The organism is Magnetospirillum fulvum MGU-K5, from assembly GCF_000442515.1.
GTDB lineage: Bacteria > Pseudomonadota > Alphaproteobacteria > Rhodospirillales > Magnetospirillaceae > Phaeospirillum > Phaeospirillum fulvum_B.
Window position 1 is genome coordinate 1 of sequence record NZ_AQPH01000006.1, and the last position, 57,671, is coordinate 57,671.

Below are 57,671 nucleotides of genomic sequence, written 5' to 3' on the forward strand. Positions count from 1 at the left end.
GTCAAGTCAGCGCGGTGGGGGCAAAGCCCCCTAAATGATCGTCAACGCTCTCAATTCGCCTGACGGCGCACGGAAGGCCGGAATGTCGAGATCCTCGCCCGAGCGCGGCGCGGTCGGTTCACGACGGGCTTCCATCCGGGGCGCGGGGGCCTCGGGGGCGCGGGGAGCCGGTGCCGCCGGAGCCGGGGAGATGGCATGGCGGCCGCGATTGACCAGACGATTGAGCAGGCTGCCAGCGCGGTGCGGTTCGGCTTGCGGGGCAGAATGCTGCGGCTGGCTGACCGGGGATTCGGCGATTTCCGACACCGCCCGGTGCAGGCTGCCCATGTCCGGCTCGATCTCGTCGGCATAGCGGCCCGGCATCGGCCGGTTGAGGCTGGGTTCGGGGCGCAGGTCCGGTTCGGCCCGCATCACCGGCTCGGCATGACGCAGGTCGATTTCGGGATCGCGGATCGCGGCCCGGGCTGCGGTTTGCGCAGCGGCGGCCGGAGCCTGAGCGGCCGGGGGAACGGTCAGCTTCTGCGGGCGAAAGCTCGGCTGCGGCGCGGCCTGGGCGGCGGCGGCGGGCTGAGCGGGACGGGCGGCGGGCTGCTGCGGGGTGCCGACCAGCGAGATCACCGTCGGCTTAGGCTGGGCGGCGGCTTCGCTGGCGATGCCGGTGGCGACGACCGAGACGCGGATCTGGCCGTTCAGCTTTTCGTCGAAGGTCGAGCCGAAGATGATGTTGGCTTCGGGATCGACTTCGTCGCGGATGCGGTTGGCAGCCTCATCGACCTCGAACAGGGTCATGTCCATGCCGCCGGTGATGTTGATGAGGACGCCCTTCGCGCCCTTCATCGACGTGTCGTCCAGCAGCGGGTTCGAAATCGCGGCTTCGGCGGCGTCGATCGCGCGCTTGTCGCCCTCGGCCTCGCCGGTGCCCATCATCGCCTTGCCCATTTCGCTCATCACGGTACGGATGTCGGCGAAATCGAGGTTGATCAGGCCGGGCATGATCATCAGATCGGTGACGCCGCGCACGCCGGAATACAGCACGTCGTCGGCCATCTTGAAGGCGTCGGCGAAGGTGGTCCGTTCGGTGGCGACTCGGAACAGGTTCTGGTTGGGGATGATGATCAGCGTATCGACATATTGCTGCATCTCCTCAATGCCCTGTTCGGCAGTGCGCATCCGGTGCGCGCCTTCGAAATGGAAGGGCTTGGTCACCACGCCGACGGTCAGGATGCCCTGTTCGCGAGCGGCGCGCGCGATCACCGGCGCGGCGCCGGTGCCGGTGCCACCACCCATCCCGGCGGTGATGAACACCATGTTGGTGCCGTTGATCTGGGTGAGGATGTCTTCGATGCTTTCCTCGGCGGCGGCGCGGCCGACGTCGGGGCGCGACCCCGCGCCCAGGCCCTGGGTGACCTGAGTGCCGAGTTGAATCCGCCGCTCGGTGCGGCTCTGGCCCAGTGACTGGGCGTCGGTGTTGGCGACGATGAACTCGACGCCTTCCAACCGCGACTGGATCATGTTGTTGACGGCGTTGCCGCCGGCGCCGCCGACGCCGATGACGGTGATGCGAGGCTTCAGTTCTTCATTGGCTCCGGGAAGAAAGGTCAACATGTTTGGTCCTCCGCGCTGTTTTCGGCCGCTTCACCCTCGGCCGTATGATGAGATTTCGTCCGGGTCAAAAATTACGTTTCAACCAGCCTCCCAGCCTGCCCCAGGCCGAGCCGCCATCGCCGCCGACGCTGATCGCCGCCCGTCGTCCCCGGCTGGGGGTGGGGGTATGGACCAGCGCATAGCGGATCAGACCGGCGCAGCCCGAAAATGCAGGGCCTCCGGTCGCTTCGGGCAGTCCCTGCAACCCGACGGGCCGCCCGAGACGCACCTGCTTGTCGAGCACCAGACCGGCCAGGTCGCGGGCGCCCTGCATCTGGCTGGCTCCGCCGGTCAGAACCACCCGGCGTCCAGCCATCTTGTCGAACCCGCCCTGTTCGAGCCGGGTGCGAACCAGTTCAAACGTCTCTTCCAGCCGGGGCTGGATGATCTGGATCAGCATCGAGCGGGGCACCTGATTGCTGGCCCCGTCCTCGTCCTCGCCGACCAGCGGCACCTTCAGGATTTCACGGTCGTCCGACGGCGTCGGGATCGCCGAGCCGTACAGCGTCTTCATCCGCTCGGCCTGAGCCACCGGGGTCGACAGGCCACGGGCGATATCGCTGGTGACGTGGGCACCGCCGATCGGAATCACGTCGGTATGGATCAATTGTCCGGCCAGGAACACCGCGATCGAGGTGGTGCCGCCGCCCATGTCGATGCAGGTGACGCCCAGATCCTTTTCGTCATCGACAAGGCAGGCCAGACCGGCGGCATAGGGGCTGACGACGCGCGCCTCGATATCGAGGTGGCAGCGATTGACGACGGTGGTCAGATTGCGGACCGGGCCGATCGCGGCCGAGATCACGTGGATCGCGACGCCCAGGCGGTCGCCGAACATCCCGCGCGGGTCCTTGATCCCCTCATTGCCGTCGATGGTGTAATCGACTGGAATGGCGTGGATCAGTTCGCGGTCGGGGCTTTCGTGATGGGCGCGGCCGTGATCGAGCATCCGGCGGATGTCGGCCTCGTTGACCGGATGGCCGTTCATCGCCACTTCGACCTTGACGTTGGCCGAGCCGGGCAGCCCGCCCGAGACGTTGACGACGACGGCGCGCACCCGCTCGCCCGCCATGTCCTCGGCGGCATCGACCGAGGCGCGGATCGAGGTTTCCAGTTCCTCCATATCGACCACCGCACCGTTGCGCATTCCGCGCGCCAGTTGATGGCCGATTCCGACAATGCGCGGCGTGCCGTCGTCCTGGACGCGCGCGATGAAGCAGCACACCTTGGCCGTGCCGACATCCAAAGCTGCGATCAGTCCGTTCCGTACAGCCACGTCAGTCCTCCTTTCCCAATCCAAGCGCGGGCGGCGGCGGCGGCGAAGCCTGCGGCGGGCGCTCCGCGCTTTGCGGCAGGTCGCGTCCGGGCCGCAACACCAGCCGGTCGGGGACGCGCATGTCGATCATCGCCAGCGGGCGGCTGGCCAGTCCTTTCGAACGCTCCAGTTCGGCCAGTCGGCTCCACGCCGCTTCCGGCTCGATTTCGGGCAGCCGCACCTCGACCCCGGTGCGGATATCGTCCAGGGTCAGGTTCCAACGGCGGTTGCCGACCCGGGTCGCCGCCTTGACCCGGACCGCGAGGTCGGGTTCGGACGACAGCATCGTCAGCAATTCGTCGGCCCGCGCCCCGGCCCCTTCGCCGACGACGAGCGGCAAATCCTCGAAGCCCTCGATGCTGCCGGGGATCACCTTGCCGTCGCGATCGACCAGGGTGTAGGTGCCTTCGTACTGCCACAGCGCCACCGGCTCGCGCTCGACGATCACCAGATGCAGGCTGCCGGGCAGGCGGCGTTCGATCACCGCAGCGCGGATGCCGGGCAGCGCTTCCAGCCGGTCGCGGGCGGCGGCGATGTCCAGGCCCAGGATCGGGTCGCCATGGCGGGCCCCCAGCGCGGTGACGATCTGGTCGGTCGGAATGCGGCGGCGTCCGGCGACGGTAATCTCGGTGGTGCGGAACCCGGCCAGGGCGGTCAGATGCAGCACGGATTCGCCGGTGTCGCGCCACGTCCGCTGTAGGACGCCGGACTGCCACACCGAGGCGCTGGCGACGAACAAAGCGGTGGCGGCGACGCCGATCGCGGCGAATTTCTGCACCGGGGTCAGATCGAACCGGAAGCGCTGGGCGCGGCGGCGGCCACGCGGAGCGGCGGCGCGCGTCTGTTTCGGCTGTTTCGGCTGACGCGGCGTCTTGGGCGGGCGCGGCGGCTCGCTCGACCGCACGCCGGGGCGGTCGTCGGGGGTGATCACGATGTCGGCGGCGCTCATGCGTCGCATTGGGCGTTCTCCACCATCCAGCGAACCAGTTCGGGAAAGGAGATCCCGGCGTGGGCCGCGATATCGGGCACCAGCGAGGTTGCGGTCATTCCTGGCTGCGTGTTGACTTCGAGCAGCACCAGCCGCGGTGCCTCGCCCGGTCGGGTATCGTCGTAGCGCAGGTCGGCCCGCGACACCCCACGGCACCCCAAGGCCCGATGCGCCGCCAGGGCCAGCCGTCCGGCTTCGGCGGTATCTTCGGGCGGCAGCGGCGCCGGCATGATGTGGCGCGAACCGCCGGGAGCATACTTTGCATCGTAGTCATAAAAACCATGCTCGGATGTGATCTCAAGCACACCCAGCGCCCGGTCGCCCATCACCGCCACGGTCAGTTCGCGGCCGGGAATAAAGGCTTCGACCAACACTTCGGTCCCCTCGAACGGCCAGTCCGCCAGCGGGTCGGCATTGCCGCCGTCGCGGACGATATGAACGCCGACCGACGAGCCTTCATTGAGCGGCTTGACGACATAGGGGCGGGGCAGGGGGGGCGCCTCGCCCCGGCGCACCACCTGTCCTTCGGCCACCGGCAGACCGGCGACGGCGAACAGCCGCCGCGCATAGGCTTTGTCCATCGCCGCCGCCGAGGCCAGCAGTCCGGAATGGGTATAAGGCAGTCCCAACAGATTCAAAATGCCCTGGACGCAGCCATCCTCGCCAAAACGGCCATGCAACGCGTTGAACACCACATCGGGGCGAGAGGCGCGAAGATCGCTGATCAAAGTGGCGGGATCGTGGCCGCATTCGACCAGGGTGACGACATATCCCGCCTGTTCCAGCGCCGCGCCGACCGCCTGACCCGACCGCAGCGAGACGTCGCGCTCGGACGACGCGCCCCCCATCAGGACGGAAACCCGAACCGCGCTCATGCCCTCACTCCAATCCGACGAATTTCCCAATGCAGATCGATCCCGCTGGTCTCGAAGACGCGGCGGCGAACCTCTTCGCCCAAATCCTCGATTTCGGCGGCGGTGGCTTCGCCCAGATTGATCAGGAAGTTGCAATGTTTCTCCGACACCCGCGCGCCGCCTCGGGTCAGGCCCCGGCATCCGGCGGCGTCGATCAGCTTCCAGGCGCTTTCGCCCGGCGGGTTGGCGAAGGTCGAACCGCCGGTGCGCGACCGCTGCGGCTGGGCCTCCTCGCGGGCGGTACGAATCTGTTCCATCCGGAGCGCGATCGCCTCGGGCTGGTCGGGACTGGCGGCCAAGGTGGCCGACAGCACGATCGCATCCTCGGGCAGCGACGAGCGGCGATAGCCCAGTCCCATCTCCGCCGCGTCCAGCCTGCGGGTCTGACCGGCACGGTCGAGCACCAGGGCAGAGCCGATCACGTCCTTGATCTCGCGCCCGAACGCGCCCGCATTCATCCGCACCGCGCCGCCGATCGTACCGGGAATCCCCGACAGGAATTCCAGACCGGCCAGTCCGGCGGCTTCGGCATGACGCGACACAGTGAGGTCCAGCGCCCCGGCACCGACCTCGAATCCGTTTTCGGTTTGGGTGATCGCGGCAAAGGCGGGGCCCAGCCGGATCACCGCGCCGGGAATGCCGCCGTCGCGGACCAGCAGGTTCGACCCGGCCCCGATCATCGTCACCGGCACCTCGGACGGCAACGCCGCCAGGAAGGTGGCCAGATCCTCGGCATCGGCGGGGCGGAACAGCAACTCGGCCGGACCGCCGACGCGGAACCAGGTATAGGGGGCCAGCGGCGCGTCGGGGGTCACCCGCCCGCGCAAGGGCGGCAGCGCATCGCGCCAATCGGCGGCGGGTGAGCGGGCAGCCATCATTCGCCGTCCTCCAATTCCGCCGGGGCCACGGTCAGCGCCGCCAAATCGGCGGGCAGAGCGTGCGCCCAATTGGTGATCGATCCGGCTCCCAGGCACACCACCATGTCGCCCGGCCGCGCCACCTCGTGGACGATCCCGGCCAGCGCCTTCGGCTCGGGCAGGGCCAGCACGTTGCGGTGGCCGTGCTCGCGCAGCGCCCGGACCAGGGCGTCGCGGTCGATGCCGGGGATCGGAGCCTCGCCCGCGGCATAGACGTCGGCGACGATCACGGTATCGGCGTTGTTGAAGCAGGTGCAGAACTCGGCCATCAGATTTTCCAGCCGCGAATAGCGGTGGGGCTGGACTACGGCGATCACCTGTCCGGCGCTGGCGCTGCGGGCCGCCTTCAACACCGCCGCGATCTCGACCGGGTGGTGGCCGTAATCGTCGATGACGGTGATGCCGTTGGTTTCGCCGACCCGGGTAAAGCGGCGCTTGACGCCCGAGAAGCCGCCCAGCGCCCGGCGCACGATGTCGTTGGGCAAGCCAAGCTCGACCGCTACCGCGATCGCCGCCAGCGAGTTCTGGACATTGTGCTCGCCGAACATCGGCAGGGTCAGCCCGGCGATGGTGCGCGACTGGCCGGTAACGCGGTCGGTGATCGCGACGTCATAGCGGGCACCGTCGCCCCCGAAGGTGACGTTGACGGCGCGGACCATCGCCTGGGGCGAGAAGCCATAGGTGACGATCTTGCGGTCGGGAACGCGGGCGATCAGGGTCTGCACCTCGGGATGGTCGATGCACAACGCGGCAAAGCCATAGAACGGAATGCTTTCGACGAAGCTGCGGAAGGCATCGCGCAGCCGGTCGAAGGTGCCGTAATGGTCCATATGCTCGGGGTCGATATTGGTGACGACCACGGCGGTCGAGGGCAGCTTGAGGAAGCTGCCGTCGGATTCGTCGGCCTCGACCACCATCCAGTCGCTGGCACCCAGCCGGGCGTTGGTGCCATAGGCGTTGATGATGCCGCCATTGATGACGGTGGGATCAAGCCGGGCCGCTTCCAGCAGCGCCGCGATCAGCGAGGTGGTGGTGGTCTTGCCGTGAGTACCGCCGATCGCGATCGCGTTTTTCAGCCGCATCAGCTCGGCCAGCATTTCGGCGCGGCGGACCACCGGCACCAGCCGCGAGCGGGCGGCGGCGACTTCGGGATTGTCGGGCTTGACCGCCGACGAGATCACGACAACGCGGGCATCGCCCAACGCCTCGGCGCTGTGACCGATCCGGACCGGAATGCCCATCTTGCGCAGCCGCTCGACATTGTAATTGTCGGCGATGTCGGTTCCCTGCACGGCATAGCCGAGATTGTGCAGAATCTCGGCGATACCGGACATGCCGATGCCGCCGATGCCGACGAAGTGAATGGTGCCGATGGACAGCGGCATGGTCCGCATGAAACTAGTTCCTCGTATCGGTCGGAATCTGAGCGACGACGAGGTCGGCCAGACTTTGAGCGGCATCGGCACGACCGGCGCGGGCAGCGCAATCGGCGGTACGGGCCAGGGTTTCGGGGGACTGGAACAGCCCGATCAGCCGGGCCGCCAGCGAGTCGGCGGTAAAACCATCCTGCGGCATCAGCCACGCCCCGCCATGCTCTTCGACGGCATGGGCGTTGGCGGTCTGGTGGTCGTCGATGGCGTAGGGGTAGGGGACCAGGATCGCCGGGCGACCCAGCGCGGTCAGTTCGGCCACGGTCGAGGCGCCGGACCGGGCGATCACCAGATGGGCGGCGGCGATCCGTTCGGGCGCGTCGGCGAAGAAGGTCTGCAAGGTCGCCTTGACCCCGTTGGCGCGATAGGCGGCCTCGACCGCCTCCAGATCCTCGGGGCGGCATTGCTGGGCGACGTCAAGGCGCTGTTTCAGCCCCTCGGGCAACAGCGCCAGTGCGGCCGGAACCACCTCGGACAGCACCCGCGCTCCCTGGCTGCCGCCCAGGATCAGCAGCCGGACCGGCCCGCTTTCGTCCAGCGGCGGATAGGGGGTGTCGCGCAACGCGGCAATCGCCGCCCGCACCGGCATTCCGGTATGGATCAGCTTCGCGGTCAGGCGCGGGTCGACATGCGAGACCTCGGGATACGAGGTGGCGATGCGGCCGACCCGGTTGGCCAGCAGCCGGTTGGCGCGGCCCAGCACCGCATTCTGCTCGTGCAGCACGGTGGGCAGACCGGCCATCGTCGCCGCCACCATCCCCGGCACCGAGGCATAGCCGCCGAATCCGACCACCACCGCAGGCTCCAGCCGCTTCAGCAGCGAGCGGGCCTGGAGAATCCCCACCCCCAACTCGGCGGCGGCGCGCAGCCGGGCCAACGGCCCGCGTCCGGCCAGCCCGCCCGCGCTGATGCGGTGGGTCTCCAACTGGCCCAGCGTGCCGCCATAGGCTTCGCCGCGACGGTCGGTGACCAGGGCGAGACGGTGGCCGCGCGCCAGCAGAACCCCGGCCAGTGCTTCGGCGGGAAAGACGTGCCCCCCGGTTCCCCCGGCGGCAAGGACGATCAGCTTTTGGGTCGCGCTCATGCGTCCAATCCTTCGCGGCCATAACGGGTGCGGGTCAGAGCCAGCACCATTCCCATTCCCAACGCCAGCGCCAGCATCGACGAGCCGCCATAGGAGATGAACGGCAGCGTCATCCCCTTGGCGGGCATCAGACGCAGCGTCGAGGCCATGTTGACGATCGCCTGCATCCCGAACTGGACCAGCAGCCCGGCGGTCGCCAGCACGACGAACAGATTGTCTTCCTTGACGAGGCGGGCGAGGCCGCGCAGCACGATGAAGGCGAACAGCAGCACCACCAGCAGGCACAGCAGCAGGCCGAATTCCTCGCCGCCGACCGCCAGGATGAAGTCGGTATGGGCGTCGGGCAGCACCAGCTTGACCTTGCCCTCGCCGGGACCGCGCCCGAACAGGCCGCCATTGCGGAAGGCGCTGAGCGCCGTTGTCACCTGATAGGCGTCGCCCGCCGACGGGTCGAGGAAGCGATCAACCCGCGACTGGACGTGGGGGAAGAAGTGATAGGCCACCACCGCGCCGACCGGGGCCGCCAGTCCCAGCGCCACCACCCACAGGATCGGCAGACCGGCCAGGAAGAACTGGACTGCCCAGATCGCCGCCAGGATCACGGTCTGGCCGACATCGGGCTGGATCAGCAACAACAGCGCGGTCAGGCCGAACAACCCGGTGGCGATGATCCGGCCGGGGAAACCCGGCTCCAGCCGGGCCGAGGCGAACATCCAGGCGGCGACGACGGCAAAGAACGGTTTGGCGAATTCCGACGGCTGCACCGACAGGCCGCCCAGCGACAACCAGCGTCGTGCGCCCTTGACCTCGGCCCCTAGCACCGGCACCAGCGCCAGCAGCACCAGCGAAACCAGCAGCCCGACCACCGCCGTCCGCCGCACCTGTTTTGGCGTCAGCAGCGAAATCCCCAGCATCAGAACCACCGCCGGGGTGAGGAAGACGAACTGGCGGCGGACAAAGTGAAAGCTTTGCGCGCCAATCCGTTCGGCCACCGCCGGGCTGGCCGCCATCGTCAACAGCGCGCCGACCGCGATCAGCAGCAACAGCGCGGCGATGGTCCAGCGATCGACCGTCCACCACCAGCGGCCCAGAACAGAGGTATCGGTGCGGCCGAAGGTGACGCTCATTGGATGTCCCCCTCAGGCGCCGGGCGTTCGGCGTCTTCGCACAGGGACTGGACCATCTCGCGGAACACGTCGCCGCGATGCTCGAACGATTTGAACTGGTCCCACGAGGCGCAGGCGGGCGACAGCAGCACCACCGAACCGGGCTGGGCGGTCCGCTGGGCCAGATCGACCGCGACTCCCAATTCGCCGCAGCAGGTATAGGGCACCTTGCCCGCCAGGGTGCGGACGAACGCCTCGGTCGATTCGCCGATCAGATAAGCGTGGGCGATGCGGGGGAAATAGGGGGCCAGCGCGTCGATGCCGCCTTCCTTGGGCCGTCCGCCGACGATCCAATGGATCGTGTCGTGGCAGACCAGGGCCTTTTCGGTGGCGTCGGCGTTGGTCGCCTTGGAATCGTTGATCCAGGTGACACCGTCACGCTCGGCGACCAGTTCCTGGCGATGGGCCAAACCGGGATAGCTGGCCAGCGCGGCAATGATCGTCTCGGGCGGCACGCCCTCGGCGCGGGCGACGGCATAGGCGGCGCAGACATTCTGCCAATTATGGCGGCCGGGCAGGCGGGGGAAGCGCCGAAGGTCGGCGACCGGCACCCCATTGTCGAGCAGCACCCCGTCGGGGGCCGACACGCCCTGGGCCAGCGCGGCCAGAACCGAAATCCGCACGACCCGCAAGCCTTGTCCGCTCAATTCATCGGCAATCGCCCGGCAGGGCTCGTCATCGACGGCGACGACCGCCGTTCCGCCCGGCACCAGATAATCGAACAATTTGCGTTTGGCGGCGATATAGCCCGCCATCCCACCATGACGGCCGAGATGGTCCGGGGTGATGTTGAGCAGCGCCGCCGCTTTCAGCGCCAGCCCATCGGACAGTTCCAACTGATAGGACGACAGTTCCAGAACGATGCTGCCGCCCTCGGGCAGGTCGGCCAGATCGAGCGCGGCGGTGCCGAGATTACCCCCGGCGGCGGTCGGCCTGCCTGCTTCGGCCAGCAGATGGGCCAGCAGGGTGGTGGTGGTCGATTTGCCGTTGGTGCCGCTGATGGCGACAAAGCGGGCGTCGGGGCGGGCGCGGGCGAGCAGGGCGACATCGCACACGACAGGAATCCCGGCGGCGCGGGCGGCCTCGGCCAGCGGATGCGGTTTGGGGTGAGTGTGGGGGATGCCAGGGCTCCACACCACCAGATCGGCGGTGACGCGTCCGTCCTGAAGCGGGTTCGCCACCGGAATCCCGGTGGCGGCGGCGGTGCGGCGGGCGGACTCGTCATCGTCCCAGGCCAGCAGGGTTGCCCCACCAGCCAAAAGCGCGCGCGCGGTGGCGGTGCCGGATTTCCCCAGCCCCATCACCGCGACGGTCTTTCCCTTCAGGAAGGTGACCCCGATCATCCTCGCCTCATCGCAACTTCAACGTCGACAGCCCGGCCAGCGCCAGGATGGTGGCGATGATCCAGAAGCGGATCACCACCGTCGGCTCGGCCCAGCCTTTTTTCTCGAAATGATGGTGGAGCGGTGCCATCCGGAATACCCGCTTGCCGGTCAGCTTGTACGAGGTGACCTGGACGATCACCGAGACCGTCTCCAGCACGAACAGACCCCCGACGATCCCCAGCACCAGTTCGTGCTTGGTCACCAGCGCCACCGCGCCCAGCGCGCCGCCCAGCGCCAACGAGCCGGTATCGCCCATGAACACCATCGCGGGCGGGGCGTTGAACCACAGGAAGCCCAGCCCGGCGCCGACCAGCGCACCGCAGAACACCGCCAGTTCGCCCGAGCCGGGGACGTAATGGATCTGGAGATAATTGGCAAACACGGCATGGCCGACCAGATAGGCGATCACCGCGAAAACACCCGACGCGATCATCACCGGGACGATCGCCAGCCCGTCCAGACCGTCGGTCAGGTTGACGGCGTTGCCCGCTCCCACCACCACGAACACGGCGAAGGGGAGATAGAACCACGACAATTGGACCAGCATCGTCTTGAAGAACGGCACCGCCAACGCGCCCGCCAGCGGCTCGCGTTGCAGCGAGAACACCCAATAGGCGGCGATCAGGGCGATCACGATCTCGCCGACCAGCTTCAGACGGCCGGGCAGGCCCTTCGGGTTCTTCTTCGACACCTTGAGGTAATCGTCGAGAAAGCCGATCAGGCCATAGCCCAGCGTCACCAGCATCACGATCCAGACATAGGGCGAGCGCAGATCGGCCCACAACAGAGTCGAAACCGACAGCGCCATCAGAATCAGCAGGCCGCCCATCGTCGGCGTGCCCTTCTTGGTCAACAGGTGGCTTTCGGGCCCATCGGTGCGGATCGGCTGGCCCTGCTTCTGCCAGGTGCGCAGCCAGACGATCAGACGCGGGGCGAGCATGAACGAAACGATCAGCGCAGTCAGGGTCGCCCCGACCGTGCGGAAGGTGATGTATTTGAACAGATTGAAAACCGCAATCTGATCGGCCAGGGGATATAGAAAATTATATAGCATCTTGCCCTGGCACCCTTTCCGTCAGAGCTTGAACGACACGGTTCATGCGGCTACCCGCCGAACCTTTGACCATCACCACATCACCGGGGCGCAAGCCCTCCAGCACCAGCGGGATCACTGCTTCGGCCGAATCGGCATGGCCGCCGCGACGCGCAACGTCGAGCGCCCGATGCAGATGACTCATCAGTGGCCCGGCGGTGTACACCAGATCGATGCCCCAGGTCTCGATCGCTTCCGCAAGGCCGACATGCAAAGCTGGTGAGTCTTCTCCCAATTCCAGCATGTCGCCCAACACCGCGATCCGCCGCGCGCCCTTGGCCGGGCGGGACGAGGCCAGGGTCGCGATCGCCGCCGCCATCGACACCGGCGAGGCGTTATAGCTTTCGTCGATCACTTCGATGTTGCCGCCGCCGAACGGCAGCCGCTTGCGCTGGCCGCGTCCCTTGGGCGCGGTCATCGCGCCGAGCGAGCGCGCCGCCCGGATCGGATCGGCCCCCAACGCCTCGGCGGCGAGCAGCACCGCCAGCGAGTTCAGCGCCCAATGCTGACCGGGCACGCCGACCCGATAGGCCAGCGCCCGCTCGTCGATCAGGGCGAACACGGCGGTCGAGCCGGGATCGATGCCGCAATCGAGCAGCCGGGCGGTCGAGTCGATATGGTTGCCAAACGACCGGGTTTTGTGGCCCAGGATCGCGGCGGCCCCGGCCAGACGGTGGTAATGGCGGTTGTCGCGGGGCAGCACCGCAATCCCGCCGGGTTCAAGCCCGCTCAGGATTTCGGCCTTGGCGTCGGCGATCTCTTCGGTCGAGCCGAAAAATTCGAGATGGACCGCCTCGACGGCGGTGATGATCGCGACATGGGGGCGGACCAGTGCCGACAGCGGCGTCAGTTCGCCCGGATGGTTCATCCCCAGTTCGAACACGGCAAAGGCGGCGTCGCGCGGCATCCGGGCCAGCGACAGCGGCACGCCGTAATGATTGTTGAGGTTGCCCGCCGTGGTGTGGGTCGGCCCCAATTCGGCCAGGGCCAGCCCCAGCATTTCCTTGGTCCCGGTCTTGCCGACGCTGCCGGTGATCGCGGCGATCCGGGCATTGGAGCGGGCGCGGGCGGCCCGGCCCAGCGCGGTCAGGGCGGCGGTGGTATCGGCGACCAGCAGCAATGGCGCGTTTTCGGCGATCCCCTCGGGGCGACGCGAGACGATCGCGGCGGCGGCTCCGGCTTCCAGGGCGGCGGCAACATGATCGTGGCCGTCATGAACCGGACCGGCCAGGGCGACGAACAGGTCGCCGTGACGGATAGAGCGGCTGTCGATCGAGACGCCGAAGGCAAGCCAGCCGGGGCCGGTCGCGGTGCCCGAGGTCGCCTCGGCGGCTTCGGCGCTGGTCCATAGCGGCAGGTCGGCCCCCATATGACCGTCAGCGGCGGCGACGGCGGCGCGGGCTTCGGCGCAATCGTCGAACGGCAGCACGGATTCGCCGACGATCTGGCCGGTTTCGTGTCCCTTGCCCGCGATCACCAGCACGTCGCCCGACCCCAGACCGGCAATCGCGGTGCGGATCGCGGCGTGGCGGTCGCCGATCTCGACCCCACCCAGGCAGCCGCCCAGGATCGCGGCGCGGATCGCGGCGGGGGATTCGTCGCGGGGATTATCGTCGGTGATGATCGCGGCGTCGGCCAACCGCCCGGCAATCGAGCCCATCAATCCGCGCTTGCCCGGATCGCGGTTGCCGCCGCAGCCGAACAGCGCCACCAGCCGGCCCGAGGCATGGGGCTTCAACGCCCGCAACACGGTTTCCAGCGCGTCGGGGGTGTGGGCGTAATCGACAAAAATCGCGGCGCCGTTGGCGCGTTCGGCCACCCGCTGCAACCGCCCCGGCACGCCCTCCAGATGCTCCAGCGCGGCCAGGGCGCGGTCGGCATCCTCGCCGATCCCGATCGCCAGCCCCAGTGCCGACAGCGCGTTATGGGCCTGGAACCGTCCCGCCAGCGGCAGGGCGACCGAAACATCGCGGCCGAACAGGGTCAGGTGCAAATCCTGGCCATTGGGGGTCGGCTTGGCCTCGATCAGGCGGATGTCGTTGCCGGCAGCACCGGTGGTGATCAGGCGGCGGCCATGCCGGGTAGCGGCGTCGGCGAAATAGGGCGACCAGTCGCTGTCCATGTCGATGACAGCGACACTGTCGCCATGGAGTAACTCGCTGAACAATCGCCGCTTCGCCGCCGCATAGGCTTCCATGTCGCGGTGATAATCAAGATGGTCGCGGGTCAGATTGGTGAAGGCGGCGGCTTTCAGCGCCACTCCGTCCAGACGCTCCTGATCAAGCCCGTGACTCGACGCCTCCAGACTGGCATGGGTGACACCCATCCCGGCCAGCTTGGCCAGGATCGCGTGCAGCGCGACCGGGTCGGGGGTGGTCAGCCCGCCCTGATTGTCCCACCCCTCGGCGATCACGCCCAAGGTGCCGATCGCGGCGGCGCGATGGCCCAACGTCCCCATGATCTGGCGGAAGAACCAGGCGGTCGAGGTCTTGCCGTTGGTGCCGGTCACCGCCACCATCGTCTCGGGCTGGGCACCGGCAAAGGCGGCGGCCAGCAGGGCAAGACGGCGGCGCGGATGCGGGGCGTGGATCAGCGCGACCGAGTCTGGCAATCCGTCAACGATGCTGCCATCGGGCACCAAGATCGCCACCGCCCCCGCGGCCAGCGCGGCCGGGATGAAGGTGCGCCCGTCATTGCGGCTACCGGGCAGGGCGGCAAACAGAAAGCCGGGGCGGACCTGACGCGAATCGGCGGTCAGCCCGGTGATGATGGGATCGGGGCCGGTATGGCTGGGAAGCAGATCAGTCAACCGCGGCAACGTCGTGCCCTCCCGTCTGGGTGGTGGCGGTGGCAGGGCGTCCGTCGCGGGTGCGATCGGCGACCGGTTGGGGGGAGCGACCGGCTTGGGCATCAGCCCCAGCAACGGCGCAATCTGGGCGATGATCCGACCGGCCGAGGGGGCGGCGGTCCAGCCGGCGGCGATGAACCCATAGGTCTCTCGCGTCGATTGCGGCTCGTCGACCATCACCAGGACGACATAGCGGGGATCGTCCATCGGGAAGGCGGCGATGAACGAGGACAACACCGCCTTACGACGGTATCCGCCATGGCCGACCTTTTCGGCGGTGCCGGTCTTGCCGCCGACATCGTAACCGGGGACGTTGGCTTTCTTGCCGGTGCCTTCGGTCACCACCATCCGCATCAGGTCGCGGATCTGGGCCGAGGTCTTGGGCTTGATCACCCGGACGCCGGGAATTTGCTCGTCGGGCGCGTGGGCGATCAGGGTGGGATTGCGGTACTCGCCGCCATTGACCAGCGCGGCGGTGCCAGCCAGCAATTGCAGCGGCGTCACCGACAGGCCATGGCCGAACGAGATCGTGATCGTGTTGATCTCGCGCCAGGGATTGGGGACCAGCGGCGCGCCGACCTCGGGCAGTTCAATCGCCGGGGGGCCAACATCCCGATCCGGGCCATAAAGGCGCGCTGGGCCTCGGTGCCGACCTCCAGCGCCATCCGCGCCGAGCCGATGTTCGAGGAATGGATCAGGATTTCCGGGACGCTCATCCAACGGTTCTGAGCGTGGTCGTCGTGGATGACGTGCCCGGCGAACACCAGCGGCTTGGTGGCATCAAAGCTGCTGGTGACATTGATCCGGCCGCTGTCGAGCGCGACCGCCGTGTTGAACAGCTTGAAGGTCGAGCCCATTTCGTACGCGCCCTTGGTGGCGCGGTTGAACAAGGCGGGATCGGTCCCCGGCGGCGGGTCGTTGGGGTCGAAATCGGGCAGGCTGACCATCGCCAGCAATTCGCCCGAACGGGCATCCATCACCATTCCGGTGGCGCCGATCGCCCGGAACTCGGCTACGGCGCGGGCCAGTTCGTCGCGAACGATGGTCTGGGCCCGGATGTCGATCGACAGCATCAGCGGCTCGCGGCTTTCGCGCAACGTGGTCTCGAACCGCTTTTCGATCCCGGCGATGCCGCTATTGTCGATGTCGGTCATGCCGACGACGTGGGCGAGCAGGCTGCCGTGGGGATAGATCCGGCTTTCGCCTTTTTCGAATTGCAGGCCGGGAATGCCCAGCGCGTTGACGTCCTGATGCTGGCGTGGCGTCAGGTTGCGGCGCAGATAGACGAACTGGCGCGAAGACGACAGCGCCGCCGCGGTTTCGGCGACGTCGAGTTCCGGCAAAATCTCGCACAGGCGGGCGGCGGCCTGTTCGACATCGACGCGGGCGGCGCGGATATCGTCGGGCCGGGCGAACAGCGACACCGTCGGCAGCGACGACGCCAGCAGAACCCCGTTGCGATCGGTGATGTCGGCCCGTTCCATCTCGAGCCCATCGGTCCGGGCCTTGGCCTGTCCGCTTTGGCGCGCGGGCTGCTGGTCGAGCACCGAAACATCGACCAGCCGCACCACGATCACGCCAAAGATCGCCACGAACGCGAAGGCGGTCGCGATCAGGCGCGACCGCCCTGTTTCAAGTGCTTCGCTCCGCACGCCGTCAAGCCGGACAGCGATCCCCGCCTGGAGATCGTCGCCGGCGTGAAAACCGGGGCGGCGGCGCGATGGGAATAATCTCATCGGCCATCCCCGTCGAAGACCGGATCACCCTGAGCCAACGCGGGCGAGCGGATCACGATCGAATGCCCGCCGCCACGGGCGGGTTGCATGATCGGGGGTGGGGCGACGGTGGGGAGCGGCGGTGGCGGCGGGGCCGTAACCGCCGTTTCGGCGTGGGCCAGAACCGGCTCGGCGCGAGGATGCGGCAAGGGTGCGGCCGGAACCGGACGCGGCGCGGGCTTCTCGGCCGGGCGGGCGGCGGCGGTGCGGATCAACGCCGCGTCCGACTTCAACACGGCGGGTTTGGGCCGGTTTTCGGCCAGCTTGGTCGGCTGAACCGGCAATCCGTCGCGCAGCACCGCGTCAAGCGACGCCATCTGGGTCGGCTGAACCGGATGCATGCCGAGGTGACGCTCGGCCAGCGCCCGCAGCCGGGTGGGATCGTTGAGATAGGCCCATTCGGCCCGAAGGACGTGGACGCTTTCCTGATTGGCGCGGATTTCGGCGTTCAGCGCGGTCAGGCGGCGTTCCTGGTCCTTCACTTCATGTTTGACCAGGAACAGTCCGACGCCGATGCAGGCGGCCAGTCCGATCCAAAGAACAGTTCCGAGGATGCCGCGTTTCATGCTGCCCTCCCGGTCGTCTGAGGCCAAGCCGGCGCTTCGGTGCGGGCGGCAGCGCGCAGTCGCGCCGACCGGGCGCGGGGGTTGCGGGCCAACTCGTCCTCGCCGGGGCGGACGGCGCGGCGTTGAATCAGGGTGAAGCTGGGCCGAGGCCCGGCTCCGCCATGGGGAAGATGGCGCGACGGCAGGGCGGCGGCGCCCGAACGGTCGCGCAGGAAATCCTTAACGATCCGGTCTTCCAGCGAATGGAAGGTCACCACCACCAGCCGTCCGCCGGGGGCAAGCAGGCTCTCGGCGGCGGCGAGGCCGCGCTCCAGTTCGCCCAACTCGTCATTGACGGCGATCCGCAGCGCCTGGAAGGTGCGGGTGGCGGGGTCGATCCCATCGGGATGGCGCGGCACCACCTTGCGCACCAGCGTCGCCAGTTCTCCGGTGCGGCGGAACGGCTGCTCCTTGCGGGCTTCGACGATGGCCCGGGCGATCCGGCGCGACAGCCGTTCTTCGCCATAGCGATACAGGATGTTGGCCAGATCGGCTTCGGGGGTGGTGTTGACGATGTCGGCGGCGTCGGGGCCCGACCGTTCCATCCGCATGTCGAGCGGCCCGTCTTTCGAGAACGAGAAGCCGCGCTCGGCCTCGTCGATCTGCATCGACGACACACCGATATCAAGCACGATCCCGTCCAGCGTCCCGATGGCATCCTCGCCCAGCAGGCTGGCCATCTCGCCGAACCGGCCGGGGACAAAGGTGAAGCGGCCGGGATTTTCGGCCTCCAGCGCCTGTCCCCGTGCGGCGGCGGTGGGGTCGCGGTCGATTCCGCTCAGGTGGCAGCCGGGCGCGGCGGCGAGGATCGCCCGGCAATAGCCTCCGGCCCCGAAGGTCCCGTCGAGATAGCGGCCGCCGTCGCGCGGGTCGATCGCGGCGATCACCTCGGCCAGCAGGACGGGAAGATGGGGGGCGGCGGCGCTCACGATGGGTCTCCGGAAACGGGGTGGGGTCGCAACGGCAGGGTCGGGCGGGTCTTCAGGGCACGGGCGCGGATATCGGCCTCGATCTCTCGATAGGTTTCGGGACGCCAGATCTGGAAGGTCCGGCCCTTACCGACGAAGGCGGCGGTCTCGTCCAGTCCGGCATGGGCAATCACGTCTTCGGGCAACAGGATGCGTCCTTCGGCATCCCATCCGAGTTGGCGCGCATCGGCAAAGATCAGCGCGCTCAGTTCTTCCTGTTCCGGGCTGAACAGGTCCAGGCTTTCGGCACTGGCCGACAACCGTTCCATGAAATCGATGCCGCAGCCTTCGGCGCAGGCCTGGGTGAACGAGCGGTAGGTCACGATCCCCTGGAAGGACAACGAGGCCAGGGCAGAGCGGAACGGTGCCGGGACCGACACCCGGCCCTTGCGGTCGACCTTATTGACGAATGTGGAGAGGAACAGAGCCACCCTCGTCCGCCTTGTCCTGAGATTGCCCGAAAACCCATGGGCGTTGACGTCGCCCTTTTGCCCGCAGCGTTACGGCACACGACTCCCCTGGTGTGGCCGACTGGGTACTGATGGGATACCATGGGATGTCATGGGCGTCAATGGAATCAAATAGTAATGGCCCCCCACTTCGCCTGTTGTGGCAAGTTGTGCATAATTTTTTCGTAAAGTACTGTAAGAAATTGCTGTAAATGCATGATTTGGCCGGAGAATCGGCCTTCCCAGCCCTGTGGATAGGCGATTTGGGAGGGGTAACGGGCCAGGAAAAAGTAGGGGGAACACCGGATCAAAGCCGGTCAAACCGCTCCCCGATTGCGGTTTTATCATGGTGGCGAAACAGAGGAGGTTTGCGCGCCAGACGGCCTGTAAGCCGGGTTCTGTCCGCCCCATCCCATGGTTTCCCATGGTGCCGGGGGTGGACGGCCATTCCTCTGGGACGCCCGTTACCGGACGCCTCTCGCGACCGACCCGGGCGGCGGCGCGGAAACGCGCTTCGTCCTTCCGAGGAAGGACGGGTGCCGCCCCTATTTGGTCTTGCTCCCGGTGGGGTTTGCCCTGCCACCCCCGTTACCGGGGGCGCGGTGCGCTCTTACCGCACCCTTTCACCCTTACCTGACGCCCGAAAAATCGGGGGACGGGCGGTTTACTTTCTGTGGCACTTTCCCTGGGGTCGCCCCCGCCGGACGTTATCCGGCACCGTGTTTCCGTGGAGCCCGGACTTTCCTCCCTCCGGGCAAAGCCCGAAGAGCGGCCGTCCAGCCGTCTGGCGCGGCGCGCACCATAAACCGGGCGGACGCCGCTGTCACGGGGCGAAAATGGGCAGAGGAGGGATTGTGCCGGGACGCCCCTTAAAGGAGGAGAGGGGCGTGCGGCGCGCCGGGCACGAGGCCGAAGCCGAGCGCGGGGTGGACGGGTCCGGATGGAGGGGCTGATCGGACTCTTAACCGAACAATTTGTCGATTTCGTCTTGGGAAATGCCCTTGTTTTCCAGCTGAGGACCATTCAGCAACTTGGAATCGTCGTCGCGATGTTCTTCGATAATCTTGGGGGAGACGTCGGCGATATTGTCCGGACCCCAAATATCGATCATCGCGTTGATCCGGGCCTCGACATATTTCAGGGTTTTGACGACCTTGGTGATCCGCTGGCCGGTAATATCCTGAAAGTTGCAGGCTTCGAAGATGGTGCCGATTGTCTCGCTGATATCCTCGACCAGACGGCTGACATAGGAATCGGTGGCGTGGGCCTGAATCTCGCGGCCGATCGCTTCGATCCGCTCCGAGGCTTCGAGAATCTGTTCGGTGGCCCGTTCGGTCGAGGAAACGATCGCGTCGAGTTCGAAGGTTACCGAAATCAGGCGGTCTTCGTCGGCATCCTTGGGCTTGAGGGCGGCGATCTCGGCCTTGGTATGTTCGATGCAGACGGCAAGCGCGCGCAGCTCGGTCTTCAGCATCGAGACTTCGGCGGCCTTCTGCGGGATCGTATCCTCGATGATCGCGGCGGCGGTGCTGACCGGAAGCTCGCCATGACGGATCAGGGCTTCCAATCCCTTCAAATCGTCCTTCAGATCCCGGATCGCCTTCATCACCTCGCTGGAGTGAGGCGAAAGGGCAGGATCGCCGCGCTGCTGGAGCTTCTTGATCTCGGCGGTGAACAACTTGCGATCATTCGTCATGGGTTCATCCACTTGCACTCGCCACAGATCGAGGGTGCCCCTGTCGACAGCCCGCGGTTCCCCGACGGACGATACAAGGGAACATACTCATGATGTGGTTGCCGCCACAATTCGTCAACCGGCTGACCGGGCTTTTTATTACCTTTCGGTATTGCGGTCGGCCAAGGCACGCTTGACCGCTCCGGCCAGTTGGGCCAGCGAGAACGGTTTGGGCAGGAAGGCAAACCCGGCATCCGGACCGATTCCGTCGCGGGCGACATCCTCGGAATAGCCGGAAATCAGGATCACCCGCACCTGGGGCCGCTCGGTCCGCACCAGCCCGGCCAGGGTAACACCATCCATCCCCGGCATCACCACGTCCGAGATCAGCAGGTCGATCCGCTCTGGACCGCGCAACACCTCGGTTGCCTGCTCGCCCGAGCGGGCCTCGATCACGGTATAGCCCTTGTTGCGCAGCGCCCGCGCTCCGAACAGGCGCACCGCGTCCTCGTCCTCGACCAGCAAGATGGTGCCGCTGCCGGTCAGATCGGTGGTCGATTGCGCCTCTTCGGCGGTCGCGCTGCGGCGGGGATCGACCGCGCCGCCCACCGGGTCGCCTTCGATCCGGGGCAGATAGATCGAGAAGGTTGCGCCCTGGCCCGGCTCGCTATCGACGAAGACGAAGCCGTCGGTCTGGCGCACGATGCCATAGACCGTCGATAGCCCGAGTCCGGTGCCCGCCCCGATTTCCTTGGTCGAAAAGAACGGTTCGAAGATGCGGGGCAGGGTGTCGCGGCCGATCCCGGTGCCGGTGTCGGCGATCTCGATCAGCACGTAATCGCCCGGCGGCATCAGTTCCGGTCCACGCTGGACCGCCTGATCGACATGAACCGCATTGGTGCGGATGGTCAGGGTCCCGCCGCCCGGCATCGCATCGCGGGCATTGACCGCCAGATTGATGATGACCTGATCGAACTGGCCGGGATCGACCCGCACCAGACCGAGGGCGCGGCCGTGGACCATCTTCAGCTCGATCGTCTCGCCCAGCAGGCGGCGCAGCAGTGTCGAGAGTTCGGCCAGGGCGTCGGTGACCGCCAGCCGTCGCGGCTGCAACGCCTGACGGCGCGAAAAAGCCAGCAACTGACGCACCAGGGCGGCGGCGCGGTTGGCGTTCTGTTTGACCTGCATGATGTCGGCAAAGCTGGGATCGCCGACGCCGTGGCGTTGCAACAAAAGATCGCAAAAGCCGATCATCGCCGTCAGGAGATTATTGAAATCGTGGGCGACCCCACCGGCCAATTGCCCCATCGCCTGCATCTTCTGGCTTTGGGCGAATTGCAATTCAAGGTTGCGTTGCTCGGTGGCGTCGATGAAATGAATCACCAGCCCGGTGATGTCGCCATCCTCGTGGGATGGGCTGACGAACAATTGGGCGATGGGCGCACGCTTGCCCGCCAGCCGGACGTCGAGATGAGTGCCGGGCAACGATCCCTGCATCACCCGTCCCAATTGCTCGACCGCCCCGGCGCGGCTGTCCTCGGCGATCAGCCCGGAGACGGTGCGGCCGATGATGTCGTCACGGTCGATTCCCAGCATCGCCTGAAGCGCCAGATTACAGCCCGACAGGGTGCCGTCGGGCTCGACCAGGGCGATCCCCACCGGGGCATCGTCAAACAGCCAGCGGAAGCGGCGTTCGGCGGCGCGGACCGCGCGTTCCAGATGCTGTTCCGGCAGCGGGTCGCGCACCACCACCGAGCGGGTGAACATCTCGCCGCCTTCGTCGAACACCGAATGAGCGACCAGCCCCTGGAACACTTCGCCGCTGCGCCCCTTGAAGCGCAGTTCCGCCCGCTCTTCCTCGGGGTTGGGGACGGTGCCGAGCAACTCTTCGAGGGTGCGGCCGACCAGTTCCTCGCCGGTGCGACCCAGCCAGTCGGTCAGCCGTTGATTGACATAACGGACGGTCCCGTTCGCATCGGCCGAATAGCATCCCACCGGGAGGTAATCGACGAAGTCGGACAACAATTCGTTCTCGCGCCGCAGCGTCTCGACGATCGCGCGGCGCCCGCTGACATCCTCGGCGGTCCAGATCAGCATACCGGGACTGGACCCCGGCTTGACCTCCAGCGCCAGCCATTCCCGTCCGCCGCCGGGCAGGGATAACCCGATCTCCGCCCGGCGCGGCGCACCCAGCCGAGAGGCGATCTCCAGCCGCTCGATCCCGGCGGTGGCGCGCTCGTCGCCCTCGGTCCGGGTCCGGAGCGTCGCCAGCGGATCGGCCGCCGGTCCCATCAGACGGCGGCCGGCGCGGTTGCGGAACAGCTCGGCGCCATCGCTGCCCACCACCAGCACGGCGCGGCTGTCGTCTTCCAAGGCGGCGGCCAGAGCGGCGGCAAGCCGGGCCGGGGCGGGACGGCGACGGGTCAGCCGCGACCACCATGCCGCCAGCCGCGATGGCGTGGGCGGGGCGGACGGTGGGGGCGTGGGGGCATCGTCAGTGCGCAAGGCGGCCCTTCAGCTTCATGACATAGCCGATCACTTCGGCCACCGCTTTGTAATGCTCGGGTGGGATTTCCGCGTCAATCTCGACGGTGGCGAACAAGGCGCGGGCCAGCGGCGGGTTTTCGACCAGCGGAACCTCGTGCTCCTCGGCCAGTTCGCGGATTCGCTTGGCGATCAGGTCGGCACCCTTCGCCACCAGCCGGGGGGCACCCATCGTTTCCATGTCGTATTTCAGCGCGACGGCATAGTGGGTCGGGTTGGTCACCACGACGTCGGCGGTGGGAACCGCGGTCATCATCCGCGAGCGCGCCCGCTGCATCCGCAGATTGCGCAGGCGGCCCTTGATCATCGGGTCGCCTTCGGTCTGCTTGTGCTCGTCCTTGACCTCCTGCTTGGACATTTTCATCTTCTGGGTGAAGGTCCAGCGCTGATAGGCCCAGTCGGCGGCGGCCATCGCGGTTACCATCAACATCGCGATGATCATCATGTGGAGAACCTGGCTGCGCAGGTATTCCAGAATCGTCGTCAGGTCCAGCGCCGCCAGCCCGACATATTCGTCAAGCCGTCCGCGCAGCACCAGGAACACTACGATCCCGACCGTGGCGACCTTGAACAGCGATTTCAGGAACTCGACCAGATTGTTCATCGAGACCAGCTTCGCCACGCCCTTCATCGGGTTGATCTTGTTGAAATCGGGCATGATCCGCTTGGGCACGAACATCAGCCCGTTCTGGGCCACCACCGAGGTGACGCCAAGGATCAGCATCAGCGCCAACGGAATCAGCAGCAACAGCAAGGTCTTGAAGGTGAGGTCGGTCAGGGTGCGGCCGATTCCGCCCGGGCTCATGTCGAAGGCGTGGGGGCGTTCGATGAACGGTAGCAGCAAGGTGTTGAGGTCGCGGGCCAGCGGCGACACCATCAGCGCCACCACCACCAGCGTTCCCATCAGCCCGGCCCAGGTGCGGACTTCGATCGAGGTCGCGACCTGACCTTCCTTGCGGGCATTGTCGAGTTTTCGGTCTGTTGGTTGCTCGGATTTGTCTTCTGACTCTTCGGCCATCGCGTCACCCCGGCGGAAGGTAGGGGATCAGGGTATTCTCGAACAGCCGCAGGAACAGGGCGATCACTGTTGACAGGCTGGCCATGAACACCGCCATCCCGATCAGCAACTGAATCGGCATCGCGACAAAGAACACCTGCATCTGCGGCACCAGCCGCGACAGCAGCCCGAGGCCGGTATAGAACACCAGCCCGAAGACCACCAGCGGGGCCGAGAATTGCAGCCCGATCCGGAACGTCTCGGTCAGCAGATGGGACAGCGTTTCGGAAAAGTCACCGAGCGGCAGCGTTCGTCCCGGCTGGAACAGGTCATAGGATTCGATCACCGCCCGGAACATCAAATGGTGCAGATCGGTCGAAAACACCGCCAGCATCCCGATATTGGTGAGAAAGCCGGTCAGCAACTGGCTTTGCTGCTGGGCGATCGGGTCGAACGAAAAGGCGTTGGTCAGTCCGGTCATATAGCCGATCATCGACCCGGCTAGATTGAGTGTGCCCATCACAAAGGTCACCACGCTACCGATGAACACGCCGATCATCACTTCGCCGCCCAACAGCGCCAGCATCGATCCCGGCGTTGGCGGGGTTGCGGGTAGGAGCGGCCCCAGCGTCGGCAGCATCAGGAACGAGATCGACAGCGACAGCAGCAGGCGAATGCGGGTGCTGACCAATTGCCCGCCCAATCCGGGCAGCATGAACATTGCCGCGCCGATGCGGGCGAAGATCAGGAAAAAGCGATAGACGTCGAGTTGGAGCAGTTCGGTCAGCACGGCGGGATCATCCGCCGCCAGCGATCACCCTGTCCATCGTGTGCTTCCAGAATTCGGTCAACTGCCCCAGGATGAACGGCAGGAACAGCACCAGAGAGGCGAAGACCAGCATCAGCTTTGGCACGAAGGTCAGGGTCTGTTCCTGAATCTGGGTCAGGGTCTGGAAGATCGAAATGACCAGTCCAACGGCCAGCGCGGTCAGCAGACTAGGTGCGGAAACCACCAGGGTGACCACCACCGCCTCGCGCGCGACATCAATCAGTTCCGCCTCGGTCATATCGGCGGACCTTTAAATCGGCATACGCAGAATTTCGGTATAGGCGTTGATGACCTTGTCGCGGATGTTGACGACGGTGTTCAAGGTCAGCTCGGTATTGGCGACGGCGGCGACCACTTCGCGGATATCGGCCTTGCCCGCCACCGCCGACAGCGAGGCGCGCTCGGCCTCTTTCGCCCCGCCGATCGCCACCTTGGCGGCGTCTTTCAGGACGCTGGCGAAGTCGGTGCCGGTCCCGGCATCGGTCGCGCTGGTTTCACTGCTGCTGCTGCTCCCACCCAGGGCTGCCAACGGATCGGCGGCGGTGCGGTAGGCGGAGATGGCGTTGGTGATCGAGGAGGTCATGGCCGGGATATCCTAAGGTGATCGGCGCTAGCGGAGCATTTCGACCGTGCGCGACAGCAGCGTGCGCGAGGTGTTGATGACGTTCATGTTGGCCTCATAGCTGCGCTGGGCCTCGCGCATGTCCATCATTTCGATCAGCGGGTTGACGTTGGGGGTCAGCACATAGCCCTCGCGGTCGGCGGCGGGGTGCTTGGGGTCGTAACGGCGCTGAAAGTCCGAGGTATCGCCCTGGACCTTGTCGACCTTGACCTTGTTGATGCCGGTCGAGCGGTCGAGTTCATTCTTGAAGGTGACGACCTTGCGCCGATAGGGCAAGCCTTCGGGAGACTGGGCGGTCGAATCCACGTTCGCCATGTTCTCCGAGATCACGCGCAGCCGCTGCGACTGCACTTTCATACCGGAGATGGCGATCTGGGTGCTTTTGCTCAGTTCATCCATGATTCACGCGTCCCATGATGGAAGGCTAGCGCTGCCCCAGCGCGCTCAGGATCATTTTCTGGTATTTCTGGAACAGCGAGGCGGCGGCGTTGTACGAACTGCCCGCTTCACCGACCTTGGCCATCTGCTCTTCCAGAATCACGGCATTACCGTCGGGGGTCGATTCATAGGTCTTGCGCTGGGTCACCGATTTGAACGGATCGATGCCCATTTCCGGCACGATATGGGCGGCATTGGTCGCGACAGCGGTGACGGTCGGGGTCTGGCTATCGGACAAAACCTCTTTGAACGACAGCGGCTTCAGGTCCTTGGGCAGATAGCGCGGCGTATTGGCGTTGGCGATATTTTCCGCCAACACTTCCTGACGCTGGGCCAGCCAGTCCATCTGGGCCTTGGTCGCCTTGAAAATGTCGAGCTTATCGTACATCGTCCGACCTTTCGACCGTCGGCGGGGACACCATTTCCCCCTCCGAACCGTATTCTGCACTTTCGCTCCAGTGCCTTTAAGATTCGGTAAAGCTCGGCGGAGTTATCGTCTCGTCATGATCCGTCCCCTCGTCGATATCATCGAACGCCCGCCCTTGCCCGAAGGCGAGGCGATGTTCGAAATCGTTTCCGATTACCAGCCCGCTGGCGATCAGCCCCAGGCGATCGAAGCGCTTAGTAAAGGCGTGATCGAGGGCGAGCGCGATCAGGTTCTGCTGGGCGTCACCGGCTCGGGCAAGACCTTCACGATGGCTCAGGTGATCGCGGCGACCCGCCGCCCGACCCTGGTGCTGGCCCCCAACAAGACGCTGGCCGCCCAGCTTTACGCCGAGATGAAGGGGTTCTTCCCCAACAACGCGGTCGAGTATTTCGTCTCCTATTACGATTATTACCAGCCCGAAGCCTATATCCCCCGCACCGACACCTATATCGAGAAGGATTCGGCGATCAACGAAGAGATCGACCGGATGCGCCATTCCGCCACCCGCGCCTTGCTGGAACGGCGCGATGTGGTGCTGGTCGCCTCGGTGTCATGCATCTATGGCATCGGCGCGGTCGAATCCTATGCGCGGATGACGATTGCTCTGAAGGCTGGCGAATCAATCGACCGCACCGAATTGCTGCGTCGGTTGGTCGAACTGCAATATACCCGCAACGACGCCGCCTTCGAGCGCGGCACCTTCCGCGTGCGCGGCGATGCGGTCGAGATTTTTCCGGTCCATTACGAGGATCGCGCCTGGCGGCTGTCGATGTTCGGCGACGAGATCGAGACGATCCACGAATTCGATCCGCTGACCGGCGAACGGACCTGCGGCCTGTCCGAGGTGACGGTCTATCCCTCCAGCCACTATGTCACGCCGCGTCCGACGATCACCCAGGCGGTTAAGGGGATCAAGGTCGAGCTGAAACAGACGCTCGATCGCTTCAACGCAGAGGGCAAGTTGCTCGAGGCGCAGCGGCTGGAACAGCGCACGACCTTCGACATCGAGATGATGGAAGCGACCGGCCACTGCAAAAGCATCGAGAATTATTCCCGCTATCTGACCGGACGCAATCCGGGCGAGCCGCCGCCGACCCTGTTCGAATATCTGCCGCTGGACGCGCTGCTGATCGTCGATGAAAGCCACGTCACCGTGCCGCAGATCGGCGGGATGTACCGGGGCGACTATCAGCGCAAGAGCGTGCTGGCCGAATTCGGCTTCCGCCTGCCGTCCTGCATCGATAACCGGCCGCTGAAATTCGAGGAATGGGAAGAGATGCGGCCGCAGACGGTCTATGTCTCGGCCACCCCCGGCCCGTGGGAGATGGAGCGGACCCAGGGCGTGTTCGTCGAACAGGTGATTCGCCCCACCGGGCTGATCGATCCGGTCTGCATCGTCCGTCCGGTCGAGCATCAGGTCGACGATCTGCTGGGCGAGTGCCGCGAGGTCGCGGCCAAGGGATTCCGTATCCTGGTCACCACCCTGACCAAGAAGATGTCCGAGGATCTGACCGAGTACCTTCACGATAACGGGGTGCGGGTGCGCTATCTCCATTCCGATATCGACACGCTGGAGCGGATCGAGATCATCCGCGATCTGCGGCTGGGGGCGTTTGACGTGCTGGTCGGAATCAATCTGCTGCGGGAAGGGCTGGATATCCCCGAATGTGCCCTGGTCGCGATTCTTGATGCCGACAAGGAAGGGTTCCTCCGCTCGAAGACCTCGCTGGTCCAGACGATCGGCCGCGCCGCCCGCAATGTCGAAGGCCGGGTGATCCTCTATGCCGACAAGATTACCGCCAGCCTTGATTACGCGATTTCCGAGACCAACCGGCGGCGCGAGAAGCAGCAGGCTTATAACGTCGCCCACGGCATCACCCCGGAAAGCATCCGCAAATCGATTACCGATGTGATTCACAGCGTGCCCGAACAGGATTACGTCACCGTCTCGACCGGCGAGTCCGGTCTGGGCCATGCCGTCGGAAAATCGTTGGCGCAAATCCGCGCCGATCTGGAAAAGCGGATGAAGGCGGCGGCGGCCGACCTTGAATTTGAAACCGCCGCCCGGCTGCGCGACGAATTGCGCCGCCTTGCCGCCGCCGAGTTGGAGCTTCCCGTACCGGGTGGGGCTGCCCCGCCGCGAGCACCCCAGACCCAAAGCCGGGGGCGGCGCAAGGGCAAGGGGCGGTAGGAGACGCCAAGCGACGTGGATCGTTTCGGCTGGTTGACTCTTATAATCTACTAGATATATAAACTGACCATTGTTGCAAAGGATGCAATGGTCGCATGGTGTCCGTTCTGATCCCCTGGGGAGACGTCGTCGGTTTTGCCGGCTTCGCCCTCTATCTCCCCGCCGTGGCCGGGGCTGCTGATCCTTGTACGGAGGCGGTGGCTCTCTAGCTGCCGCCGTGGCCGCAACACGGCCATTTCCCCGTCAGACCGGCTTTATCCACGGGAGATCGGAACCATGAGTTCGTCCTTTCACGCGCCCAGGGGCTCCCTGCGGCGTGACCACTTGTCCTTTACCGATGTTGTGGCCCAGGCGGTCGGCACCATCGCCCCCTCGGGAACGCCTGCCTTTGTTGTTCTGGGAGTCTTTGCCATCGCAGGCAACGGAACCTGGCTGGCTTATCTGTTTGCCACCTTCGCCCTGCTGCTGCTGTCGCTCAACGTCAACGTCTTCGCCAGTCGATCGGCGTCGCCCGGGGCGTTGTACGCCTTTGTCGGCCAGGGGCTCGGGCCGCTGTGGGGCAGCGTCACCGGCTGGGGCTTGGTGATCGCCTATCTGTTTACCGCCGGTGCGGTGATCGCCGGGTCGGTCAATTACGCCCAGGTCGTGCTTCAGGCTTTATTCGGCGTTCCGCCCGACACGGTGGGGGCGGTGCTGTTGTCGCTGCTGGCGATCAGCCTTGCCTTTATTGTCGCCTGGCGCAGCATCAAACTGTCGACCCGGCTGTCCCTGACCCTGGAGGCGGTGACGATCGGGGCGATTCTGGTCGTGCTGGCGGTCTATCTGCTGCGCGCCGACCATGTCGTCGATGCCGCCCAACTCTCGCTGGACGGAGTGTCGCGCGATAATTTCCTGCTCGGTCTGGTGCTGGCCTTTTTCAGCTTCGTCGGCTTTGAAAGTGCCACGGTGCTGGGGCATGAGGCCAAGGCCCCGCTGCGGGTGATTCCCCGCTCGGTGATTGTCACCGTGCTGTCAACCGGCATCTTCTTCGTCGTTGCCTCCTATATCCTGGTTGCCGCGTTCCAGGGGGCCGCGACCAGTCTGGATAAGACGGATGCACCGCTGTCGGTTCTGGCCCAATCGGTTGGGCTGGGCGCGCTCGGCCCGGTGATTGCTGCCGGGGTGTCGGCCAGCTTTTTCGCCTCGGCCCTGGCCAGCATCAACGCCGCCGCGCGGGTGATCTTCCTGCTGTCCCGGCACGGCATCGTCCACGGCAAGGCGGGTGACGCCCACGAAATCCACGCCACCCCCTATATCGCCATCGCGATTTCCGCCGGGGTGGTGCTGGTTCTGTCGCTGCCGCTGACCGTGCTGGGAATCGGCCTGCTGGATTCCTTTGCCTATCTGGGAACCATCGCCACCTTCGGCTTCCTGGTGTCCTACATCCTGGTGTCGGTCGGCGCCCCGGTCTATCTGCGCCGTCGCGGCGAATTGAAGCCGCATAATATCGCGGTGTCGGTGGCTTCGGTTCTGTTGCTGCTGGTGCCGCTGGTGGGCGCGCTCTATCCGGTGCCCGCCTTCCCGCTGAACCTGCTGCCCTATGTGTTCCTGGTTCTGCTCGGATTGGGCGTCGCCCATTTCCTGCGGCTGCGTCAATCGTCGCCCGAGGTCCTGGGCATTATCCAGGCCGACCTCAATCAATCGGTGGAAGCGGCGGAATGACGATCGATTCCATCCCCTCCGGGGTGGGTCGGCGGCTGTACGATAAAGCCGGGTGGGTGGAGGCGGATCGCCTCCACCTGCTCCACCCCCAGCATCATCCCTCCGACCACCGCGACCCGATCGTCTGGGTTGGCGGTGACGGTGTCGATCTGATCGATATCGACGGCAATCGGGTTCTCGACGGTCTGTCCGGGATGTGGAACGTCCATCTCGGCCATGGTCGGCGCGAGCTTGTCGCGGCGGCCAGCGACCAAATGTCCACCCTGGCGTTTGCCACCAGCTACGCCGGGTCAACCCATTATGCCGCGATCTCCTTGGCCGAGCGGCTGGCCAGCCTGACGCCAGAGGGGATCGAGGCCTTTTTCTTCACCTCGGGCGGCAGCGACGCCACCGACAGTTCGATCCGCACCGCGCGGTGGTACTGGCGGGCGGTGGGGCAATCGACCAAGCAGACGATCATCGCCCGTCATCTGTCCTATCACGGGTCGAGCATCGGCGCCTCCAGCGCGACCGGGGTTGCCGAATTTTCCGACCCGTTCGGTCCCCGCTTGCCCGGATTCGTCCATATCGATCCGCCTTATCCCTATCGCGGTCCCAGCGGCAGCGACGCGGCCGAGGCGTTGGAGCGGACGATTCTGTCGCTGGGGGCCGAGACGGTCGCGGCCTTTATCGCCGAGCCGGTGATTGGCGGCGGCGGCGGGGTGATCGTTCCCGACGACACCTACTTCCCCCGTGTCCGCGAGATTTGCGACCGGTACGGAATCCTGCTGATCGCCGACGAGGTCATCACCGGGTTCGGCCGCACCGGCCGCTGGTTCGGGCTGGATCATTGGGGGGTGCGCCCCGACATCGTCCAATTCGCCAAGGGGATCACCAGCGGCTATCTGCCATTGGGGGGGATCGGGGTCTCGGCGGCGATCAAGACCGTGCTGGACGAGGCGGAGCCGGACCGGCGTTGGTGGCATGGTCTGACCAATTCGGCCCATCCGGTGTCATGCCGGGTCGCGTTGCAAACCTTGCGGATCATCGACGAAGAGGGGCTGGTCGAGCGTTCGGCCTTGTTGGGCCAGCGTTTGCTCGACCGCCTGCGCGACCGTCTCGCCTCGCATCCTCATGTCGGCGATATCCGCGGGCTTGGCCTGCTGGCGGGGGTTGAACTGGTGGCCGACCGCGACACCAAGGCCCGGTTTGCCGCCGATGTCGGGCTGGGCTCCCGTTTGCGCGCCGCGATGCTGGAGCGGGGATTGGTGACCCGGATCGTCAACGACACCATTTGCCTCGCCCCGCCTCTGACCATTCCCGAAACGCGGCTCGACCAACTCGCCGACATCGTCGCCCAGTCGGTGAGCGCGCTGTTTCCCCATTCTTTTTGAGCGAAAGGACACCCATTCGATGTCCCGTATTCTTCCGATCGATCCGGCCACGGCTCCGGAGGAGATCCGCGCCGCCCATGCCGAGCTGATCAAAAGCCACGCCGTTTCCAACATGAAGGCGGTGCTGCTGCATTCGCCGGTCGCCTTGAAAGCGGTGCTGGAATGGTACGAGCTGTTTGCCCGCGTCACCCCCTTTATCGGGGAGCGGGGCGCGGTTCTGTTCAGCTTCTCGATCTCGCGGGCCAATGCCTGTGAGCTGTGCACCACCTTTATGCGCCGCGCGATCATCGGCTGGGGCGAAGACCCCGAATCCCTGAACCTGACCCCGCGCGAGCAGGTGCTGTGGGATTACGCCTACCAACTCGCCCGCGATCCTAACCGGGTTGACGACGCGCTGTTCGCCCGCCTGTCGGCGGAATTCACCCCGTCCCAGATCGTCGATCTGACGGTGTTCGGCGGGCTGATGATCGTCAACAACGTCTTTAACAGCGCGCTGCGGATCGATGTCGATGAAGGGCTCGAATCCTTCCGCATCGACCCCGAACACTATTTCGTCTGACCCGACCGGAGCACGAGGACAAACCATGAGCGAACGTACTTACGGCTTTGCCACCCAGCAGCTTCACGCCGGTCAGTCGGCTGATCCCACCACCGGGGCGCGGGCGGTGCCGATCTATCAGACCACCTCTTTCGTCTTCAAGGATTTCGCCACCGCCAAGGCGGTCTGCTCGGTCGAGGAATTCGGCTACGATTACAGCCGGATCGGCAACCCGACCAACGAGGTGCTGGAAAACCGCATCGCGGCGCTGGAAGGCGGAACGGGCGCGCTGGCGCTGGCCTCGGGGTCGGCCGCCACCGCGACGACGATCCTGAACCTGACCCATGCCGGTGACGAAGTGGTGGCCGCCAAGACCCTCTATGGCGGGTCGTTCAACCTGTTCGTCAACACCCTGCCCAAGCACGGGATCCGCACAATTCTGGTCGATCCCGCCGATCCCGACAATTTCGCCCGCGCCATCACCGAGCGCACCCGGGCGATTTTCGTCGAAACCATCGGCAATCCCGACATCAACGTCATCGATTTCGAAGCGGTGGCCCGGATCGCCGAAGCGCACGGTCTGCCGCTGATCGTCGATAACACCTTCGGCACGCCCTATCTGTTCCGACCGTTCGATCACGGCGCCAATATCAGCGTCCATTCGGCGACCAAGTTCATCGGCGGGCACGGCACTTCGATCGGCGGGCTGGTCGTCGATGGCGGCAATTTCAATTGGGCTAACGGGAAGTTCCCCGATTTCACCACACCGGACCCGGCCTATGCCGGTTTCGTCCATTGGGACAAGTGGGGCAATTATCCGGGGGCGGGCAACATCGCCTTTATTATCAAGCTGCGGCTGCATTACCTGCGCGATCTGGGGGCGTCGCTCAGTCCGTTCAACGCCTTCCTGTTCTTGCAGGGGCTGGAGACCCTGTCGCTGCGGCTGGAACGACAAGTGGCCAACACCCAGAAGATCGCCGAGTGGCTGGAAGCCCGGCCCGACGTCGAGTGGGTGGCCTATCCCGGCCTGCGCAGCAGCCCCTATTACGCTCTGGCGCAGAAATACCTGCCCAAGGGAGCCGGGGCGATCCTGACCTTTGGGGTCAAAGGCGGGCTTGACCGCGCCAAGCGGCTGATCGAATCGACCAAAATCTTTTCGTTCCTCGCCAATGTCGGCGATTCCAAATCGCTGATCGTTCATCCGGCGACGGTCACCCACGGCCAGTTGAGCGAGGCCGAACAGCGCCTTGCCGGGGTGCGGCCGGAACAGGTCCGCCTGTCGGTGGGAACCGAGGATATCGACGATCTGCTGTGGGACCTCGATCAGGCGTTCGCCGCTTCGGCACCCTGATCTTGGGTTTAGACCAGCCTGCACGGATCGACCCCGATCCGTGCAGGCCCTTAATTCGCCCGGTCTAGCGTTCCAGCAGGGCCATCCGTCCCAAAATCCGCAAGCTTTCCTCGACCGCCGCCGTGGTGGGGAAAGCGCTGGCCTCAGGCCCGGTCACCAGCATCGCGTGCAGGTCGGCGGCGGTGCGGGTGCCGTCCAGCAGCACCAGCAAGGCCCGCAGCGGCGGCGTCAGCGGGATTTTCTCGACATTGGCATTGATCACGAATTTCGAGTTGCGCGCCTGATAGCGGGGGAAGGCAAGGCCCTGCGGACGCTCGGACGGCTGGAGAACAAAGGTCGGCTGGTCCGGGGTGATCCACAGCGCACCGGCCAGGAACAGCCGGAGCGCATGTTCGGTCAGCAGGGCGCGGGCGGTGTCGGCGGGCAGGCCTTGGTGGTGGACGGTCAGTTCAACCAGCCGCTCGAACGGCAGCAGGAATTGCGAGTATCCGGTCAGTACGCTGAGCAGCGCGACCAGCGGCGCCTCGTTGGTCTGGAGGGCGACGGTGCCGTTGGGGAAGGCGAAACGGTGCAGGCCATTTTCCTCGTCCTGCCGGGTCAGCCGCGATTGCAGGGAGCAGGTCTGGACCAACTGGGCCAGGTCCGGCTTCGGGAGTTCGACGACGTCGCGGCGACGCATCAGCGATTGGCGGAAGGTGCGGTTGGCGAAGAAATCGAGATATTGCTCGGTCTTGACCTGATTGCCGATCGGGGTGAGGCCTTCCCGGATCACCTCGCCGTAATTGGAGAGCAGCATCAGCGAGATCGCGGAATCGCCCAGGTAATCGAGACCGAACTGGTCGCACATCGCGACGAAATCGACGAAGTAGAAGGCGGTGTTGTCGCGGGCCAGCCACTCGTGAAAAATGTACCAATCTTCCTGGTCGCGGATTTCCTCGGCGACATCCTTCAGCACCGTCAGCAGGGCAGGGTTGGTCGCATTGGACACGACGAAATCGAGCGCGGCGCGGGCGGCGTGGACTTTTTCTATCGGGTCCTCGATCCCGGCACTGTGAAAGCGCATCAGATCGCGGACGGTGGTGCGGGCGTTCCAGCCGGGCAGGGTGTTGTAACTGATATAGGCGATCCCGCGCGGCGACAGATGGTGGGCGATCAGGTCCAGGACCGCCGTTTGCACGTCGTCGGGTATCCAGGACAGCAGACCGTGGGCAATGATGTAATCGAACGGCCCACCCGTGCCGTCGAAATCGGTCACCGACTGGCAGGACAATTCGACGTTGGTAAGACCAAGCGCGCGGACCATCTCCCGACCTTGTTCGATCTGAACCGGGGAATAATCGATGCCGTAGAAATGGGCCTCGGGCAGGGTGGAGGCCATCGCCACCAGATTGTCGCCCCGGGCGCAGCCCAGTTCGAGCACACGGGCGGTTCGGGTCGGAACCGGCGCGCCTCCCAGCGCCGTCGCGGTGAAGAACTGGTGCGAGATATGAGCCAGACGATGGGCTTCGCCCACATAGGGAACGGCATCGAAATCACTGGACGTCATATCTTGCCCCCCAAGAAAAATCGCAATACGGGCAATGCTATCGCGTGGGGGGCAAGACTTCCAGGAGCAAGTGGGCCTGACATCGTACTCGACCGGGACGTCAAGGCGGTGGTCGGGCTTTAGGGTGTCAGGATCAGGCCGGGCGGGACGTCGTCGCTGAAATAGCCGATCAGGTCGGCGCGTTCGACTGGCACCACCGATTTCAGCCGTGCCGTCCGCGAGGGCGCGATGCCGCATTTCTCCAGCCGGTTGGCGATCTTGAACCGCAGCGATTCGCCAAGGTCAATGGTGCGGTCGGCGACGGCGCGACCGGCGCGCAGGAACAGGGTCTGGGCCTCGACCAGTTCAGGGTCGGCCCAGTCAAAGCCGCGCAGGGCTTCGAACGCCCGCTCGACCAAAGCGGCTGGCATCACCGCCTCGGGGCCGGAATGGAATGGGGTGCGGTTCAGCAGCGATCCCAGCGCCGCCAGATAGGGGGCGCAATGTTTGTGTTCGGCCGCCAGCGCCGCCGCGCTGTCGATGAAGCGGCGGACCAGATCGGCCTTTAGTTCGGGGCCAAGCCGTTCGAACGCGCCGACCATCCGGATCAGTTCGGGGGCGGCGGATTTGGCCTGAACGATCCGCTCCATCTCGGAGCGGGCCAGCGCCTCTTGCCGCTCGCGCGACAATCCGCCCGCCAGCCGCCGCCACAGAATCTGTTCCTGGACCCGGATGCGCTTGCCGGGGAAGCGGGCACCCACTTCGCGCCGCCGCCACAGTGCGTCGATCCGGGCCTCGTCCTGGGCGACGCCAAAGCCGGGGCGGAGCAGGAACCCGGCCAGGGTCAGCCACGCTTCTTCATGCTCGACCGACAGGCCGATCTGATCACCGCAGGCGTCCAGGCTGGGCCACAAACTGCGCAGCAGCACCGCGTTCCAGGTGCCGCGCGGCATCCCCAAAATCTGTTCCAGGCTTTGCAGCAGCCGGGGCGCGGTCAGTTTGTCGCCCTTGGCGGCGGGGCGGCCCAGCATCGTCCGGATGCGGGCGGCGGCGGCCTCGATCTTGTCGGAGGGCGCGTTGGCTTCGGCCTGAACCGGGGCGTCGCCCGAGGCATCGGGGCGGTTCTGCTGGCGCAGATTGAAATCAAGCGGCCAGACTTGGTTCAGACCGGGGGCGCGGCTGCGGATCGACACCTGCAACAGACCCAAATCGTTGACGCGGGCGACCAGACCGACCGGAATCGTCTCGGCATCGCTGCCGTCAGGGGCGCGCAGCACCGTCTCAAGCGGGGGCAGGGCGCGGAAGCGGTCGGGATCGAGCGCGACGATTTCGCCCAGTTGGACCCGGTCATGGCGGGTCGAGGTGTGGACGCGGAAGCTGACCATCCGGTCGAGCCGCAGGCTCAAATCCAGCCCCGATGGTTCGAAATCGCGCTCGACCGCCGCCCCGTGGGGCAGCAGGCAGACCAGCGAGCGCTCGGCATCGCTGTCGTCACCGCGATGGGCTTCGATGAACACCGCGCGCGCCGCTCCGGCCTCGATCGCGCCGCTCTGTCGATGGCGCAGCCAGCCGGAATAAGCGGCACCGCGGGCTACCGCAAGGTCAAGCTGTCCGTTCTCCAGCACCTGGGGTGCCTGCCCGTCTTGCCAGTCCGCGATCCGCTCGCACAGCAAAGCGCGTAGCCGCCGGGGCGTCAGCGATCCGCCGTTGAACAACACCGCGTCGATCCGGGGGCGGTCGCGCAGGAAGTCGGCAAGATGGCGGGTGACCGCGCCGTCAAAGGCGTAGGGCAGGCCCCATTCCTTGATCGCGGTCGCCGCGCGCTGGGGTCCATCGTCAGCGCCGCAGGCGGGGAAAAAGCCGTCGAACAGCAGCGCGTCGAGATCGGCGCGGGTCAAATCGGCGGTCAGCGCGCCGCCGATCAGGCCCGAACCGCGCCCCGGCACCGACAGGGTAAAGACCTCGTCGGCGGCACCGTCTTCGCTCAACGCACGCTCTTTGAGGGCACGGCAGGACGACACCAGATGATCCCATTGCCCGGCCGACAGCGGGGCCAGCCCCCGGGTCAGGCGCGGTTCCATCAGGTGGGCCAGGGCAAGGTCGATGTTGTCGCCGCCGAGCAGGATATGGTCGCTGACCGCGACCCGGACGATGCGCGGCGCACTTCCGTCCTCGTCGCGACGCAACTCGAACAGGCTGAAATCGGTGGTGCCGCCGCCGACATCAACGACCAGGACATGGTGGCGGGCGTTGTCGGGATCGGGCAGCGCCGCCCAGATGTCGCCGCCGCCGTGACGCTGTTCCAGCCACCAGGCAAAGGCGGCCTGCGGTTCTTCGAGCAGGCGGGTGCGCTCGGGGAATCCGGCATCGCGGGCGGCGTCAAGGGTCAGGCGTTGCGCCACCGCGTCGAACGAGGCCGGAACGGTGATAGTGATGTCCTGGGCCTCGAAGCAATAATCCGGCCCCTGGGCGGCAAAGCGGGCATCCCAGGCCGACCACAGATGACGCAGGATCAGCGCCGAGGCCTCGACCGGAGAAATCTTGTCGGCAATGGCGATCTCGTCGCCGCCCCAGGGCAGGAAGCGGGCCGAGCGGTCGGCGGCGTGGTGGCACAGCCAGGATTTGGCCGACAGCACCACTCGTCCCGGCACCTCGCCCGCCTTGCGCCGGGCCAGCCGTCCGACGATCCAGCCGGGGGCGGCGCCCTCGGGCGGGGTTTCCGGCCAATAGAGGGCAGAGGGCAACGTCGCCGCCTCGGTCCGGGTCGTCTCGCCATCCCATTGCGGAACCGGCAAAATCTCGGTGCCGCCGTCGCCATCCAGGGCAGAGAAGGCGAGAGCGGAATTGCTGGTGCCGAGGTCGATCCCGATGCTGAAACGAGGCTGGGCCATCACACGAACACACCGCACTGGAGGACAGGGATGAAGACCCGCTATTCGGTGCGGACCTGGAACTCGACTTTCCAGCGGCGGTCGGAGCGGGTGTGCTTCATCCACACTTCCAGGGTGCCGACATCGGTGACGACGACATTGACCTGAACCGGCACCGGCTGGCCGGGCGGCACGCCGTCGACCTCGGGCAGGACGATTTCGAGCAGGCTGACCTCCTGCAACGCGCGCTCGGCGTCGGGCAGCACGGTTCCGGGGGCGTCGCCGCTGCGGATGTCGGAGGCGAAGAAGCGGAACTCGGCGGGTTGGCCGGTCAGCAAGGCCAAATCGCGTCCTTCGATCACGATCTCGCTGCCTTCCTCCATCCCCTGCGGCACCACGCACAGCGCCTTCAACGGCGGGGTGAAGCCGGGCACCGCCGGCATCGAGGATTCGAGGCCGATATAATAGGAGCGCGCCGCCCCGGCCTTGACCCGGATACCCTTGCCGGTCAGGCGGATGCGGCCGAACACCGCCGCCCCCTTGGCAACGGCAAGGTCGGGCTGGGCCCCGGCCAGTTCGCGCACAGCCGCCCCGCCGCTCCACTCGCGCAGCAGGTCGAGCACCCGGGCCCGGATCGGCTGGGCCTTGAACACCCCGCCATTGAACAGAACGGCGGTGGGGGCGAGGAAACGGCCGGTCAGACGTTCGGACCCGATCCGCGCCGACAGCGCTTCACTGGCGCGGACGTTTTCCAGGCTGCGGACCAGGAAGCGGGCGAGATGCTTGCTAATCACCGGATCGGCGGCGTAGGCGAGGCCAAATTCCTGCAACCCGGCCCGGCGTGCCGCCTTGGGCATGTCGTCGATCCCGGTGCGGGCAAAGAAGCCGTCCAGCACGATCGCCTGGAGCGTAGCGCGATCAAGCCGGGTCGAGATCGAGCCGCCGAACAGGCTGGAGCCGCGCGACGGCACCGTGATCGGCACTTCGGCGAGCGATTCGTCTTCCAGCAGCGCCACCTTGGCCCGTGCGGCGGAATGGACCAGCGACAGGAACTGAACATCGCCGATCTGCTTGCCCTCGGCCTCCAGCCCGGCGCGGAGCGCATAGGCCAAAGCAAGGTCCATATTGTCGCCGCCGAGCAGGATGTGTTCGCCGACGCTGACGCGGTCGAGGTCAAGCTCGCCGCTCTCGGTTTCCGATACCGCGATCAGGCTGAAATCGGCGGTGCCGCCGCCGACATCGCAGACCAGGACGATATCGCCCGGCCCGATCTGGCCGCGCCAGTCCCGCCCGGCCTGATCGGCCCACGCATAGAAGGCGGCCAGCGGCTCCTCCAGCAGGGTGACACGGCCCAGCCCTGCCGCTTCGGCCGCCTCGGCTGTCAGCGTCCGCGCCACCTCGTCGAACGAGGCGGGGACGGTCAGCACCACCAGACCCTCGGCCAGCGCGGCCTCGGACACGCTCTGCGACAGGCTGCGGCGGAGATGGTCGAGATAGCGGCGCGAACATTCGAACGGCGACAGCTTGGCATCGACGCTTTCGGACAGCCAGGGCAGCACCGGCTGGCGCGGATCGATATGCGGGTTCGACAGCCAGGATTTCGCCGAACTCACCAGCCGGTCGGGCACCAGCGCGCCGTGATCGCGGGCGAACTGACCGACGATGGCCCGATCCGGCGCGGTCTCGGGCCAGGGCAGGGGGAAGGCTCCGGCGGGGAACTCGTCGGGATGGGGCAGGTACAGCGCCGACGGCAGGGTCGGGCGCTCGCCGATCTGGTTGGGGCCAAGCACCTGGGTGATCCCCAGGATCTCGGTGTCCGCACTGTCGGTCCCGGTCCGCGCCACCGCGCTGTTGCTGGTGCCGAGATCGATGCCGAGGCTGAAACGCTGGGTCATGGAAACCGCCGAATCGTTGGAAGACTAGCGAAGCTCGATTTCGGCCGGAGCGATCGCGGGCAGACGGCCGGGGTCGGTCTGGACCAGACGCGGCAGCCGCACCGCCTCGACCCGCCAGCCGTGGTGAACCAGGGTGCCGGTGAAGGGGGCTTCTCCGCCGATCCGCCCGACCAGACGATATTCGTCGGCGGCGAATCCGGCGGGAACGGTGACGCGGTCGCCTTCGGCCTCGGTCCGGATCGCCTGGATGGTGAAATGCTCGGACAGAACGGCGCGGCAGCCCTGGTGCAGCACTCGGGCGGCGGCGCCGACCTGGGCGTCACTATAGGGGGTGACGTCGTCCATCAGGAAATCGACCAGACGGCCCTTGTCCTGCAACAAAGCCAGGAAGCTGACGATTTCGGCATCGCTGTTGACCGGAGCGGGCGCGGGCGGCAGGGGGGCCGCGGCGGGCAGCGGCCGGGCCGGTTCGGGAGCCGGTTCCGGCTCCGGCTCGTCCCGCGAGGCGACGGTGACCGGCGCGATCCGCACCCGCTCGGCCAGCAGAGTCAGGAACAGCACCGACGCCGCCAGCGACATCGCCTTGGGCAGCACACCGTGGATCGCCCCGTCATAGGGGGCGAGCAGGGCGGCGGGCACGAGGCCGAGCGTGGACAAGACAACGAGGATGAACGCGACAGCGATAATAAGTATTCGCACGGACCCCGACCCCCCTTCTAGCCCCCGGCACGACCCTTCCGCGAAGATGCGGGGTAAAATGGCAGAGTTGCGAGACGGGGGCTGTGGTTCAATTCCCTGGGCTCATCCATATTTCCCCCCGTCACCGCTGTCAACGCTGGAGTCTGGCCCCGCTTGGCGCGGCCAGCGGCGGCAGACGCGCCTGGATAGCGGCGGGGAGCAGACCCAGAACCGGGCGGCGCGCCCGCTGCCAGAACGCCGACAGCAGCAGCAGGGCCGACCCGATCACCAGGGCGGCCATCGCCTCGGTCGCGCCCGGCGTCCCGGCGGCTTCGAGCAGGGCGCTGATCGCATAGAACACATAGGCCAGCGCCGAGACCAACAGGGCGCGGCGATCAACCGCCAGGGCAACCAAAGCGAGGACGAGATAGACCAGCAGGGCGATTCCCGCCGCGACCGCTTCGCCCGATCCACCATCAATCACGCCTAGCATCGAAAAGACGGGATGGACGATCAGGGGGGCGGCGGCGAGATGCAGCCAGAAGGCGACGTCGGAGCGGCGGGTGGTGCGGGTGGGGTCGCTGGTATCCCACCACATCGCCAGGGTAAAGGCGGCCAGACCGCCCGCCAGCATCAGCGGCATTCCCCCATGCAACCGCAGCGGCGGCACCAAGGCCAGCAGCAAGGCGGCGGCGGTCAGGATCGCGGCCCCGGCCCCGGCGGCGACGGTGATCGGCACCATGAAGCGACGCCAGTGCAGCCAGGCGGCTCCGGCGGCCAGCGCGGCGCACCCGGCCAGGGGATAGCCCATGTTGGTGCCGAACAGCAGATCGGACGAGGCGACCCGTCCGGCAGCGGCAAAGAACACCCCGCCGACAAAGCCCAGCAGCAACAGGATGCTGGGCAACGCCATCCGCCGCCGTCTGGTGAAATACTCGGCCAATCCCCAGCTTAAGATCGCGACCAGCAGCCCGCCGCCGCTGGCATCGGTCTGACTGCCCAGCCATCCGGCAGCGGTCAGCATCAGCAGCAGGGCGATGGCAACGAAGATGTCGTTAAAGCCGGTCAGCAGACGGAAATGCTCTTCATCGGCGGCAGGGGCGGCGGCGCGCCGGGCGATGAAATTGCGCAATTCCGCTGCCGCTTCGGGGCTGATCGCCCCGGCGGAGACCGCCGCGTCGAGATCCTGGTCGGTATACATCTGTGATTTCATCCGCTGTCCGGAGGGATCGGCACTATAGCCGAGCCGGGGTGGCCTTGACAGGGTGGGGGTGATAGGCGCAACTTACTGACTGGTTAGTCATTAACTTGAATCGAATTATGACCCACGCCAGCACCCCCGTCTGTCCCGATTCGTCCGCTACCAAGCCGCGCCGTCAGCGCCGCAAGGAGGCGCGTCCGGGTGAGATTCTCGAGGCGGCGCTGGAGGTGTTCAGCGCCAAGGGGTTTGCGGCGGCGCGGCCCGACGAGATCGCGGCGCGGGCCGGAATCTCGAAAGGGACGCTGTATCTGTATTTCCCCAGCAAGGAAGAACTGTTCAAGGCGATGGTGCGCCAGACCGTGTTGCCCAATGTCGGCGAGATGGAACGCTGGGCCACCGGGTTCGAGGGCTCGGCGACCGAGATGTTTCGCGGCCTGCTGGCCCGGATTGCCCGGATCTTTTCCACCAGCGCGGTGGGGCGGATGCCGAAGATCATCATCAGCGAGGCGACCGCCTTCCCCGAACTGGCCCAGTTCTGGATCAGCGAGGTGGTCGAGCGCGCCTTTGCGGTGATGCGCTCAATCCTTGATCGCGGTGTCGCGGCGGGCGAGTTCACCCCGGTCCGGGCCGAGGCGGTGATCGTGCTGTTCTCGCCGATGCTGATGCTGGCGCTGTGGAACCAGTCGATCGGCCCGGCGGTGGGGCGGCCACTTGATCCCGAGATGATCGCGGCCGAGGCGGCGCGGTTTCTCCTCGACGGGATTCGGGTGCGGGAGGGCGAAGGATGACACGGCTTGGTCTGATCGTCGGTCTATTGCTGCTGGCGGGTTGCGGCGACGAATCCGTTCCGGTTCAGGGCTATGCCGAGGGCGATTACCTGCGGATCGGCTTGCCCACTGCCGGGCAGGTGGCCGAGATCAAGGTCGGACGCGGCGGTTGGGTCGAACCGGGCGATCCGCTGTTCTCGCTCGACCGTGGTGCCGAACAGGCGGCGGTGGCCGAGGCCCAGGCCCGGCTGGAGCAGGCCCGTCATCAGCGCGACAATCTGCTGACCGGCAAGCGGCGGTTGGAATTGCGCGCGATCGAGGCCCAGCGCGCCCAGGCCGACGCCGATCTGCGGCTGGCCGAAATCCAGGTGCGACGGCAGGAGGCGCTGATCCGCACCGAAACCACCTCGCAGGCCAGCCTCGACAATGCCCGCGCCATCGTCGAGCGCGACCGGGCCCGGGTCGGCGAATTGTCGGCCCAACTGGCCTTTGCCCGCGAGGGCGGGCGCAGCAGCGAGATTTTGGCCGCCGAGGCGGCGGTGGGGGCGGCCCAGGCGGCGCTCGATCAGGCCCTGGTTCGGCTACGGCTGCGCAGCGCCGAGGCCCCCCAGGCGGCGCGGGTCGAGGACGTTTTGTTCCGCCCCGGTGAAACCGTCGCCGCCGGTCAGCCGGTGGTCAGCCTGCTGCCGCCCGGTAACATCCTGGTCCGCTTCTATCTTCATCCCGATCAGGTCGGGCGGATCGGGCAGGGGAGCGTGGTCGCGCTGTCCTGCACCGGCTGTGCCGAGGGTCAGACCGCGACGGTCAGCTTCATCGCCCGCGAGGCGAGCTACGTCCCGCCGATCCTCTATTCCCGTGACAACAAGGACAAGCTGGCCTTCCTGGTCGAGGCACGGCCGACCGCCTCGGCCGAGCGGCTGCGGCCGGGCCAGCCGGTCTCGGTCACTCTGCCGCCGAATGGTCCGGCGAAATGACCGCCGCCGCCCCCGCCATCGCGGTCGAAGGTTTAAGCAAATCGTTCGGCGGGCGAACGGTGGTTGATGCGCTGTCGCTGACGGTTCCGGCGGGGAAGATTATGGGCTTTCTCGGCCCCAACGGATCGGGCAAGACCACGACGATCCGGCTGTTGTGCGGGCTGTTGACCCCCGACAGCGGGCGGGGAACCTGTCTTGGCCTCGACATCTTGACCCAATCGCCCGAAATCCGCCGTCAGATCGGCTATATGACCCAGAAATTCTCGTTCTACGAGGATCTGTCGATTGTCGAGAATCTGGATTTCGTCTCCCGCGTGTTCGATCTGGCCGACCGCAAGCGCAAGGTCGCCGCGACGCTGGAGCGGCTGGGGTTGGCCGACCGCCGCGACCAACTGGCCGGGCAATTGTCGGGGGGCTGGAAACAGCGGCTGGCGCTGGCCGCCTGCATCCTGCACGAACCCCGCCTGCTGCTGCTCGACGAGCCGACCGCCGGGGTCGATCCCAAGGCGCGGCGCGAGTTTTGGGAGCAGATTCACACCCTGGCCGCCGACGGACTGACCGTGCTGGTCTCGACCCATTACATGGACGAGGCCGAGCGTTGCCACGAAATCGCCTATCTCGCTTATGGTCACCTGCTGGCGCGCGGCACCGTCGCCGAGGTGATCGCGGCGGCGGGTCTGACCACCTTCACCGCCCAGGAATCCGGGACCGGATCGTTGCGGATTGCCGATCTGGTCCGCGCGCTCGCCGGGCTGCCGGGGATTGATCTGGTCGCGCCGTTCGGGTCGGCGCTTCATGTCGGCGGCGGCGATGCCGCCTTGCTGCGCCACAGCCTCGCCCCCTTCCTCGCCCGAGCCGATTTCGTCTGGCGCGAGGATGCGCCGACCCTGGAAGACGTCTTCATCCATCTGATGGGACGCTCGACCGACAATTTCGCCGGGGGGCCGCGATGACGATCCGCTTCGGTGCCTCGGCTCACCGGCTGTGGGCGATGGTCTTGAAGGAATTCATCCAGATGCGGCGCGACCGCCTGACCTTCGCGATGATGGTCGGGATTCCGCTGATCCAGTTGATCCTGTTTGGCTTTGCGATCAATTCCGACCCGCGTCACCTGCCGACGGCGGTGTTGGATTCCGACCGGGGGCCGTTCGGCCGCGCCCTGATCGCGTCGATGCAGACGTCGCGTTACTTCGATCTGGTCCAGTTCGTCGCTACCGAGGACGAAGCCGACGCATTGCTGGCCGAGGGCAAGGTCCAGTTCGTCGTCTCGATCCCGGTCGATTTCTCCCGCCGCGTCGCCCGGGGCGACCGCCCGGCGCTGCTGGTCGAAGCCGACGCCACCGACCCGGCGGCGACCTCGGGCGCGCTGGGGGCGTTGGAGACGATGGCCCGCACCGCGCTCGACCGCGACCTCACCGGCTCGCTGGCCGGGCTGAAAGTGTCGCCGCCGCCGTTCGAGTTGCGGCTCCACCGCCGCTATAACCAGGAAGCCGACACCCAGTACAACGTCGTCCCCGGCCTGATGGGGGTGGTCCTGACGATGACCCTGGTGATCATGACGGCGCTGGCGGTGACCCGCGAACGCGAGCGCGGCACGATGGAAAACCTGCTGGTGATGCCGCTGCGCCCGATCGAGGTGATGCTGGGCAAGATCGCGCCCTATGTCGTTGTCGGCTATATCCAGGTCGCGGTGATCGTGATTACGGCCCGGCTGGTGTTTGCCGTTCCCATTGTCGGCAGTCTGTGGCTGCTGACCCTGACCAGCGTCGTGTTCATCGCCGCCAATCTGGCGATCGGCTTTACCTTCTCGACGGTGGCGAAAAACCAGACCCAGGCGATGCAGCTCAGCTTTTTCTTCTTTCTGCCCTCGATCCTGCTGTCAGGGTTCATGTTTCCGTTCCGGGGAATGCCGCTGTGGGCGCAATATCTGGGCGAAATCCTGCCGCTGACCCATTTCCTGCGGGTGGTGCGGGGCATCATGCTGAAAGGCAACGGTCCGGCTGAGATCGCTGCCGAGGTCGCGGCCCTGGCGGTGATCTTGCTGGTGGTCAGCGTGATTGCGGTCAAGCGCTATCGCCAGACGCTGGATTGACGCCAACCGGCCAAAGATTTGGCCGGTTGGTGTGCCCCCTGTGCCGGACGCATCCCCGCCCAGCGCTGGCGCATTGGTTCTTTTCGCTTAAGTAAACGGCTCGACCTTCGCCAACAGGACCCCCCCACCCGATGACTTCCCTCCGCTCGATCGTCGCCCTGGTCGCCCTGCTGCTGTTGAGTGGTGGAGCGGCGGGGCAGGGTCTGACCTCCACCTCCCTCGGCGGTTCGGCCTCGGCTCCGCCCGCGCCGAGTTCGGCCGCCTCGGCCGCCGCCTCGGCTGCGTCCGATGCCAAGGCCGAAGCGGCTTCGCTTCAGGCCGAACTGGACGAAGCCCGCGCCGATTACGCCCGTGCCAGCAAGGTTCCGCCCCCGCCGGCGGCGCTGCCCGCCGAAGTGGTCGAGCGCGATTACCTGCTGGGCGAGTTGATGGCGGCGCTGGAACGCCACCTCGACATCATCGCCCGCCTGCCCGAGGCGCTGCGCCGCGTCGCCGATCAGGAGGAAAAGACCCGGTCCTGGGTGGCCAATCCCAATCCGCCGCCGGTGTCGATCCTGGCGGTCGATCGTCAGCGCGATCTGCTCGAGGACACCCGAGCCCGGCTGAGGGCGGCGACCCAGCGCGAGGGATTCCGCGATCAGCAGATCGCGGGCGAGGAAAAACGGTTGAAGGCCAGCGAGATCGTCGTCCGCCAGCAGGGCGAGCGGATCGACGCCGCCGAGGCAGAGCCGCAGAAAAGCCGGGAAATCTGGCTGCGCGATCTGGCCCGGCTGCGCTCGCGCTCGGCAGCCGCCAGCATGGCCGAGGCCAAGGCGGCCAAACGCATCGACCATGCTGAAATCGCCGAACTGCGCGCTCTGGCCCAGGTGCAGGAATTGCGACTGGCCGAATTGCGCAGCAACGAGCATTTCGCCGAGGCCGACCTGAACGCGGTGCTGGCCGATCTTGATCGCCAGACCGCCCCGTTGCAGGCTCGGTTGATCCGCCAGCAGGCCGCTACCAACCAATCGCACCGCCAATACGATCAGGCCCAGCGGGCGCTGGCCGCGTTCAAGGCGGCCAATCCCGCTGTCCCGGTCAAGGGCAGCGTGATGGAACAGCGGCTGAAGAAGCTGGAGCGCGAGGTGGCGCTGCGCCGTCTTCAGGTCGATACCGACGATATGGCCGACGACACCCTGCGCCGGATGATCGAGGCGCGCGGCTGGGAACGGGCGGGGTGGCAGTTCCGCTGGTACCTGTTCAACGGCCAGGACGACCGTGACAAGCTGCGTGAGGCCGAGGCCAATCTGACCCTGACGGTGCAGAAGCTGGAGAATTGGCAGCATTACCTGCGCGACGAGCTGGCCCGCACCACGCCGTTTGGCGGCGAGGATAATTCGTCCCGGGTGGCGAGCCGGACCAAGGCCGACGCCCAGGACAACGTCGCCCTGCGCGATGCCTATAGCCAGCGCGCCGTGATTTTGCGCGACGCGATTAATCTGGTCGATGGGCTGCTCCACACCTTCCGCGCCTGGGGGCAGGACCTTCAGGTCACCAACGGCAACAAGCCGCTCGCCTCGGTCGCCCGGTCGAGCTGGGCGTCGGTGGTCCATACCGTCCGCTCGGTGTGGGATTTCGAACTGTTCTCGGCCGAGGACAGTATGGAGGTCGATGGCCGCCGCATCACCGCCGTCCGCAGTGTCACCATCGGTAAAAGCCTGGGCGTGATCCTGCTGGTGGTGTTGGGGGCGATTCTCAGCCGTCGCCTCCTCAACATGCTGGGCGCGATCGCCTCGAACCAGTTCCGGTTGCCCAAGGATTACGCCAGCACCATCGTCCGCTGGCTGCACATCGTCATCGTCACGATGCTGTTTATCGTCGCCTTGTACGTCGCCAACATCCCGCTGACGGTATTCGCCTTCCTGGGTGGTGCGCTGGCGATCGGCGTCGGCTTTGGGACCCAGGTGATCCTGAAGAACTTCATCAGCGGCATCATCTTGCTGTTCGAACGCCCGCTGCGGGTCGGCGATATCGTCGAAGTCGGCGCGGTCAGCGGCACGGTGACCCATATCAATATCCGCTCCTCGACGGTGCGGACCTCGGATGGGATCGAGATTTTGGTGCCGAATTCGACCTTCATCGAAAACAACGTCACCAACTGGACCTACAGCAATGCCCGGGTCCGCCGTTCGGTCTCGGTCGGAACCGATTACGCCTCGCCGCCGGAAAAGGTCGCCGAAGTGCTGATGACGATCGCCCGCAAGCATCCCTCGGTGCTGGAAGAGCCGGCCCCCTGCGTTTTGCTCGACAGTTTCGGGCCGGATTCGATCAATTTCATCCTGCGCTACTGGATCGATTACGCCAGCGGAGCCGATAGTTCGAAAGTCGCTTCGGAAATCCGCTTCATGATGGCGTCCGATCTGACCAAGGCAGGCATCTCGATCCCCTATCCGCAACGGGTGGTGCATTTGCGCAAGATGCCCGACGACCTGGTTCAGGCCCCGCTTGCGGGCACCGCCCCCGCTCCTCCTCCGCCGCCGGTCGCGCCCGATGAGGAGGAATAGCTACCTCTGATCGGGGGGCGTGCAGCAGCATTGATGCCGCAGCCGGGTGTTCGAGCGGATGTTGTCGTCCTGGAACGCGGCCCAGCCCCGGCGCCAGCGGTGCAGGCGGCGGCGGGACAACACCAGCCCGGCGGCGGTCAATAGCGGTTCCAACTCGCCCAGGGTGGCGCGGTTCAGATCGTAGGACAGCGTGACCCTCCGCCCGTCGTCGTTGGGGCTGATCTCGGCAATCCCGGCAATCGCCGCGACCCGCGCCAGGGTGGTGGGATCGGCGGCGCTATCCAGGGCCAGGATAAGGCGGCGTGGCAAGGGGGCGTGGGTCATCGCGGTTCGGCTCTAATTCTTGGCGTGGGAGATTTGCAGTCCCTCCAGGCCGGGCAGGGCGGCCAGGGTGGTGGCCAGCCGGTCGATCGAAGGGATTCCGGTATGGCGGGACGAGGCCAGGAAGTGCCATTCCGTCCAGTCTGCCGCGATCTCGATCGACAGGGATTCCGGGCTTAAGGCGAAGCCGTGGGCGGCGATCATCTGGTGCAGTTCGATCTCGGATAACGCCCCGGCCTTGGTGCAGCGCAGCCGCACCGCCAGTTCGTGATTCGACGGCAAGCGCCATTCGACTTGGCGCAACGCCAACATCCCCAGCGTGGCGAGCAGGGTCAGAATGAACGCGGTGGCGTAATAGCCGATGCCGACGACGATCCCGATCGCCGAGGCGGTCCAGATCGAGGCGGCGGTGGTCAGGCCGCTGATGGTGAAGCCATCCTTCATGATGACTCCGGCGCACAGGAAGCCGATCCCGGTGACGATGCCCTGAATCACCCGGGTCGGATCGCCGACCAGGGCGTTGGTGACGCTGCCGCCATACCACGAGGCGGGATGGCCGACGACGACGGTCAGCGCGGCCGAGGCCATGCAGACGAAGCCATAGGTGCGCATTCCCGCCGCGCGTCCGTTCCAGGTGCGCTCATAGCCGACCACCAGCCCCAGCAGCAGCGCGCCAAGGATGGTCAGGCAGGCCAGAACGTTGTCCTGCACCACGCGGTCGGACCAGTAAGCGACGGCAAGATCGGTCAGGCTCTGTGCGGTCATCCGTGGGGGTATCCTGGATAGGGGCAGGGTCCATTGTGCGATCAGGCGGCGGCGATATGAACTGATTTCGCCGCGCGTGTGCTATCCTGATGGTGGTGCAACGCCGGAGAGGGCGACCGACGGGAGAGCGTGATGACCGGATACCGCGTTTCTTTCATCCGTTCCTCGGGCTGGACCCGTCTGGGTCTGGCCGGGGCGGTGCTGTGCCTGTTCCTGACCCCAATGCTGTGGTCGTTCGGACTGTTCGGCGAGGGCGACGTGGCGCTGAAGCGGGCCATCGTCTTTGCCGTGTCGGGGGCGTGGCTGTTCGGGCTTGGTTTTTTCCTGGTCGGCTGGGCCTTGCAGGGTTTCGTCGTTCGGGTGCGGAGTTCCGAGGACGAGGACGAGCATCATTCCGCCGCCCGTCCCTCTGGGGCGCCGCCTGGACGCCGGGCTCCGTGATTTTCGAATTCGCTCAATTGACAAGAGGGTGGCCTTACCAAAAGGCGTATGCTGGTCGGACGTCTCTCACCTGAAACGGGGTCCTGGCGATGCATGCTTTGGTATTCGGTGCCTCGGGGTATGTCGGCTCCAATCTGGTTCCGGCGCTGCTGTCCGCCGGTCATGTCGTTCGCGCCGCCGCGCGTCGCCTTGATGCGATTGAGGCGCGGGAATGGCCCGGAGTCGAATGCGTCCAGGCCGACGCCCTGCGCCCCGACAGTCTGGCGGCGGCCTTGGCCGGGATTGATGTCGCCTATTACCTCGTTCATTCGATGGCGGCGGGGAGCGATTTTCCCGACATCGACCGCCGGGCCGCCCTTGCCTTTCGCGATGCGGCGGCAAAAGCGGGGGTGAAGCGGATCGTCTATCTCGGCGGGTTGCAGCCCAAGGGGGGCGGTTCGGCCCATCTGGCGTCGCGCTCGGAAACCGGCGATGTGCTGCGGGCCGGTTCGGTTCCGGTCACCGAAATCCGCGCCGGGATCATTATCGGCCCCGGATCGGCGGCGTTCGAGGTGATCCGCGATCTGGTGTTCCATCTGCCCGCGATGGTGACGCCGAAATGGGTTCATTCCCGGTCACAGCCGATCGCGCTCGACGATATTCTGGCCTATCTGATCAAGCTGCCCGACTTTGCCCAGTCCGCCGGTCAAATCTATGATGCGGGCGGGCCCGAGATTTTGACCTACCAGGACATGATGCAGGTGTTCGGCGATCTGGTCGGCCGTCATCCGCTGATTGTCCCGGTTCCGTTTCTGACGCCGCGTCTGTCGTCTTACTGGCTGGCTCTGGTGACGTCGGTTCCCGCCAATATCGCCCGCGCCCTGATCGGGGGATTGGAACATGACGTGCTGGCCGACGATGCGGCGATCCGCGCCCTGATCCCGCTTCCGCTGAAAGCCTACCGCGACGCGGCCCAGGCGGCGCTGGATGCCGAACGGACGGCCAGCGAACCGCCCCGCTGGGTCGAAGGCTCGATGCGGCATCGGCAGAACCGCCCCGATTTCGCCTATTACGCCAAATTCTATCGGGCCGAGGCGACGACGACGGCCCCCGCCGACGCGGTCTGGGCCCAGATCACCCGGATCGGCGGCGACCACGGCTATTACTTTCTCGATGCGCTGTGGCAGGCGCGGGGGGCGGTGGATGGCCTGCTGGGAGGCGTCGGGATGCGCCGGGGGCGGCCATCGTCCGAGACGGTCGTGGTCGGCGATGTGATCGATTTCTGGCGGGTGATTACGGTGCAGCCGCTCAAGCGTCTGACCCTGCTGGCCGAAATGCGTCTGCCCGGATCGGCGACGCTCGATTTCGAGATCAGTCCGGCCGGGCCGGGTCGGGTTCTGATTACGGTGACGGCCTATTTCCATCCCGCCGGATCGTTGGGAATCACCTACTGGAATGCGCTGCTGCCCATCCACGCCGCGATTTTCCATGGGCTGGTGCGCGAGATCGCCCGTCGGGCCGTTGCCTCCTCCTAAAATCCCGGCCAAGCCGAAACGGGACGAATATTAGGGAGAACGCAGGTCGGACGCGCTCGGATTGAAAATACAGAATATCCCTGAGCCGGTCTACTTCGTCGCATCATGGCGGAGCGAAGCCCGGCCGTGGTCCGTAAGAATTTGTGTTCGGCATATCTTTCCCCTCTTTGCAGCGGCGCAGGTTGTGCGTTACCCTTCTGACGGGTGGCGGACGTTCCAAAACAATCAGGATCGTCCGCAAGCCCCAAAACTAAAAAAAGACCGGTAGGCACGATACGTCGAGGAGAGATAGCCGATGAGCGCTCAGATCGAGACGTTCTACGAGTTGATCCGTCGTCAGGGGATTACCCGCCGAAGCTTCGTCAAATTTTGCAGTCTGACCGCCGCCAGCCTTGGCCTTGGTCCGACCGGCGGCGCTGCGGTGGCTCAGGCGCTGGAGACCAAGCCCCGCATTCCGATCATCTGGATGCACGGGCTGGAATGCACCTGCTGCACCGAAAGCTTTATCCGCTCCGCCCATCCGCTGGCGAAGGATGTCGTGCTGTCGATGATCTCGCTCGACTACAACGACACGATCATGGCCGCCGCCGGTCATCAGGCCGAGGCGATCCTTCAGGAAACGCGGCAGAAGTATAAAGGTCAGTACATCCTGGCCGTCGAGGGCAACCCGCCTTGAACGAAGACGGGATGTACTGCATCGACGGCGGCCGTCCCTTCGTCGAACGGCTGACCGAGATGGCCAGCGACGCGATGGCGGTGGTGGCCTGGGGCGCCTGCGCCTCGTGGGGCTGCGTCCAGGCGGCCAAGCCCAATCCCACCCATGCGGTGCCGATCGACAAGGTGATCCGCAACAAGCCGATCGTCAAAGTGCCCGGCTGTCCCCCGATTGCCGAGGTGATGACCGGCGTCATCACCTATGTGACGATGTTCGGCCGTCTGCCCGATCTCGACCGCCAGGGGCGGCCGAAGATGTTCTATTCCCAGCGCATCCACGACAAATGTTACCGCCGTCCCCATTTCGACGCCGGGCAGTTCGTCGAGGAATGGGACGACGAGGGCGCGCGCAAGGGCTTCTGCCTCTACAAGATGGGGTGTAAGGGGCCGACCACCTATAACGCCTGCTCGACGACACGGTGGAACGGCGGCGTGTCGTTCCCGATCCAGTCGGGGCATGGGTGCATCGGGTGTTCCGAGGACGGGTTCTGGGACAAGGGGTCGTTCTACGACCGCCTGACCGGGATCAACGCGTTCGGGATCGAGCGCAATGCCGACCAGATCGGTCTGGCCGCCGCCGGGATTGTCGTCGCGGGCATCGCCGTCCATGCCGGTATCACCGCCGTCCGTCAGCTGACCACCAAGCCCAAGGACACCATCAAAACAATCGCGTCCGAACCGACCGATAAGAACGCCGGCTGACAGGGGGATACATCGTCATGGGCGCCCAGACACCGAATGGCTTTTCCCTCGACGCGTCCGGCAAGCGGATCGTCGTCGATCCCGTGACCCGCATCGAGGGCCATCTGCGCGTTGAAGTGAATGTCGACGAGCACAACGTTATCCGCAATGCCGTCTCGACCGGGACGATGTGGCGGGGCATCGAAGTCATCCTGAAAGGACGCGATCCGCGCGACGCCTGGGCCTTCACCGAACGGATTTGCGGCGTGTGCACCGGCACCCATGCTTTGACCTCGGTGCGGGCGGTGGAAAACGCGCTGGGGATCAGCATCCCGGAAAACGCCAACACCATCCGCAACCTGATGCAACTGGCCCTTCAGGTCCACGACCATCTGGTGCATTTCTATCACCTCCACGCCCTTGACTGGGTCGATGTCGTCTCGGCATTGAAAGCCGATCCCAAGGCGACCTCGATTCTGGCGCAATCGATCTCGCGCTGGCCGATGTCGTCGCCCGGCTATTTCAAGGATCTTCAGACCCGGTTGGCCAAGTTCGTCGAATCCGGCCAGCTTGGCCCGTTCAAGAACGGCTATTGGGGGCATCCCGCCTACAAGCTGCCGCCCGAGGCCAATCTGCTGGCGGTCGCCCACTATCTCGAAGCGCTCGATTTCCAGAAAGAGATCGTCAAGATCCACACGATCTATGGCGGCAAGAACCCGCATCCCAACTGGCTGGTTGGCGGCGTGCCCTGTTCGATCAATGTCGATGGGACCGGGGCGGTCGGCGCGATCAATATCGAACGGCTCAATCTGGTGTCGTCGGTGATCGACCGTACGCTGGAGTTCGTCGAGCAGGTCTATCTGCCCGATGTCGTCGCGATCGCCGGGTTCTACAAGGATTGGCTCTATGGCGGCGGGCTGTCGTCGAAATCGGTGATGTCCTATGGCGACATTCCCGAATATGCCAACGATTACACGGATAAAAGCCTGCTGTTGCCGCGCGGCGTGATCCTGAACGGCAATCTGAAGGAAATCCACGAAATCGACCTCAATGCGCCGGATCAGGTCCAGGAATTTGTCGCCCATTCCTGGTACAAATATCCGGACGAAACGGTCGGCCTGCATCCCTATGACGGGGTGACCGAGCCCAATTACCAGCTTGGCCCCAAATCCAAGGGCAGCAAGACCGACATCCAGTCTCTGGACGAATCCGCGAAATATTCCTGGATCAAATCGCCGCGCTGGAAGGGCAACGCCGTCGAGGTCGGCCCGCTGGCCCGCTACATCATTGGCTATGCCCAGGGCAAAGCGGAGTTCAAGGACCCGACCGACAAGCTGCTGACCGATCTCGGCCTGCCGCTGACGGCGCTGTTCTCGACGTTGGGCCGTACCGCCGCCCGCGCGCTGGAATGCCAGTGGGCCGCGCAGAAGATGCGCTATTTCCAGGACAAGCTGCTCGGCAGCATCAAGGCGGGCAATCTGGCCACCGCCAATGTCGAGAAGTGGGACCCGGCCACCTGGCCCAAGGAGACCAGGGGCGTCGGCTTTACCGAGGCGCCGCGCGGTGCGCTCGGCCACTGGATCCGGATCAAGGATGCCAAGATCGACAATTACCAGTGCGTCGTTCCCACCACCTGGAACGGCAGCCCGCGCGATCCCAAGGGCAATATCGGTGCGTTCGAGGCCTCGTTGCTCGACACCCCGGTCGCCGATCCGAACCAGCCGCTGGAGATCATCCGCACGCTGCATTCCTTCGATCCCTGCCTCGCCTGCTCGACCCACGTGATGAGCCCGGACGGACAGGAAATGGCCAAGGTCACCGTGCGCTGAGGCGCCACGGTGACCCCGTACCATCGACTGTCACGACATGAACCCAAGTCGGAAGGGGAAAGGCCATGCCGGAACTCACCAAACTCCAGGGGGCGATCGACAGCCAGGGCGAGCGCGCCGTCAGCCGCCAAACCGTCTATGTCTATGAGACGGCGGTTCGGCTGTGGCACTGGATCAACGCACTGGCGATCACCGTTCTGGGCATCACCGGATATCTGATCGGCTCGCCGCCGCCGTCGGTGCCGGGCGAGGCCAGCGCCTATTATCTGATGGGCTATATCCGTTTCGCTCACTTCTCCGCCGGATACATTCTCGCGATCGGGTTTTTGTTCCGGCTGTATTGGGCCTTTGTCGGCAACCGCTATTCCAAACAGATTTTCGTTCCGCCGGTGTGGAACAAGCTGTGGCGGTGGGGGCTGGTCTATGAGCTGAAATGGTATCTGTTCCTGGTCAAGGACCCGAAAAAGTATATCGGGCACAATCCGTTAGGCCATGCCGCGATGTCGAGTTTCGTTGTCGTGCTGATCTTCATGATCTGCTCGGGCTTTGCGCTGTATTCGCAAGGGGCGGGCAACGATAGCTGGCAGTTCGCGTTGTTCGGCTGGATGTTCAGCATCTGGCCCAACGCCCAGGACGTCCACACCTGGCACCATCTCGGGATGTGGTCGATCGTGATCTTTGCGATCATTCACGTCTATGCAGCCGTGCGCGAAGACATCTTGTCGCGTCAGAGCACGATCTCGTCGATCGTCTCGGGCGAGCGCGTGTTCCGCGACGATTTCCGGAACTAAAGCGGTGGAGACGACGATTCAGACGGCCGATGCCAGGATTCTGGTTCTTGGCATCGGCAATATCTTGTGGGCTGACGAAGGGTTCGGGGTGCGGGCGGTGGAGGAATTTCACCGCCGCTATCTCCTGCCCCCGTCTGTCACCGTGCTCGATGGTGGGACTCAGGGGCTGTACCTCGTCCAGTTCGTCCGCGAGGCCGACCAGCTTCTGGTGTTCGACGCGATCGATTACGGGCTTGAGCCCGGCACGGTCAAAATCGTCCGCGATGACGAGGTGCCGAAATTCACCGGCGCGAAAAAGATGAGCCTGCACCAGACCGGGTTTCAGGAGGTGTTGAGCGCAGCCGATCTGCTCGGCTCGTACCCGCGCCATCTGGCCCTGGTCGGCTGCCAGCCGCTCGATCTTGAAGATTGGGGTGGGCCGTTGACGTCTCCGGTGCGGGCGGCGCTGGAACCTGCGCTGGAGGCGGCGGTACAGATTCTGGCCGAATGGGGCATCGTCGCCACCCCGCGTCCAGAGGGGGACGAGGGCGTGGGGCTGCTATCCCACGATATCGATTCGATCAGCTTCGAACGCCGCGCCGGGGAGTAACGGGAATGTGTATCGGGCTGCCGATGCGGGTGGTGAGCGGCGATGACTTTTTTGCCGAATGTGACCGCCGGGGGGCATCCGAGCGGGTTTCGCTGATGCTGGTCGGGCCGCAACCGCCCGGCACGGCGCTGCTGGTCCATCTCGGCTCCGCCGTGCGGGTGCTCGACGACGACGAGGCGCGGCTGATCGACGACGCCCTGGACGGAGTCGCCGCCGCCGCCGAGGGGCGGCCGTTCGATCATCTGTTCGCCGATCTGATCGACCGCGAGCCGCAACTGCCCGACTTCCTGCGTCCCGAGACGGTTTAAGACTCCCCAAAAACGATCCTGGAGAAAACATTGATGGTGCTGGATCGGTTGGACGAACGGGCGGATGAACGCGCCCCATCCCTGGCGTTTCTGTCCGGGGCCGGAGCCGAAGAGGCGGTGGCGCGGTGCCCTCGCGTTGCCGCTCTGCTGCCCCGTTTGGCCGAGGCGCTCGCGGCGCGGGGGGCGGGGGAGGCCGATCATCGTTTCGATCTGGCCGGGCTGGACGAATTGGAACTGACCCTGATCGCCGACGTGTTGGGCGAGGGCGAGGTCTCGGCCATCGTTACCTTGCCCGACGGACTGGTCGTCCAGGTCGAGGAATCTGTGATGGCCGGGTTGTGGCGGGTGCGGATCGTCGCCGCCGATGGGCGGATCGTCGCCGACAGTCTGGATGTCGCGGCGATCCCGGAAACGGTGCGGGGCGCCGCTTTGATGCTGACCCGCCCCGATATCCGGCTGGAAGCGCCGCCCAAGGGGCTGGCCACCGCCGCCGTGCTGATCGCCGAATTGCGGGCCCATCTCGAATCCTGGCGGTCGGGTCAGCCCAACCGGGTCGTCACGATTTCGCATCTGCCGGTCCCGCAGGAGGACATGACCTTTCTGCAAGAGCGGCTGGGTACCGGCCCGGTGCAGATTTTGTCGCGCGGCTATGCCCGCTGCCGGGTGGTCTCGACCGCGACCCGCCATGTCTGGTCGGTGCAATATCTCGATCCCAACGGCGCGGTGATGCTCGATACGCTGGAGGTCGGCGACGTCCCGGCGGCGGCGGCGGCCACTGACGAGGATATCCGCGATTCCGCCCTTCGGGTGGCCGAGATCGAGCGGACCTATTTCACATGACCGATCCGGTGCGGGAGGTGGCCGAGCGGCTGGGCACGCTCTATCGCGCGATCGATACGCGGGCGATGCGGGGCTTGCCGATCCACAATCCGCGTCTAGAGGTCCAGACGGTCGGCTTTCGTCCCTATCGGGGCTGGGCGTTGGGCGCCCTGGTGACCCCGTGGTTCATGAATCTGGTACTGGCCGAAATCGCCGACGGCCCGCCCTTGCCCTTGGCCGGATCGGGCGAGTCCCATGGCCTTGATCTGCCGGTTGGGTCGCTTGAGTTCGTTGTTGGTGACGTCGAGGGATTCGGGCGGCTGGATTCGCTGTCGCTGTTCTCGCCGATGGCCTCGTTCGACGATCCGGCGGTGACGAGGATGACCGCGGCGGCGGCGGTCGATGCGCTGTTCGCGCCGGTGCCGTCGGCTCCCGCCGCAGCCCTGGCCACGCCGCGCAATCGCCGTGACCTTCTGTTCGGGCGGGGGGCCGCTCCATCGTGACCGCGCCGTTTTTCCCCGGTTGTGTCCGTATCGCCGCCACCCTGGCTGACGGAGCCATCGTTTCCGCCAGCATCGCCTGCGAGCGCCCGCAAGGGCTGGGGGCCGTGTTCGCTCGCCATTCGCCCGATCAGATTCCCGATCTGGTCGGCCGTCTCCATGCCTTGTGCGCGGTGTCGCAATCGCTGGCGTCACGGTCAGCGCTGATCGCGGCGGGGCGGGGATCGATCCGGCCCTGCCTGCTGTCGCGACGCGCCGTCTGCCGCCGAACGGCTGGTCGAATTGCTGCGCGCGACCGCGATCGGCTTTGCCGACGTGGTGACGCCCGATCCGGAAGAAAGCCGGGCGCTGCGTCAGGTCCTCGCCGCCGGAGCCGCCTGTCTGGCCGGAGACGCAGGCGGAGATGAGGGGGGGCGATCGCGGCGGGGTTGGAGCGGTTGGGCGTGGCCGCAATGCCGCCGCCGCAAAGCTGGGCGGCCCGCATTGTTGCCCGCGCCGCCGAGATCATCGTGTCCGAGGAAGATTCGGTCGATCCGCTGGGCCCTGCCGACGATCAGGCGGTGATCGCCGCACTGCATCAGGGGGGC

Annotated in this window: 51 protein-coding genes and 1 other RNA gene (1 of these 52 running past the window's edge); 21 read left to right on the top strand and 31 right to left on the bottom strand. The window is 65.9% G+C overall.

Translation table 11 applies throughout. The annotated features are described in order from the left end of the window. Positions 1–30: 30 nt before the first annotated feature. The 24 genes from ftsZ to flgB form a co-directional block, all read right to left on the bottom strand. On the bottom strand, positions 31–1,605 hold the full coding sequence (gene ftsZ, locus K678_RS02690) for a cell division protein FtsZ (RefSeq protein WP_021130922.1): 1,575 nt from the start codon (positions 1,603–1,605) through the stop codon (positions 31–33). Between the two features lie 64 nt (positions 1,606–1,669). After that, a complete protein-coding gene (gene ftsA / locus K678_RS02695) occupies positions 1,670–2,920 on the bottom strand; it encodes a cell division protein FtsA (protein ID WP_021130923.1) in 1,251 nt (416 codons plus the stop codon). A 1-nt stretch (position 2,921) separates the two neighbouring features. Beyond that, entirely contained in the window at positions 2,922–3,917 is a 996-nt protein-coding gene (locus tag K678_RS02700) for a cell division protein FtsQ/DivIB (RefSeq protein WP_039851903.1), read from the bottom strand. Continuing rightward, positions 3,905–4,822 carry a D-alanine--D-alanine ligase gene (locus K678_RS02705; RefSeq protein ID WP_021130925.1) on the bottom strand — a complete coding sequence of 306 codons (918 nt, stop codon included), beginning with the start codon at positions 4,820–4,822 and terminating at the stop codon, positions 3,905–3,907. The genes K678_RS02700 and K678_RS02705 overlap by 13 nt, the downstream gene beginning before the upstream one ends. Further along, positions 4,819–5,739 carry a UDP-N-acetylmuramate dehydrogenase gene (murB, locus tag K678_RS02710; protein WP_039851905.1) on the bottom strand — a complete coding sequence of 307 codons (921 nt, stop codon included), beginning with the start codon at positions 5,737–5,739 and terminating at the stop codon, positions 4,819–4,821. The genes K678_RS02705 and murB overlap by 4 nt, the downstream gene beginning before the upstream one ends. Beyond that, complete coding sequence (gene murC, locus K678_RS02715) at positions 5,736–7,172, bottom strand: UDP-N-acetylmuramate--L-alanine ligase (protein WP_021130927.1); 1,437 nt, start codon at positions 7,170–7,172, stop codon at positions 5,736–5,738. The genes murB and murC overlap by 4 nt, the downstream gene beginning before the upstream one ends. 4 nt (positions 7,173–7,176) lie before the next feature. Beyond that, positions 7,177–8,292, bottom strand: a complete 1,116-nt coding sequence (gene murG, locus K678_RS02720; RefSeq protein ID WP_021130928.1) for an undecaprenyldiphospho-muramoylpentapeptide beta-N-acetylglucosaminyltransferase — start codon at positions 8,290–8,292, stop codon at positions 7,177–7,179. Beyond that, positions 8,289–9,419: a putative lipid II flippase FtsW gene (gene ftsW / locus K678_RS02725; RefSeq protein WP_021130929.1), complete on the bottom strand. Its 1,131-nt coding sequence runs from the start codon at positions 9,417–9,419 to the stop codon at positions 8,289–8,291. The genes murG and ftsW overlap by 4 nt, the downstream gene beginning before the upstream one ends. Then, complete coding sequence (gene murD / locus K678_RS02730; protein ID WP_021130930.1) at positions 9,416–10,801, bottom strand: UDP-N-acetylmuramoyl-L-alanine--D-glutamate ligase; 1,386 nt, start codon at positions 10,799–10,801, stop codon at positions 9,416–9,418. The genes ftsW and murD overlap by 4 nt, the downstream gene beginning before the upstream one ends. Before the next feature lie 7 nt (positions 10,802–10,808). Continuing rightward, positions 10,809–11,897 (bottom strand): phospho-N-acetylmuramoyl-pentapeptide-transferase, encoded by a 1,089-nt coding sequence (gene mraY / locus K678_RS02735; protein ID WP_021130931.1) that lies wholly within the window; start codon positions 11,895–11,897, stop codon positions 10,809–10,811. Then, on the bottom strand, positions 11,887–15,378 hold the full coding sequence (locus tag K678_RS19365) for a UDP-N-acetylmuramoyl-L-alanyl-D-glutamate--2,6-diaminopimelate ligase (RefSeq protein ID WP_269210497.1): 3,492 nt from the start codon (positions 15,376–15,378) through the stop codon (positions 11,887–11,889). Before K678_RS19365 ends, mraY begins: the two co-directional genes overlap by 11 nt. Further along, entirely contained in the window at positions 15,285–16,520 is a 1,236-nt protein-coding gene (locus K678_RS18935; RefSeq protein WP_021130933.1) for a peptidoglycan D,D-transpeptidase FtsI family protein, read from the bottom strand. The genes K678_RS19365 and K678_RS18935 overlap by 94 nt, the downstream gene beginning before the upstream one ends. Then, entirely contained in the window at positions 16,517–17,125 is a 609-nt protein-coding gene (gene ftsL, locus K678_RS02755) for a cell division protein FtsL (protein ID WP_021130934.1), read from the bottom strand. The genes K678_RS18935 and ftsL overlap by 4 nt, the downstream gene beginning before the upstream one ends. Next, positions 17,122–18,093: a 16S rRNA (cytosine(1402)-N(4))-methyltransferase RsmH gene (gene rsmH, locus K678_RS02760; protein WP_021130935.1), complete on the bottom strand. Its 972-nt coding sequence runs from the start codon at positions 18,091–18,093 to the stop codon at positions 17,122–17,124. Before rsmH ends, ftsL begins: the two co-directional genes overlap by 4 nt. Then, positions 18,090–18,563 (bottom strand): division/cell wall cluster transcriptional repressor MraZ, encoded by a 474-nt coding sequence (locus tag K678_RS02765; protein WP_021130936.1) that lies wholly within the window; start codon positions 18,561–18,563, stop codon positions 18,090–18,092. The genes rsmH and K678_RS02765 overlap by 4 nt, the downstream gene beginning before the upstream one ends. Positions 18,564–18,952: 389 nt before the next feature. Continuing rightward, positions 18,953–19,369: RNase P RNA component class A (gene rnpB, locus K678_RS17545), an RNA gene on the bottom strand. A gap of 173 nt (positions 19,370–19,542) precedes the next feature. Then, the gene (locus K678_RS02770) at positions 19,543–20,277 is read right to left on the bottom strand and encodes a protein phosphatase CheZ (protein WP_021130937.1); all 735 of its coding nucleotides are present in this window, start codon (positions 20,275–20,277) and stop codon (positions 19,543–19,545) included. 138 nt (positions 20,278–20,415) lie between these two features. After that, positions 20,416–22,761, bottom strand: a complete 2,346-nt coding sequence (locus tag K678_RS02775) for a hybrid sensor histidine kinase/response regulator (RefSeq protein WP_021130938.1) — start codon at positions 22,759–22,761, stop codon at positions 20,416–20,418. After that, complete coding sequence (gene flhB, locus K678_RS02780) at positions 22,751–23,818, bottom strand: flagellar biosynthesis protein FlhB (protein WP_021130939.1); 1,068 nt, start codon at positions 23,816–23,818, stop codon at positions 22,751–22,753. The genes K678_RS02775 and flhB overlap by 11 nt, the downstream gene beginning before the upstream one ends. A 4-nt stretch (positions 23,819–23,822) precedes the next feature. Beyond that, positions 23,823–24,587: a flagellar biosynthetic protein FliR gene (gene fliR / locus K678_RS02785; RefSeq protein ID WP_021130940.1), complete on the bottom strand. Its 765-nt coding sequence runs from the start codon at positions 24,585–24,587 to the stop codon at positions 23,823–23,825. 7 nt (positions 24,588–24,594) lie between these two features. Further along, the gene (gene fliQ / locus K678_RS02790; protein WP_021130941.1) at positions 24,595–24,864 is read right to left on the bottom strand and encodes a flagellar biosynthesis protein FliQ; all 270 of its coding nucleotides are present in this window, start codon (positions 24,862–24,864) and stop codon (positions 24,595–24,597) included. A gap of 12 nt (positions 24,865–24,876) precedes the next feature. Further along, positions 24,877–25,209 (bottom strand): flagellar hook-basal body complex protein FliE, encoded by a 333-nt coding sequence (locus K678_RS02795; RefSeq protein WP_021130942.1) that lies wholly within the window; start codon positions 25,207–25,209, stop codon positions 24,877–24,879. A gap of 27 nt (positions 25,210–25,236) precedes the next feature. Then, the gene (gene flgC / locus K678_RS02800) at positions 25,237–25,647 is read right to left on the bottom strand and encodes a flagellar basal body rod protein FlgC (RefSeq protein WP_021130943.1); all 411 of its coding nucleotides are present in this window, start codon (positions 25,645–25,647) and stop codon (positions 25,237–25,239) included. A gap of 25 nt (positions 25,648–25,672) precedes the next feature. After that, on the bottom strand, positions 25,673–26,074 hold the full coding sequence (gene flgB / locus K678_RS02805; protein ID WP_021130944.1) for a flagellar basal body rod protein FlgB: 402 nt from the start codon (positions 26,072–26,074) through the stop codon (positions 25,673–25,675). A gap of 115 nt (positions 26,075–26,189) precedes the next feature. On the opposite strand from flgB, the gene uvrB reads away from it, so the two are divergent. The 5 genes from uvrB (at position 26,190) to K678_RS02830 (ending at position 33,267) form a co-directional block, all read left to right on the top strand. Continuing rightward, positions 26,190–28,304, top strand: coding sequence for an excinuclease ABC subunit UvrB (gene uvrB / locus K678_RS02810; protein ID WP_021130945.1), 2,115 nt, complete (start codon positions 26,190–26,192; stop codon positions 28,302–28,304). Positions 28,305–28,580: 276 nt separating this feature from the next. Beyond that, on the top strand, positions 28,581–30,005 hold the full coding sequence (locus K678_RS02815) for an APC family permease (RefSeq protein WP_039851909.1): 1,425 nt from the start codon (positions 28,581–28,583) through the stop codon (positions 30,003–30,005). Further along, positions 30,002–31,378 carry an aminotransferase family protein gene (locus K678_RS02820; RefSeq protein WP_021130947.1) on the top strand — a complete coding sequence of 459 codons (1,377 nt, stop codon included), beginning with the start codon at positions 30,002–30,004 and terminating at the stop codon, positions 31,376–31,378. The genes K678_RS02815 and K678_RS02820 overlap by 4 nt, the downstream gene beginning before the upstream one ends. Positions 31,379–31,397: 19 nt before the next feature. Next, complete coding sequence (locus K678_RS02825) at positions 31,398–31,937, top strand: carboxymuconolactone decarboxylase family protein (RefSeq protein ID WP_021130948.1); 540 nt, start codon at positions 31,398–31,400, stop codon at positions 31,935–31,937. Positions 31,938–31,962: 25 nt separating this feature from the next. Further along, positions 31,963–33,267: an O-acetylhomoserine aminocarboxypropyltransferase/cysteine synthase family protein gene (locus K678_RS02830; RefSeq protein ID WP_021130949.1), complete on the top strand. Its 1,305-nt coding sequence runs from the start codon at positions 31,963–31,965 to the stop codon at positions 33,265–33,267. A 64-nt stretch (positions 33,268–33,331) separates the two neighbouring features. Here K678_RS02830 and K678_RS17530 read toward each other — a convergent pair whose 3' ends face one another. The 5 genes from K678_RS17530 to K678_RS02855 all read right to left on the bottom strand — a co-directional run bounded on the left by K678_RS17530 (position 33,332) and on the right by K678_RS02855 (position 41,436). Beyond that, positions 33,332–34,813, bottom strand: a complete 1,482-nt coding sequence (locus tag K678_RS17530) for a methyltransferase regulatory domain-containing protein (RefSeq protein ID WP_021130950.1) — start codon at positions 34,811–34,813, stop codon at positions 33,332–33,334. A 119-nt stretch (positions 34,814–34,932) separates the two neighbouring features. Beyond that, complete coding sequence (locus K678_RS02840) at positions 34,933–37,683, bottom strand: hsp70 family protein (protein ID WP_021130951.1); 2,751 nt, start codon at positions 37,681–37,683, stop codon at positions 34,933–34,935. A gap of 41 nt (positions 37,684–37,724) precedes the next feature. After that, positions 37,725–39,557, bottom strand: a complete 1,833-nt coding sequence (locus K678_RS02845) for an Hsp70 family protein (protein ID WP_021130952.1) — start codon at positions 39,555–39,557, stop codon at positions 37,725–37,727. Positions 39,558–39,581: 24 nt separating this feature from the next. Next, positions 39,582–40,256, bottom strand: coding sequence for a DUF2760 domain-containing protein (locus K678_RS02850; RefSeq protein ID WP_021130953.1), 675 nt, complete (start codon positions 40,254–40,256; stop codon positions 39,582–39,584). 130 nt (positions 40,257–40,386) lie between these two features. Continuing rightward, on the bottom strand, positions 40,387–41,436 hold the full coding sequence (locus K678_RS02855) for a hypothetical protein (RefSeq protein ID WP_021130954.1): 1,050 nt from the start codon (positions 41,434–41,436) through the stop codon (positions 40,387–40,389). Positions 41,437–41,555: 119 nt separating this feature from the next. Between K678_RS02855 and K678_RS02860 the strand changes: the two genes are divergently transcribed. From K678_RS02860 to K678_RS17535, 5 genes are all read left to right on the top strand, one after another. Next, positions 41,556–42,224 carry a TetR/AcrR family transcriptional regulator gene (locus tag K678_RS02860; protein WP_021130955.1) on the top strand — a complete coding sequence of 223 codons (669 nt, stop codon included), beginning with the start codon at positions 41,556–41,558 and terminating at the stop codon, positions 42,222–42,224. Then, positions 42,221–43,177, top strand: a complete 957-nt coding sequence (locus K678_RS02865; RefSeq protein ID WP_021130956.1) for an HlyD family secretion protein — start codon at positions 42,221–42,223, stop codon at positions 43,175–43,177. The genes K678_RS02860 and K678_RS02865 overlap by 4 nt, the downstream gene beginning before the upstream one ends. Then, positions 43,174–44,130 carry an ABC transporter ATP-binding protein gene (locus tag K678_RS02870; RefSeq protein WP_021130957.1) on the top strand — a complete coding sequence of 319 codons (957 nt, stop codon included), beginning with the start codon at positions 43,174–43,176 and terminating at the stop codon, positions 44,128–44,130. Before K678_RS02865 ends, K678_RS02870 begins: the two co-directional genes overlap by 4 nt. Next, positions 44,127–45,269: an ABC transporter permease gene (locus K678_RS02875; RefSeq protein WP_021130958.1), complete on the top strand. Its 1,143-nt coding sequence runs from the start codon at positions 44,127–44,129 to the stop codon at positions 45,267–45,269. Before K678_RS02870 ends, K678_RS02875 begins: the two co-directional genes overlap by 4 nt. 131 nt (positions 45,270–45,400) lie before the next feature. Then, a complete protein-coding gene (locus K678_RS17535) occupies positions 45,401–47,812 on the top strand; it encodes a mechanosensitive ion channel domain-containing protein (protein WP_021130959.1) in 2,412 nt (803 codons plus the stop codon). Here K678_RS17535 and K678_RS02885 read toward each other — a convergent pair whose 3' ends face one another. Continuing rightward, a complete protein-coding gene (locus tag K678_RS02885; RefSeq protein ID WP_021130960.1) occupies positions 47,813–48,136 on the bottom strand; it encodes a hypothetical protein in 324 nt (107 codons plus the stop codon). Positions 48,137–48,148: 12 nt separating this feature from the next. Further along, positions 48,149–48,898 carry an MgtC/SapB family protein gene (locus K678_RS02890; protein WP_021130961.1) on the bottom strand — a complete coding sequence of 250 codons (750 nt, stop codon included), beginning with the start codon at positions 48,896–48,898 and terminating at the stop codon, positions 48,149–48,151. A gap of 132 nt (positions 48,899–49,030) precedes the next feature. Here K678_RS02890 and K678_RS02895 point away from each other — a divergent pair, with 132 nt between their 5' ends. From K678_RS02895 to K678_RS02940, 11 genes are all read left to right on the top strand, one after another. Next, on the top strand, positions 49,031–49,339 hold the full coding sequence (locus tag K678_RS02895) for a hypothetical protein (protein ID WP_021130962.1): 309 nt from the start codon (positions 49,031–49,033) through the stop codon (positions 49,337–49,339). An 89-nt stretch (positions 49,340–49,428) separates the two neighbouring features. Beyond that, the gene (locus tag K678_RS02900) at positions 49,429–50,853 is read left to right on the top strand and encodes an SDR family oxidoreductase (protein ID WP_021130963.1); all 1,425 of its coding nucleotides are present in this window, start codon (positions 49,429–49,431) and stop codon (positions 50,851–50,853) included. A gap of 295 nt (positions 50,854–51,148) precedes the next feature. Next, positions 51,149–51,529 (top strand): twin-arginine translocation signal domain-containing protein, encoded by a 381-nt coding sequence (locus K678_RS19905; protein WP_414532583.1) that lies wholly within the window; start codon positions 51,149–51,151, stop codon positions 51,527–51,529. Between the two features lie 11 nt (positions 51,530–51,540). Next, positions 51,541–52,269: a hydrogenase small subunit gene (locus K678_RS02905; protein ID WP_414532585.1), complete on the top strand. Its 729-nt coding sequence runs from the start codon at positions 51,541–51,543 to the stop codon at positions 52,267–52,269. A gap of 17 nt (positions 52,270–52,286) precedes the next feature. Further along, positions 52,287–54,077 (top strand): nickel-dependent hydrogenase large subunit, encoded by a 1,791-nt coding sequence (locus K678_RS02910; protein WP_021130964.1) that lies wholly within the window; start codon positions 52,287–52,289, stop codon positions 54,075–54,077. 65 nt (positions 54,078–54,142) lie between these two features. Beyond that, the gene (gene cybH, locus K678_RS02915) at positions 54,143–54,868 is read left to right on the top strand and encodes a Ni/Fe-hydrogenase, b-type cytochrome subunit (RefSeq protein WP_021130965.1); all 726 of its coding nucleotides are present in this window, start codon (positions 54,143–54,145) and stop codon (positions 54,866–54,868) included. A gap of 4 nt (positions 54,869–54,872) precedes the next feature. Continuing rightward, the gene (locus K678_RS02920; RefSeq protein WP_021130966.1) at positions 54,873–55,457 is read left to right on the top strand and encodes a HyaD/HybD family hydrogenase maturation endopeptidase; all 585 of its coding nucleotides are present in this window, start codon (positions 54,873–54,875) and stop codon (positions 55,455–55,457) included. A 5-nt stretch (positions 55,458–55,462) separates the two neighbouring features. Beyond that, a complete protein-coding gene (gene hypC / locus K678_RS02925; RefSeq protein WP_021130967.1) occupies positions 55,463–55,765 on the top strand; it encodes a HypC/HybG/HupF family hydrogenase formation chaperone in 303 nt (100 codons plus the stop codon). 33 nt (positions 55,766–55,798) lie between these two features. After that, on the top strand, positions 55,799–56,605 hold the full coding sequence (locus K678_RS02930; protein ID WP_021130968.1) for a hydrogenase expression/formation protein: 807 nt from the start codon (positions 55,799–55,801) through the stop codon (positions 56,603–56,605). After that, on the top strand, positions 56,602–57,087 hold the full coding sequence (hybE, locus tag K678_RS02935; protein ID WP_021130969.1) for a [NiFe]-hydrogenase assembly chaperone HybE: 486 nt from the start codon (positions 56,602–56,604) through the stop codon (positions 57,085–57,087). Before K678_RS02930 ends, hybE begins: the two co-directional genes overlap by 4 nt. Positions 57,088–57,536: 449 nt before the next feature. Further along, positions 57,537–57,671: the start of a nickel-dependent hydrogenase large subunit gene (locus K678_RS02940; RefSeq protein WP_021130970.1), read on the top strand. 450 nt of this gene lie beyond the right edge of the window; 135 of the gene's 585 nt are visible here — the first part of the coding sequence; its start codon is at positions 57,537–57,539; its stop codon lies beyond the right edge, outside the window.

Bases quoted from the DNA above. Each gene is read 5' to 3' on its own strand.
- K678_RS02845 (WP_021130952.1), bottom strand. From the start codon at position 39,557: ATGACCCAGCGTTTCAGCCTCGGCATCGATCTCGGCACCAGCAACAGC.
- K678_RS02705 (WP_021130925.1), bottom strand. From the start codon at position 4,822: ATGAGCGCGGTTCGGGTTTCCGTCCTGATGGGGGGCGCGTCGTCCGAG.
- uvrB (WP_021130945.1), top strand. From the start codon at position 26,190: ATGATCCGTCCCCTCGTCGATATCATCGAACGCCCGCCCTTGCCCGAA.
- K678_RS02910 (WP_021130964.1), top strand. From the start codon at position 52,287: ATGGGCGCCCAGACACCGAATGGCTTTTCCCTCGACGCGTCCGGCAAG.
- K678_RS02770 (WP_021130937.1), bottom strand. From the start codon at position 20,277: ATGACGAATGATCGCAAGTTGTTCACCGCCGAGATCAAGAAGCTCCAG.
- K678_RS02885 (WP_021130960.1), bottom strand. From the start codon at position 48,136: ATGACCCACGCCCCCTTGCCACGCCGCCTTATCCTGGCCCTGGATAGC.
- K678_RS02855 (WP_021130954.1), bottom strand. From the start codon at position 41,436: ATGTATACCGACCAGGATCTCGACGCGGCGGTCTCCGCCGGGGCGATC.
- ftsL (WP_021130934.1), bottom strand. From the start codon at position 17,125: ATGAAACGCGGCATCCTCGGAACTGTTCTTTGGATCGGACTGGCCGCC.
- K678_RS17535 (WP_021130959.1), top strand. From the start codon at position 45,401: ATGACTTCCCTCCGCTCGATCGTCGCCCTGGTCGCCCTGCTGCTGTTG.
- flgB (WP_021130944.1), bottom strand. From the start codon at position 26,074: ATGTACGATAAGCTCGACATTTTCAAGGCGACCAAGGCCCAGATGGAC.
- K678_RS02860 (WP_021130955.1), top strand. From the start codon at position 41,556: ATGACCCACGCCAGCACCCCCGTCTGTCCCGATTCGTCCGCTACCAAG.
- K678_RS02700 (WP_039851903.1), bottom strand. From the start codon at position 3,917: ATGCGACGCATGAGCGCCGCCGACATCGTGATCACCCCCGACGACCGC.
- K678_RS18935 (WP_021130933.1), bottom strand. From the start codon at position 16,520: ATGAGATTATTCCCATCGCGCCGCCGCCCCGGTTTTCACGCCGGCGAC.
- K678_RS02905 (WP_414532585.1), top strand. From the start codon at position 51,541: ATGTACTGCATCGACGGCGGCCGTCCCTTCGTCGAACGGCTGACCGAG.
- K678_RS02840 (WP_021130951.1), bottom strand. From the start codon at position 37,683: ATGGCCCAGCCTCGTTTCAGCATCGGGATCGACCTCGGCACCAGCAAT.
- ftsZ (WP_021130922.1), bottom strand. From the start codon at position 1,605: ATGTTGACCTTTCTTCCCGGAGCCAATGAAGAACTGAAGCCTCGCATC.
- K678_RS02815 (WP_039851909.1), top strand. From the start codon at position 28,581: ATGAGTTCGTCCTTTCACGCGCCCAGGGGCTCCCTGCGGCGTGACCAC.
- K678_RS02865 (WP_021130956.1), top strand. From the start codon at position 42,221: ATGACACGGCTTGGTCTGATCGTCGGTCTATTGCTGCTGGCGGGTTGC.
- K678_RS02930 (WP_021130968.1), top strand. From the start codon at position 55,799: ATGGTGCTGGATCGGTTGGACGAACGGGCGGATGAACGCGCCCCATCC.
- flgC (WP_021130943.1), bottom strand. From the start codon at position 25,647: ATGGATGAACTGAGCAAAAGCACCCAGATCGCCATCTCCGGTATGAAA.
- K678_RS02900 (WP_021130963.1), top strand. From the start codon at position 49,429: ATGCATGCTTTGGTATTCGGTGCCTCGGGGTATGTCGGCTCCAATCTG.
- K678_RS02895 (WP_021130962.1), top strand. From the start codon at position 49,031: ATGACCGGATACCGCGTTTCTTTCATCCGTTCCTCGGGCTGGACCCGT.
- K678_RS17530 (WP_021130950.1), bottom strand. From the start codon at position 34,813: ATGACGTCCAGTGATTTCGATGCCGTTCCCTATGTGGGCGAAGCCCAT.
- mraY (WP_021130931.1), bottom strand. From the start codon at position 11,897: ATGCTATATAATTTTCTATATCCCCTGGCCGATCAGATTGCGGTTTTC.
- K678_RS19905 (WP_414532583.1), top strand. From the start codon at position 51,149: ATGAGCGCTCAGATCGAGACGTTCTACGAGTTGATCCGTCGTCAGGGG.
- hybE (WP_021130969.1), top strand. From the start codon at position 56,602: ATGACCGATCCGGTGCGGGAGGTGGCCGAGCGGCTGGGCACGCTCTAT.
- K678_RS02830 (WP_021130949.1), top strand. From the start codon at position 31,963: ATGAGCGAACGTACTTACGGCTTTGCCACCCAGCAGCTTCACGCCGGT.
- K678_RS02820 (WP_021130947.1), top strand. From the start codon at position 30,002: ATGACGATCGATTCCATCCCCTCCGGGGTGGGTCGGCGGCTGTACGAT.
- murC (WP_021130927.1), bottom strand. From the start codon at position 7,172: ATGCGGACCATGCCGCTGTCCATCGGCACCATTCACTTCGTCGGCATC.
- K678_RS02795 (WP_021130942.1), bottom strand. From the start codon at position 25,209: ATGACCTCCTCGATCACCAACGCCATCTCCGCCTACCGCACCGCCGCC.
- cybH (WP_021130965.1), top strand. From the start codon at position 54,143: ATGCCGGAACTCACCAAACTCCAGGGGGCGATCGACAGCCAGGGCGAG.
- murB (WP_039851905.1), bottom strand. From the start codon at position 5,739: ATGATGGCTGCCCGCTCACCCGCCGCCGATTGGCGCGATGCGCTGCCG.
- hypC (WP_021130967.1), top strand. From the start codon at position 55,463: ATGTGTATCGGGCTGCCGATGCGGGTGGTGAGCGGCGATGACTTTTTT.
- murG (WP_021130928.1), bottom strand. From the start codon at position 8,292: ATGAGCGCGACCCAAAAGCTGATCGTCCTTGCCGCCGGGGGAACCGGG.
- murD (WP_021130930.1), bottom strand. From the start codon at position 10,801: ATGATCGGGGTCACCTTCCTGAAGGGAAAGACCGTCGCGGTGATGGGG.
- fliQ (WP_021130941.1), bottom strand. From the start codon at position 24,864: ATGACCGAGGCGGAACTGATTGATGTCGCGCGCGAGGCGGTGGTGGTC.
- K678_RS02825 (WP_021130948.1), top strand. From the start codon at position 31,398: ATGTCCCGTATTCTTCCGATCGATCCGGCCACGGCTCCGGAGGAGATC.
- K678_RS02875 (WP_021130958.1), top strand. From the start codon at position 44,127: ATGACGATCCGCTTCGGTGCCTCGGCTCACCGGCTGTGGGCGATGGTC.
- flhB (WP_021130939.1), bottom strand. From the start codon at position 23,818: ATGGCCGAAGAGTCAGAAGACAAATCCGAGCAACCAACAGACCGAAAA.
- K678_RS02890 (WP_021130961.1), bottom strand. From the start codon at position 48,898: ATGACCGCACAGAGCCTGACCGATCTTGCCGTCGCTTACTGGTCCGAC.
- ftsW (WP_021130929.1), bottom strand. From the start codon at position 9,419: ATGAGCGTCACCTTCGGCCGCACCGATACCTCTGTTCTGGGCCGCTGG.
- K678_RS02870 (WP_021130957.1), top strand. From the start codon at position 43,174: ATGACCGCCGCCGCCCCCGCCATCGCGGTCGAAGGTTTAAGCAAATCG.